The 53,497-nt window shown below is 62.8% G+C and carries 60 protein-coding genes, 2 tRNA genes and 4 pseudogenes (2 of these 66 running past the window's edge); 36 read left to right on the top strand and 30 right to left on the bottom strand.

Annotation, left to right across the window (positions count from 1 at the left end; genetic code table 11):
- The 6 genes in view from H9L14_RS08760 to H9L14_RS08740 are tightly spaced (at most 18 nt apart) and all read left to right on the top strand, a layout consistent with a single transcriptional unit that may run on beyond the window.
- Positions 1-908, top strand: the 3' portion of a protein-coding gene (locus H9L14_RS08760; protein WP_187707805.1) for a 2Fe-2S iron-sulfur cluster-binding protein. Its footprint begins 166 nt before the window's first position; only the last 908 of its 1,074 coding nucleotides appear in the window; its start codon lies beyond the left edge, outside the window; the stop codon is at positions 906-908.
- Between the two features lie 18 nt (positions 909-926).
- Positions 927-2,126, top strand: coding sequence for an amino acid aminotransferase (locus tag H9L14_RS08755; protein WP_187707804.1), 1,200 nt, complete (start codon positions 927-929; stop codon positions 2,124-2,126).
- 6 nt (positions 2,127-2,132) lie between these two features.
- A complete protein-coding gene (locus H9L14_RS15825) occupies positions 2,133-3,341 on the top strand; it encodes a thiamine pyrophosphate-dependent enzyme (protein ID WP_246444023.1) in 1,209 nt (402 codons plus the stop codon).
- Positions 3,236-4,189 carry an alpha-ketoacid dehydrogenase subunit beta gene (locus H9L14_RS15820; RefSeq protein ID WP_246444022.1) on the top strand — a complete coding sequence of 318 codons (954 nt, stop codon included), beginning with the start codon at positions 3,236-3,238 and terminating at the stop codon, positions 4,187-4,189. The genes H9L14_RS15825 and H9L14_RS15820 overlap by 106 nt, the downstream gene beginning before the upstream one ends.
- A gap of 1 nt (position 4,190) precedes the next feature.
- Positions 4,191-5,378: a dihydrolipoamide acetyltransferase family protein gene (locus H9L14_RS08745; RefSeq protein WP_187707803.1), complete on the top strand. Its 1,188-nt coding sequence runs from the start codon at positions 4,191-4,193 to the stop codon at positions 5,376-5,378.
- The gene (locus H9L14_RS08740; RefSeq protein WP_187707802.1) at positions 5,378-6,430 is read left to right on the top strand and encodes an AI-2E family transporter; all 1,053 of its coding nucleotides are present in this window, start codon (positions 5,378-5,380) and stop codon (positions 6,428-6,430) included. Before H9L14_RS08745 ends, H9L14_RS08740 begins: the two co-directional genes overlap by 1 nt.
- Here H9L14_RS08740 and H9L14_RS08735 read toward each other — a convergent pair.
- The 5 genes from H9L14_RS08735 to H9L14_RS08715 form a co-directional block, all read right to left on the bottom strand.
- Entirely contained in the window at positions 6,427-7,152 is a 726-nt protein-coding gene (locus H9L14_RS08735; RefSeq protein ID WP_187707801.1) for a metallophosphoesterase family protein, read from the bottom strand. The genes H9L14_RS08740 and H9L14_RS08735 overlap by 4 nt on opposite strands.
- On the bottom strand, positions 7,139-7,918 hold the full coding sequence (locus H9L14_RS08730) for a hypothetical protein (protein ID WP_187707800.1): 780 nt from the start codon (positions 7,916-7,918) through the stop codon (positions 7,139-7,141). Before H9L14_RS08730 ends, H9L14_RS08735 begins: the two co-directional genes overlap by 14 nt.
- 72 nt (positions 7,919-7,990) lie before the next feature.
- Complete coding sequence (locus tag H9L14_RS08725; protein ID WP_187707799.1) at positions 7,991-8,824, bottom strand: hypothetical protein; 834 nt, start codon at positions 8,822-8,824, stop codon at positions 7,991-7,993.
- A 19-nt stretch (positions 8,825-8,843) separates the two neighbouring features.
- Entirely contained in the window at positions 8,844-9,065 is a 222-nt protein-coding gene (locus tag H9L14_RS08720; RefSeq protein ID WP_187707798.1) for a hypothetical protein, read from the bottom strand.
- A gap of 35 nt (positions 9,066-9,100) precedes the next feature.
- Entirely contained in the window at positions 9,101-9,811 is a 711-nt protein-coding gene (locus H9L14_RS08715; RefSeq protein ID WP_187707797.1) for a hypothetical protein, read from the bottom strand.
- A gap of 203 nt (positions 9,812-10,014) precedes the next feature.
- On the opposite strand from H9L14_RS08715, the gene H9L14_RS08710 reads away from it, so the two are divergent.
- From H9L14_RS08710 to H9L14_RS08700, 3 genes are all read left to right on the top strand, one after another.
- Positions 10,015-10,527 (top strand): toll/interleukin-1 receptor domain-containing protein, encoded by a 513-nt coding sequence (locus H9L14_RS08710; protein WP_187707796.1) that lies wholly within the window; start codon positions 10,015-10,017, stop codon positions 10,525-10,527.
- Between the two features lie 106 nt (positions 10,528-10,633).
- The gene (locus tag H9L14_RS08705; RefSeq protein ID WP_187707795.1) at positions 10,634-12,127 is read left to right on the top strand and encodes a hypothetical protein; all 1,494 of its coding nucleotides are present in this window, start codon (positions 10,634-10,636) and stop codon (positions 12,125-12,127) included.
- 12 nt (positions 12,128-12,139) lie between these two features.
- Positions 12,140-12,622 (top strand): hypothetical protein, encoded by a 483-nt coding sequence (locus H9L14_RS08700; protein ID WP_187707794.1) that lies wholly within the window; start codon positions 12,140-12,142, stop codon positions 12,620-12,622.
- 70 nt (positions 12,623-12,692) lie between these two features.
- Here the strand turns inward: H9L14_RS08700 and H9L14_RS08695 are convergent.
- Positions 12,693-12,769, bottom strand: a tRNA-Arg gene (locus H9L14_RS08695).
- A gap of 20 nt (positions 12,770-12,789) precedes the next feature.
- Positions 12,790-13,776: an alpha/beta hydrolase gene (locus tag H9L14_RS08690; protein ID WP_187707793.1), complete on the bottom strand. Its 987-nt coding sequence runs from the start codon at positions 13,774-13,776 to the stop codon at positions 12,790-12,792.
- A 94-nt stretch (positions 13,777-13,870) separates the two neighbouring features.
- Here H9L14_RS08690 and phaR point away from each other — a divergent pair, with 94 nt between their 5' ends.
- Positions 13,871-14,410, top strand: coding sequence for a polyhydroxyalkanoate synthesis repressor PhaR (gene phaR / locus H9L14_RS08685; RefSeq protein WP_187707792.1), 540 nt, complete (start codon positions 13,871-13,873; stop codon positions 14,408-14,410).
- 151 nt (positions 14,411-14,561) lie between these two features.
- On the opposite strand, the gene H9L14_RS08680 is transcribed toward phaR, so the two are convergent.
- The gene (locus H9L14_RS08680) at positions 14,562-14,765 is read right to left on the bottom strand and encodes a hypothetical protein (RefSeq protein WP_187707791.1); all 204 of its coding nucleotides are present in this window, start codon (positions 14,763-14,765) and stop codon (positions 14,562-14,564) included.
- Between the two features lie 499 nt (positions 14,766-15,264).
- Here H9L14_RS08680 and H9L14_RS08675 point away from each other — a divergent pair, with 499 nt between their 5' ends.
- Positions 15,265-15,837, top strand: a complete 573-nt coding sequence (locus H9L14_RS08675) for a hypothetical protein (RefSeq protein ID WP_187707790.1) — start codon at positions 15,265-15,267, stop codon at positions 15,835-15,837.
- Here the strand turns inward: H9L14_RS08675 and H9L14_RS08670 are convergent.
- A pseudogene (locus tag H9L14_RS08670) lies at positions 15,813-17,590 on the bottom strand (ABC transporter transmembrane domain-containing protein). The gene H9L14_RS08675 and the pseudogene H9L14_RS08670 overlap by 25 nt on opposite strands.
- 131 nt (positions 17,591-17,721) lie before the next feature.
- On the opposite strand from H9L14_RS08670, the gene H9L14_RS08665 reads away from it, so the two are divergent.
- Complete coding sequence (locus tag H9L14_RS08665; RefSeq protein WP_187707789.1) at positions 17,722-18,954, top strand: polyhydroxyalkanoate depolymerase; 1,233 nt, start codon at positions 17,722-17,724, stop codon at positions 18,952-18,954.
- A gap of 7 nt (positions 18,955-18,961) precedes the next feature.
- Here the strand turns inward: H9L14_RS08665 and H9L14_RS08660 are convergent, their stop codons facing one another.
- From H9L14_RS08660 to H9L14_RS08645, 4 genes are read right to left on the bottom strand one after another with little or no spacing between them, the layout of a single operon-like run.
- A complete protein-coding gene (locus H9L14_RS08660) occupies positions 18,962-19,576 on the bottom strand; it encodes an MFS transporter (RefSeq protein WP_187707788.1) in 615 nt (204 codons plus the stop codon).
- Positions 19,573-20,349 carry an MFS transporter gene (locus tag H9L14_RS08655; protein WP_187707787.1) on the bottom strand — a complete coding sequence of 259 codons (777 nt, stop codon included), beginning with the start codon at positions 20,347-20,349 and terminating at the stop codon, positions 19,573-19,575. The genes H9L14_RS08660 and H9L14_RS08655 overlap by 4 nt, the downstream gene beginning before the upstream one ends.
- Positions 20,346-20,606: a hypothetical protein gene (locus H9L14_RS08650; RefSeq protein ID WP_187707786.1), complete on the bottom strand. Its 261-nt coding sequence runs from the start codon at positions 20,604-20,606 to the stop codon at positions 20,346-20,348. Before H9L14_RS08650 ends, H9L14_RS08655 begins: the two co-directional genes overlap by 4 nt.
- 22 nt (positions 20,607-20,628) lie before the next feature.
- Positions 20,629-21,243: a DUF4126 domain-containing protein gene (locus tag H9L14_RS08645; protein WP_187707785.1), complete on the bottom strand. Its 615-nt coding sequence runs from the start codon at positions 21,241-21,243 to the stop codon at positions 20,629-20,631.
- A gap of 103 nt (positions 21,244-21,346) precedes the next feature.
- Here H9L14_RS08645 and H9L14_RS08640 point away from each other — a divergent pair, with 103 nt between their 5' ends.
- Positions 21,347-21,826: a hypothetical protein gene (locus H9L14_RS08640; RefSeq protein ID WP_187707784.1), complete on the top strand. Its 480-nt coding sequence runs from the start codon at positions 21,347-21,349 to the stop codon at positions 21,824-21,826.
- Here H9L14_RS08640 and H9L14_RS08635 read toward each other — a convergent pair.
- Both H9L14_RS08635 and H9L14_RS08630 read right to left on the bottom strand, forming a co-directional pair.
- Positions 21,823-23,006 (bottom strand): annotated as a pseudogene (locus H9L14_RS08635) (acetyl-CoA C-acyltransferase). The gene H9L14_RS08640 and the pseudogene H9L14_RS08635 sit on opposite strands and share 4 nt — an antisense overlap.
- A gap of 10 nt (positions 23,007-23,016) precedes the next feature.
- Positions 23,017-23,472, bottom strand: coding sequence for a MaoC family dehydratase (locus tag H9L14_RS08630; RefSeq protein ID WP_187707783.1), 456 nt, complete (start codon positions 23,470-23,472; stop codon positions 23,017-23,019).
- 58 nt (positions 23,473-23,530) lie between these two features.
- On the opposite strand from H9L14_RS08630, the gene H9L14_RS08625 reads away from it, so the two are divergent.
- Together H9L14_RS08625 and H9L14_RS08620 are read left to right on the top strand one after the other, a co-directional pair.
- Complete coding sequence (locus tag H9L14_RS08625; RefSeq protein WP_187707782.1) at positions 23,531-23,872, top strand: hypothetical protein; 342 nt, start codon at positions 23,531-23,533, stop codon at positions 23,870-23,872.
- The gene (locus H9L14_RS08620) at positions 23,869-24,036 is read left to right on the top strand and encodes a hypothetical protein (protein ID WP_187707781.1); all 168 of its coding nucleotides are present in this window, start codon (positions 23,869-23,871) and stop codon (positions 24,034-24,036) included. Before H9L14_RS08625 ends, H9L14_RS08620 begins: the two co-directional genes overlap by 4 nt.
- Before the next feature lie 3 nt (positions 24,037-24,039).
- Here the strand turns inward: H9L14_RS08620 and H9L14_RS08615 are convergent, their stop codons facing one another.
- Positions 24,040-25,254 carry a mechanosensitive ion channel family protein gene (locus H9L14_RS08615; RefSeq protein WP_187707780.1) on the bottom strand — a complete coding sequence of 405 codons (1,215 nt, stop codon included), beginning with the start codon at positions 25,252-25,254 and terminating at the stop codon, positions 24,040-24,042.
- Complete coding sequence (locus H9L14_RS08610; RefSeq protein ID WP_246444021.1) at positions 25,251-26,291, bottom strand: DNA topoisomerase IB; 1,041 nt, start codon at positions 26,289-26,291, stop codon at positions 25,251-25,253. Before H9L14_RS08610 ends, H9L14_RS08615 begins: the two co-directional genes overlap by 4 nt.
- A 60-nt stretch (positions 26,292-26,351) precedes the next feature.
- Between H9L14_RS08610 and H9L14_RS08605 the strand changes: the two genes are divergently transcribed.
- Both H9L14_RS08605 and H9L14_RS08600 read left to right on the top strand, forming a co-directional pair.
- Positions 26,352-26,915: a DJ-1/PfpI/YhbO family deglycase/protease gene (locus H9L14_RS08605; protein ID WP_187707779.1), complete on the top strand. Its 564-nt coding sequence runs from the start codon at positions 26,352-26,354 to the stop codon at positions 26,913-26,915.
- A 36-nt stretch (positions 26,916-26,951) separates the two neighbouring features.
- Positions 26,952-27,482 (top strand): hypothetical protein, encoded by a 531-nt coding sequence (locus H9L14_RS08600; RefSeq protein WP_187707778.1) that lies wholly within the window; start codon positions 26,952-26,954, stop codon positions 27,480-27,482.
- A 1-nt stretch (position 27,483) separates the two neighbouring features.
- Here the strand turns inward: H9L14_RS08600 and H9L14_RS08595 are convergent, their stop codons facing one another.
- Positions 27,484-27,669, bottom strand: a complete 186-nt coding sequence (locus H9L14_RS08595; protein ID WP_187707777.1) for a hypothetical protein — start codon at positions 27,667-27,669, stop codon at positions 27,484-27,486.
- A gap of 414 nt (positions 27,670-28,083) precedes the next feature.
- Between H9L14_RS08595 and H9L14_RS08590 the strand changes: the two genes are divergently transcribed.
- Both H9L14_RS08590 and H9L14_RS08585 read left to right on the top strand, forming a co-directional pair.
- A complete protein-coding gene (locus H9L14_RS08590) occupies positions 28,084-28,728 on the top strand; it encodes a S24 family peptidase (RefSeq protein ID WP_187707776.1) in 645 nt (214 codons plus the stop codon).
- A 58-nt stretch (positions 28,729-28,786) separates the two neighbouring features.
- Positions 28,787-29,194, top strand: a complete 408-nt coding sequence (locus H9L14_RS08585) for a GNAT family N-acetyltransferase (protein WP_187707775.1) — start codon at positions 28,787-28,789, stop codon at positions 29,192-29,194.
- Here H9L14_RS08585 and H9L14_RS08580 read toward each other — a convergent pair.
- Positions 29,191-29,346 (bottom strand): hypothetical protein, encoded by a 156-nt coding sequence (locus H9L14_RS08580; RefSeq protein WP_187710009.1) that lies wholly within the window; start codon positions 29,344-29,346, stop codon positions 29,191-29,193. The two genes, H9L14_RS08585 and H9L14_RS08580, sit on opposite strands and share 4 nt — an antisense overlap.
- Before the next feature lie 133 nt (positions 29,347-29,479).
- On the opposite strand from H9L14_RS08580, the gene H9L14_RS08575 reads away from it, so the two are divergent.
- The 4 genes from H9L14_RS08575 to H9L14_RS15810 all read left to right on the top strand — a co-directional run bounded on the left by H9L14_RS08575 (position 29,480) and on the right by H9L14_RS15810 (position 35,883).
- Entirely contained in the window at positions 29,480-29,689 is a 210-nt protein-coding gene (locus tag H9L14_RS08575) for a hypothetical protein (RefSeq protein WP_187707774.1), read from the top strand.
- Between the two features lie 78 nt (positions 29,690-29,767).
- Positions 29,768-31,717, top strand: a complete 1,950-nt coding sequence (locus H9L14_RS08570; protein ID WP_246444020.1) for an autotransporter assembly complex protein TamA — start codon at positions 29,768-29,770, stop codon at positions 31,715-31,717.
- Positions 31,718-33,781, top strand: a complete 2,064-nt coding sequence (locus H9L14_RS15815; RefSeq protein WP_246444019.1) for a translocation/assembly module TamB domain-containing protein — start codon at positions 31,718-31,720, stop codon at positions 33,779-33,781.
- A complete protein-coding gene (locus tag H9L14_RS15810) occupies positions 33,697-35,883 on the top strand; it encodes a translocation/assembly module TamB domain-containing protein (protein ID WP_246444018.1) in 2,187 nt (728 codons plus the stop codon). The genes H9L14_RS15815 and H9L14_RS15810 overlap by 85 nt, the downstream gene beginning before the upstream one ends.
- 461 nt (positions 35,884-36,344) lie before the next feature.
- Here the strand turns inward: H9L14_RS15810 and H9L14_RS08560 are convergent, their stop codons facing one another.
- Both H9L14_RS08560 and H9L14_RS08555 read right to left on the bottom strand, forming a co-directional pair.
- Positions 36,345-36,518, bottom strand: a complete 174-nt coding sequence (locus tag H9L14_RS08560; RefSeq protein ID WP_187707772.1) for a hypothetical protein — start codon at positions 36,516-36,518, stop codon at positions 36,345-36,347.
- Between the two features lie 29 nt (positions 36,519-36,547).
- A complete protein-coding gene (locus H9L14_RS08555; protein ID WP_281389453.1) occupies positions 36,548-37,483 on the bottom strand; it encodes a fatty acid desaturase in 936 nt (311 codons plus the stop codon).
- A gap of 675 nt (positions 37,484-38,158) precedes the next feature.
- On the opposite strand from H9L14_RS08555, the gene H9L14_RS08550 reads away from it, so the two are divergent.
- From H9L14_RS08550 to H9L14_RS08540, 3 genes and pseudogenes are all read left to right on the top strand, one after another.
- Positions 38,159-39,577: an amino acid permease gene (locus tag H9L14_RS08550; RefSeq protein WP_187707771.1), complete on the top strand. Its 1,419-nt coding sequence runs from the start codon at positions 38,159-38,161 to the stop codon at positions 39,575-39,577.
- Between the two features lie 3 nt (positions 39,578-39,580).
- Positions 39,581-40,878: pseudogene (locus H9L14_RS08545) on the top strand (MFS transporter).
- On the top strand, positions 40,878-42,260 hold the full coding sequence (locus H9L14_RS08540) for a hypothetical protein (RefSeq protein WP_187707770.1): 1,383 nt from the start codon (positions 40,878-40,880) through the stop codon (positions 42,258-42,260). Before H9L14_RS08545 ends, H9L14_RS08540 begins: the two are co-directional and overlap by 1 nt.
- A gap of 13 nt (positions 42,261-42,273) precedes the next feature.
- Here H9L14_RS08540 and H9L14_RS08535 read toward each other — a convergent pair whose 3' ends face one another.
- The 4 genes from H9L14_RS08535 to H9L14_RS08520 form a co-directional block, all read right to left on the bottom strand.
- Positions 42,274-43,203: a PilZ domain-containing protein gene (locus H9L14_RS08535; protein ID WP_187707769.1), complete on the bottom strand. Its 930-nt coding sequence runs from the start codon at positions 43,201-43,203 to the stop codon at positions 42,274-42,276.
- A gap of 41 nt (positions 43,204-43,244) precedes the next feature.
- Complete coding sequence (gene glnA / locus H9L14_RS08530) at positions 43,245-44,657, bottom strand: type I glutamate--ammonia ligase (protein ID WP_187709926.1); 1,413 nt, start codon at positions 44,655-44,657, stop codon at positions 43,245-43,247.
- A gap of 580 nt (positions 44,658-45,237) precedes the next feature.
- The gene (locus H9L14_RS08525; protein WP_187707768.1) at positions 45,238-45,567 is read right to left on the bottom strand and encodes a PilZ domain-containing protein; all 330 of its coding nucleotides are present in this window, start codon (positions 45,565-45,567) and stop codon (positions 45,238-45,240) included.
- 57 nt (positions 45,568-45,624) lie between these two features.
- Positions 45,625-46,362, bottom strand: coding sequence for a queuosine precursor transporter (locus H9L14_RS08520; RefSeq protein WP_187707767.1), 738 nt, complete (start codon positions 46,360-46,362; stop codon positions 45,625-45,627).
- Between the two features lie 72 nt (positions 46,363-46,434).
- On the opposite strand from H9L14_RS08520, the gene H9L14_RS08515 reads away from it, so the two are divergent.
- Positions 46,435-46,508, top strand: a tRNA-Gly gene (locus tag H9L14_RS08515).
- A 139-nt stretch (positions 46,509-46,647) separates the two neighbouring features.
- On the opposite strand, the gene H9L14_RS08510 is transcribed toward H9L14_RS08515, so the two are convergent.
- Entirely contained in the window at positions 46,648-47,406 is a 759-nt protein-coding gene (locus H9L14_RS08510) for a competence/damage-inducible protein A (protein WP_187707766.1), read from the bottom strand.
- 63 nt (positions 47,407-47,469) lie between these two features.
- On the opposite strand from H9L14_RS08510, the pseudogene map reads away from it, so the two are divergent.
- Together map and H9L14_RS08500 are read left to right on the top strand one after the other, a co-directional pair.
- Positions 47,470-48,299, top strand: a pseudogene (map, locus tag H9L14_RS08505) (type I methionyl aminopeptidase).
- 58 nt (positions 48,300-48,357) lie between these two features.
- Positions 48,358-48,768 carry an acyl-CoA thioesterase gene (locus tag H9L14_RS08500; RefSeq protein WP_187707765.1) on the top strand — a complete coding sequence of 137 codons (411 nt, stop codon included), beginning with the start codon at positions 48,358-48,360 and terminating at the stop codon, positions 48,766-48,768.
- 77 nt (positions 48,769-48,845) lie between these two features.
- Here H9L14_RS08500 and H9L14_RS08495 read toward each other — a convergent pair whose 3' ends face one another.
- Entirely contained in the window at positions 48,846-49,283 is a 438-nt protein-coding gene (locus tag H9L14_RS08495; RefSeq protein WP_187707764.1) for a hypothetical protein, read from the bottom strand.
- 135 nt (positions 49,284-49,418) lie between these two features.
- On the opposite strand from H9L14_RS08495, the gene H9L14_RS15805 reads away from it, so the two are divergent.
- Entirely contained in the window at positions 49,419-49,634 is a 216-nt protein-coding gene (locus H9L14_RS15805) for a hypothetical protein (protein WP_246444014.1), read from the top strand.
- Between the two features lie 20 nt (positions 49,635-49,654).
- Positions 49,655-50,155 carry a LytTR family DNA-binding domain-containing protein gene (locus H9L14_RS08490; RefSeq protein ID WP_246444011.1) on the top strand — a complete coding sequence of 167 codons (501 nt, stop codon included), beginning with the start codon at positions 49,655-49,657 and terminating at the stop codon, positions 50,153-50,155.
- A gap of 290 nt (positions 50,156-50,445) precedes the next feature.
- Here the strand turns inward: H9L14_RS08490 and H9L14_RS08485 are convergent, their stop codons facing one another.
- The gene (locus H9L14_RS08485; protein WP_187707762.1) at positions 50,446-51,195 is read right to left on the bottom strand and encodes a phosphocholine cytidylyltransferase family protein; all 750 of its coding nucleotides are present in this window, start codon (positions 51,193-51,195) and stop codon (positions 50,446-50,448) included.
- 92 nt (positions 51,196-51,287) lie between these two features.
- On the opposite strand from H9L14_RS08485, the gene H9L14_RS08480 reads away from it, so the two are divergent.
- Positions 51,288-51,626, top strand: coding sequence for a P-II family nitrogen regulator (locus tag H9L14_RS08480; RefSeq protein ID WP_187707761.1), 339 nt, complete (start codon positions 51,288-51,290; stop codon positions 51,624-51,626).
- A gap of 43 nt (positions 51,627-51,669) precedes the next feature.
- Positions 51,670-51,894, top strand: a complete 225-nt coding sequence (locus H9L14_RS08475; protein ID WP_246444008.1) for a helix-turn-helix domain-containing protein — start codon at positions 51,670-51,672, stop codon at positions 51,892-51,894.
- Here the strand turns inward: H9L14_RS08475 and H9L14_RS15075 are convergent.
- Positions 51,891-52,064 (bottom strand): hypothetical protein, encoded by a 174-nt coding sequence (locus H9L14_RS15075; RefSeq protein ID WP_222949793.1) that lies wholly within the window; start codon positions 52,062-52,064, stop codon positions 51,891-51,893. The genes H9L14_RS08475 and H9L14_RS15075 overlap by 4 nt on opposite strands.
- 126 nt (positions 52,065-52,190) lie before the next feature.
- Entirely contained in the window at positions 52,191-52,367 is a 177-nt protein-coding gene (locus H9L14_RS08465; protein ID WP_187707759.1) for a hypothetical protein, read from the bottom strand.
- A 178-nt stretch (positions 52,368-52,545) separates the two neighbouring features.
- Here H9L14_RS08465 and H9L14_RS08460 point away from each other — a divergent pair, with 178 nt between their 5' ends.
- The 3 genes in view from H9L14_RS08460 to H9L14_RS08455 are tightly spaced (each overlapping or abutting the next) and all read left to right on the top strand, a layout consistent with a single transcriptional unit that may run on beyond the window.
- A complete protein-coding gene (locus H9L14_RS08460; protein ID WP_187707758.1) occupies positions 52,546-52,989 on the top strand; it encodes a MarR family winged helix-turn-helix transcriptional regulator in 444 nt (147 codons plus the stop codon).
- On the top strand, positions 52,986-53,114 hold the full coding sequence (locus H9L14_RS16645) for a hypothetical protein (RefSeq protein WP_281389366.1): 129 nt from the start codon (positions 52,986-52,988) through the stop codon (positions 53,112-53,114). The genes H9L14_RS08460 and H9L14_RS16645 overlap by 4 nt, the downstream gene beginning before the upstream one ends.
- Positions 53,114-53,497: the start of an HlyD family secretion protein gene (locus tag H9L14_RS08455; protein ID WP_187709924.1), read on the top strand. Its footprint extends 570 nt past the window's final position; only the first 384 of its 954 coding nucleotides appear in the window; its start codon is at positions 53,114-53,116; its stop codon lies beyond the right edge, outside the window. The genes H9L14_RS16645 and H9L14_RS08455 overlap by 1 nt, the downstream gene beginning before the upstream one ends.

Below are 53,497 nucleotides of genomic sequence, written 5' to 3'. Positions count from 1 at the left end.
GGAACTACTCACTGTGCACTGCGCCGGCAGAGCAGGACTGGATGGTCACGGTTAAGCGCATCGCCGGCGGCGTTTTTTCGAACTGGGTCGGCGATAGCCTTAAGGCCGGCGACACGGTCGAAGTCATGCCTCCGCATGGCAGCTTCACGACCGAATTCGCGCCTGCCGCCAAACGCCACATTGTTGGGATTGCTGGCGGCTCGGGCATCACGCCGGTCCTGTCGCTTTTGCGAACCACGCTGAAGGAAGAACCGGACAGCCAGTTCACCTTGCTCTACGGCAATCGCGACAGCAGCTCGATCATCTTCCTCGAAAAGCTGGCCGATCTGAAGGATCGCTACCTGGGTCGGTTGTCGCTCCACCATTTCCTCGCAGAGGAAGAGGGTGACATCGACCTTTTCAACGGAATGCTTGACCGGACGCGCTGCGACGAAGCGATCACTGCTCTGATCGGCGATCCGGCAAGCGTCGATGCCTGGTTCATCTGCGGTCCTGGTCCGATGATGGATGCGGCGGAAGGCACTTTGCTCGAGCGCAACGTCGACAACGAGCGCATCCACATTGAACGCTTCACCGCCGACCGGCCTTCGGCTGCGCTCGCGGCGGAGATGGCGCAGCTGCAGACCAAGGCTGCCGGCGCGACCATGTCTGTGACGCTCGACGGACGCACCCGCCGCGTCGCCTTCACCGAAGCGAACATCCTCGACAGCGCGCGCGCTTCCGGTCTGCCTGCGCCCTTCGCTTGCAAGGCGGGCGTCTGCGCGACCTGCCGGGCGAAAGTCACCAGCGGCAAGGTCGAGATGGCGGCCCGCTATGGCCTTACCGACGAGGAAGTCGCGGCCGGTTACGTGCTGACCTGCCAGTCGGTTCCGGTCGGCGATGGGGTCGCAGTGGATTACGACGCTTAGGCGCGCTAGACGCGCTTCATGCTGAGCGAAACCGACGCGCGCGCCAGGGGACTGGCTGATCTTCCACCGGTCGAGAGCGATTCGCTTCTCCAACTGATTGCGCTCTGCAATGCCGATCCCCGGCAGGAGAAGATCGACGTCGGCGTCGGCGTCTTTCGCGACGGTGTCGGTCGCACACCCATCCTCCCGGTGATCAAGGATGCCGAGCGCATCCTGCTCGAGACCCAGGAGACCAAGTCCTATCTCGGGAGCGCAGGCGACAAGCGTTTTGCCGAGCTGATCCGTCCGATTCTCCTCGGCGACCATGCCGACGATAACAAGATTGCAGGCGTGCAGACCCCGGGCGGCTGCGGCGCGCTCCGGCTCGGCTTCGAGCTGATCGCGACGGTCAATCCGCAGGCGCGCGTTCACGTCGGCACTCCGACCTGGCCGAACCATCCACCGATCATTCGCGCCGTCGGTCTCCAGATCGTCGAATATCCCTATTACGACCGCGAGAATTCCGCCGTTCTGTTCGACAGCATGATGGGGGCGCTCGAGAACGCCCGGGCCGGGGACGTCGTCCTGCTCCACGGCTGCTGCCACAATCCGACTGGAGCGGACTTGAGCCCGGACGAGTGGGCCGCAGTCGCGAGCGTCTGCGCCGAGCGGAAGCTGCTTCCGTTGGTGGACATCGCCTACCAGGGCTTCGGGCGCGGGCTCGAAGAGGATGCCGCAGGCGTCCGGCTGATGCTTCGCTCGTGCAGCGAGGTGATCGTCGCGCAGAGCTGCGACAAGAATTTTAGCGTCTATCGCGACCGCGTCGGTTCCCTGTTCCTGAAAACGGGCTCGGAAGAAACGACTGCGCGGGCGATGGGACACGTCTTCCAGCGGGCTCGCGAGATGTGGTCGATGCCGCCCGACCACGGCGCGGCCGCTGTCCGGCTAGTGCTCGACACGCCGGAGCTCCGCGACCGTTGGCCGGGCGAGCTCGCCGCGATGCGCGACCGGATCAATGCGGTCCGGAAGCGCATTGCGTCCGTCGATCCGCGTCTCGCGTACATCGGCAATCAGTTCGGAATGTTCTCCATGCTCCCACTAAGCAGGGAGAAGGTGCTCGCGCTGAGGGAGAAGCATGCGATCTACATGGCCGATAGCGGCCGCTTCAACGTCGTCGGCCTCGGTGACGATCAGATCGATCGATTTACCGCCGCCGTGGTCGAGGCGCTGGACGCGTAACTCGCCATGGCTGACCGCGACCCGGGCAAGGTTTCCGCTGACGTGAATTGGCGCGAGGTCGCGAGGCTGGTTTTGACCAGCCGGGAAATGGACCGTCTGGAAGAGCAGGAGCTCGTCCCCGCCAAGAAGGTCCTCTACCAGTTTTCGGCACGCGGCCACGACATGGCGCAGGTGCTGCTCGGTCTCCAGCTTAAGGATGGCGATGCGGCGTGCGGTTACTACCGCTCGCGGCCTTTGCTGTTGGCGCTGGGAGTTCCGCTTGCCGATGCGCTCGGCTCCGGGATGGGCCTGGCCGGCGGTTATTCCGATGGCCGCGATATCGGCGTGGTCTTCAATTACCCGAACCTCGGTGGCGCTCATGCCCTGCCGATGAGCGGCGGGGTAGGGGCCCAGTACACGCCCGCGACCGGTTGGGCGCAGGCCATCGACTACAAGACCAAGGTCCTGAACGAAGGGCCCGACGATGCCATTGCTTTGGTGCTCGGCGGAGACGCGAGCTGCGCTACCGGTGGATTTTGGTCTGCGTTAACCATTGCGACGACGCAACAATTGCCGCTGCTAATTTACGTCGAGGACAACGGCTATGGAATCTCCGTTCCGTCGGAATATCAAACACCTGGCAAGGATATTGCGGCGAACCTCGCGAGCTTCTCGGGTCTGACAATTTTCAACGGCGACGGCACCGACCCGATCGAGGCGGAGCGGCTGGTGAGGGAAGCGGTCAGGCACGTTCGGACCAAGCGGGCACCGGTAATGTTACGGCTGACGGTACCGCGTCTCGAGGGCACAGCTTCCAGGACACACAAAGCTACAAGTCCGAAGCGGAAATCGAGGCCGAGTGGGCACGCGATCCGCTGCCCAGGCTCAAGGCGCATTGTTCTTCATTCCAGATCGGCGACGACGACTGGGAGCGGATCGAAAGCGAGGTCGCCTGGGAAGTCGGCGCTGCTCGTGCAGATGCGGAGAGCCGCGGGATCTCCAAGCCGGAAGTCGTCACCGACCATGTCTTTTTCGATGGCGAGATGCAGCAGGTCGGCGGGCTTTGGAACGCCGGCTACAAGGCCCCGCCGTCGACGGACGAGCCGAAGCCTGAAGGTCAGCGCATCAACATGGTCACGGCGATCCGCCGGGTGCTGGACCAGGAGCTCAGCACCAATCCGCGCGTTTGCGTGTTTGGCGAAGACGTTGGACCGAAGGGCGGCGTCCACGCCGTGACACTTGGACTTCAGGAGAAGTTCGGCCGCGATCGGGTCTTCGACACGTCGCTTAACGAGGAAGGCATCGTTGGCCGGGCCGTCGGAATGGCGCTGGCCGGCCTGATGCCCGTGCCAGAAATCCAGTTTCGAAAATATGCCGAGCCCGCGACTGAGCAGATCAACGACTGCGGGACGATGCGCTGGCGGACCCACAACCGTTACGCGGCGCCGATGGTGCTTCGAGTGCCGGGTGGCTTCTTCAAGTGCGGCGACCCGTGGCACAGCCAGACGAACGAAGTTCAGTTCGTCCACAATCCGGGCTGGAAGGTCGCTGTTCCTTCGAATGCCGAGGACGCGGTCGGACTGTTGCGCGGCTCGCTTCGCGGCAATGATCCGGTGCTCTTCTTCGAACATCGCGCGATGCTCGACGACAGCTGGGCGCGGCGGCCGTGGCCGGGCGACGATTACGTCCTGCCGTTCGGGCGGGCGAAGAAGACCCGCGAGGGAGATCGGATTACGATCGTCACCTGGGGTGCGATGGTACCGCGCTGCGAAGCTGCCGCTGATGGCAACTCCGCCGACGTCATCGATTTGCGCACGCTCATGCCTTGGGACCGCGAGATGGTGCTTGAGAGCATTCGCCGCACGAGGCGCTGCCTGATCGTGCATGAGGATCTTCGGACCGGCGGCTTCGGCGCGGAGATTGCCGCGGTCGTCGCCGACGAAGCCTTCCTCGACCTCGACGCGCCGGTTGCTCGGGTAACCATGCCGGACATCCCGAGCCCCCACCATCCCAAGCTGATGGAATGGGCGCTTCCGACGGTCGAGCGCATTCGTTCCGAGATTGACCGGCTGGTAGGGTTCTGAATTGATCGAGATCCGCGTTCCCGACGAGCAGGAAGGCACAAAGGCGGTCGTCCGCGCCTGGCTCAAGCAGATTGGCGATGCGGTCGCCGAGAACGATCCTTTGGTCGAGCTAGAGACCGACAAGGTCACTCAGGAAGTGCCGTCGCCGGCAGCCGGGGTCCTGACTGAGATCGTCCTGAACACGGATGCCGAAGCGGTTCCGGGAGCGCTGCTTGGTCGAATCAGCACGAAGGATGCTCCTTCCGAACAGGCCACCCCGGCGAAGGCGGATCAACCTTCGGTCCGTTCGCAAGCAGCTCCGCTGCAACAGCCCGTCAGCGAGATCGAGACGAGGCTATCGCCGTCGGTCCGGCGCGCTTGCCTGCAGCACGGGATCGACCCGTCGCGGGTCAGCGGTACGGGACGCAACGGACGCATCACCCGCGAGGACGTCGATCGCCTCGTTGCGTCGGCAACCGTCGTTAGTGTCGGCGAGCGGGCCACCGCCCAGCCGCGCAATTTCTTGGCCCAGGACATTCCGCACGATCGCATGCGGATGACGATCGCGGAGAACATGGTCCGCGCGGTCAGCGAAGCGCCGCATGTCACTGCGGTCTTCGAAGCGGACTTCTCGGCGATCGCCGCGCACAAGACCGCGATGGCCGCGAGAGGCACGAAGCTCAGTTACACCGCCTACATCGTGAGGGCGGCGGCCGAGGCCATGGCGGTCGCGCCTGCGATCAACGGGCGCTGGGAAAAGGACCGCATCGCCATCTCGCCAACGATCGACATCGGCGTCGGCACTGCGCTCGGCGAGAAGGGGCTCGTCGTCCCCGTCGTGAAAGACGCGGGTTCACTTTCGCTGGAGCAGGTAGGCGCAGAGCTCGAAGACCTCACCCGACGAGCCCGGGAAGGGAAGCTCGACCGCTCGGACGTGTCCGGCGGCAGCTTCACCATCTCCAACCACGGCGTGTCCGGCTCGCTACTCGCGGCGCCGATCATCCTGCATCAGGGGCAGGCAGCAATCCTCGGCGTCGGCAAGCTCGAGAAACGCGTGATCGTTCGGGAAGTGGGCGGGCAGGACGCCATCCTCGTTCGTCCGATGGCTTACGTCACGCTGACCATCGACCATCGCGTAGTCGACGGTCACCAGACGAACGCCTGGCTCAGCCGCTTCGTGCAGATCCTCGAAAGCTGGCCGGCAGCCTGATGGCGCGCAAGGTGGACGAAAAGAGCGACCGCCAGTTCGTCCATCGGGTCTTGATCGTCCTCGGTCTGACCGCGCTCTTCCTGATTGCGTGGCAACTCAGGACGCTCCTCCTCATGTTCTTCGGCGCGGTCGTCGTGGCGACGGTGTTTCGTGCCCTCGGCGACCGGCTGGAAAAGCTGATCGGCTGCAAGCCCGGCATAGCCGTCGCACTGTCGATCACGATCATTCTCGGGGTCGCGATCGGGCTGGTCGCGCTCTTCGGTTCGCACGTGGCGGCGCAGGTTCAGACTCTGCGCGAGGCGATCCCCGCGGCGTGGCGGGCATTCGAAGCGCGAATGGGCGACCTTGGCTTGGGCGAGCAGATCAAGACCCTCGCGCAGAGCATCCGTGCTCCAGGAGGAAGCAGCTTCTCCGCTTTCGGCAAGACCATCCTGTCGATCGGCAGCGGCATCGCCGACGTCCTCGTGGTCATCGTGGCGGGCATCTTCCTGGCTACCCAGCCGCGTTTCTATCTCACGGGCGCCGTCAAGCTTATCCCGCCGACGAAGCGCGCGCTCGCGCTGGAATCGATCATGGAATCCGAGCAGGCCATGCGCCTTTGGCTTCGCGGCCAGCTCATTGCGATGATCGTCGTCGGATTGCTCACGGGCCTTGGGCTTTGGGCACTTGCTATGCCGTCGGCGCTGACGCTTGGCCTGCTGGCGGGGATTCTGGAGTTCATTCCGTTCGCTGGGCCGATCCTTTCGGCCGTGCCGGCAATCCTGCTCGCGCTTGCGGTGAGCCCTGAGATCGCGCTCTGGGTGCTACTCCTCTATTTCGCGGTTCAGCAGTTCGAGGGCTACGTGCTGACCCCACTGGTCCAGCAATATGCGGTCGACCTTCCCGGTGTCGTTCTACTCTTCTCGCTCATCGCTTTCGGCGCTCTGTTCGGGACGTTGGGAGTAATCCTTGCGGCCCCTCTCACCGTCGTTTGCTACGTCCTCGTGAAGCGGCTCTACGTCATCGAAACGCTGCACACGCCCACCAGCATCCCGGGCAAGGGCAAGGACTAGATTTCGAGCAGCGCGTAGGGGCGCTTGAATTGCTCGCGGACCACGAATTGCGCGACGTTGTAGACGGGAACCCCGCGCACCGTCTGGCCTTCATATTTTCCGTGATGTGCATGGCCGTGAACGACAGCCTTCACATGGTCGAAGCGGTCGATCGCATCCGCCAGACGCGCCGACCCCAGGTACTGAAAAATCTCGATCGGTTCGCCTTCGAGCGTGTCGATGATCGGGGAGTAATGAAGCACCGCAACGCTGCGTTCGGTGCGCAATGAGCGCAACCCATTCTCGAGCTTGCGAGCCTCGTTCATCGCCTCGTCGACGAACGCTTTAGCGATGGGCTCACCGAACGGGGCGAGCTCGCCGCGCCCGTATCCGCCCATGAAGCCTTTGACGCCGGCAAAACCGACGCCCTTGATCTCGATTGCCTGCTCGTCGAGCACGGTCATTCCCGCCTCATGAAGAATCTCGGCGACGACTTCGGGCTGCCCGCATTCGTAATCGTGGTTGCCGAGCACGCCAATGACTGGGATCGCCGAGGTTTGGATATCCTCCGCCAGGATTTCGGCCTCGCTCGTCTTCCCGAAATTTGTGAGGTCGCCGCAGAGAACGAGCACATCCGCGACGCGAGAGATCTCCGCGAACATCTCGCGATACGGGGCGGTGCTGTTCTCGGCGACGTGGAGGTCGCCGATGGCGGCAATCGTAATGGTTTCAGTGCTTGGCATAATCTTCTTCGAGGTTGCCAACCGCTTCGGAGAAGCCCCATTCACCGATGTCGATCTGGTAGTCGCGCGGGCTGAAGATCCGGCCGCGGCAGACCTTCTTTCCCGCCGAAGGCATCGCCAGCTGGGCGTGCAGCCGTTCAAGGAGCTCGTCCATCACCCAGCGCGGGATCAGATGACGCTCGCTGGGATAGATGAAGCGGAAATTGAGGACAGCGACGAGCAGCACCTCCCAGTGCAACTCCATGCTTGAAATGAGCTGCGTCCAGTCGATGTCCTCTGAGCGCTTGAGAATCATGTGCGCGACGTCTGCGCCGTCGTAGCGGTAGCGGTCCTGCACATAAATCTTCGACCAGACGAATTGGGTTGGCGGAACTAGGTGCACCTTTGTATCGAACAGGCGCGCTTCCGGAGCGTCCTGGAACCACTCGTCCGTCACATGCGTGGCCGAGGTTGGCATGTTGGTGATGATGTCGACGAACTGTTCGCCCCGGGTCACTCGGGCGAGCCAGCGGTCGTCGACGATTTCCACGTCGAAGCCCTTGTCTTTGAAGAACGAGAGCATCCGTAGTGCGTCACCGGCCTTGGCGAAAACGTCGACATCCTTCGTCGGGCGCTTGATGCCGGTGTAGCAGGCCAAGGCGTAAGTGCCGGACAGGAGGAACGGGATTTCCGATTCCGCCATCAGCCTGATGACTTCGGCATAGAAATCCTCGGATGAGTTCGGGGGCTCGAAGTCCTCGGGCGGGGTAAGTGGCAGATGGATCATTGCCCGCCCAACGGGAGCGCTGCGGGCGGGGTTCCAATTTAGCTTATGATCAAGAGTTCAGCCGGTGCTCGATCACGTTCCGCTGGGAAACCGGGTCCTTGTCTCGATCGTCGTTTGGATTTCTTCGAATTCATGGGCCCGGCGCTTGATCTCTTCCGCACTATATTCCTTGGCCCGGTCCTGATCCTTCCACTGTGCTTCAGTACGGCAGATGTTCCTGCGGATGCGTGTTCCCGCGACATCCTGAAGCTTGCACTGGACGGTTTTCGACGGATCACGAGTGCCGGTGACGACGACTTCCTGGGAAAGGGTTTGGGCAAGTGCGAGCCGATAGGCACCTTCCGCGAGTGCGCTCCTGAGGTCGGCGCGGGAGAAGGTGAAGCGCTCTCCTTCGTTCAGGCATGAAGCGAATTGCGGGACAAGCGCCGTCAGCCTGGCGCGTTCTTCTGCGCTTTCTACTGCCGTGCTCAGCACACTGGACGAAGCCTGCGGGTCGGACGCCGCAACACAGGTTCCGAATGCAACATAGTCGATGCGCTTCTTGGCCTCGTCGCTCAATGCTTCGAGTTCGCTCATGTCGACGGTGAAAACCTCGATGTTGTCACGCCGCGCCCGGGCGCCGATGCTCCCGAAGTCCGACCTGAACAGTTGCTCCGCGACTGCGCCTCGCAGAATGCCGGCGCCGATCGCAGGCGCGTGACAGCCGAGCCGGTTGTACTCCGACAGCACCTCCTGCTCTTCGGCAGAGCCGGGCTGGGTCGCAAGCAGCTCTGCGCCTTCGTAATTGGCGGTGGCGCACTTTGCGAACTGCTCGACCGAAGCGACAGTGGGCTGAGGGGCGCTCGCGTTGACGGGAAACGCAAAGACCGCCGTAGCCGCGGCGGCAAGCATGATGGTACTCTTCATATGCGTCCCTTTCTTCGAACTATGAGGTCGTGATGGAGCAGCTCATGACCATGCGCTTGGAACGCCTGTCGTAGCTGATGGTGCTGCAACGGGAGAGGTCCTTGCCGCCGATCATCAGCCAGAAGTGCGCCGCGCCGTAACTGCGCCGATTCTTGCCGGTGACGACAACGCCTTCCTCGTCTTCTGCTGCCGCCGTCGGGACTTCCTTTTCGGGAAGCAGATAGCTCCCGCGGTCGTCCATGATGCGCACGGCGAATTCGTTGAGCGGAAAGCCCTTTATCGACAATGTCTGACCGAGGACCATCCGGCGGACGGGCCGCGAGACCCGAAGCGCACCTGGTGCACGAATGGGCCGCCCTCCCAAAGGCCGGTACGCCTTTTTGCAATCACCGAGGCGGCCGCGCCGGTCGCCGTCGTCAGCCTATCCTCGAGGGTGAAGCGGGTAAGGATCAACTGCCCGCCATAATCGAACTCGTGATAGAGGCCGCGCTGTCGGTCGAAGCGCATCGGTAGTTCGATGATCTGCTCGCCCGGCTGAGGTGCCTGCAGGCGCAGGGTTACGCGATCGCCCGGAAGGTTGGCGGGATTGATGACCCCGTCCGCGTCCCCGATTGCCTGCCCCTTCACCCACATGACTGGCTTCGACGCTGTAACGCCGCCGATGGTGAGCTTTTCTGACCGGGTGCTACCTTTGAGGCGCATAGGTCCAACGGCGAGCGTCGCAGCCTTGGTGCCGACCAGCCGCAGCTCCTTCGCGACCTTGTCGTTGAGAAGGACGAAGTATGGCGCTCCTGGATCGACCTTCAGCTTGAGCGACCGGCCGCGGGCCTCGGCCTGGACTAGATATTGTGAATTTGCGTCCAGTACCGTCTCGTTGACCGGCGCGGACGGGTTCGTCGTCGTGGCGCAACCGGATGCGAGCAACGCTAGGGTCATCGCGACGACTTGGACGCGAAAGCCCTGCTGCATGGTCGAGCCCCGTTTCACCGAATTCCCCTATTTCCGGAATGTTGTCATGGGGACCGGATTAATCCTTCGAGTCAAGGGCCTAGCAGCTGTTCCTCGACCAACGACGGAAGGGTTTTGTGCCGCGCAGGCGGGCAATCCCAGAGGCGCAGGTTGGTCCGCCTTCCTTCTGTATGTTATTAATTTTGCGTTTACGCGCTTGTACGACCCGGGGGCGATTCGCGATGGCGGAGTTCCGGTACATTGCGTTCCTGAGCTACAGCCATCGGGATCGACAGATCGCCGAATGGCTGCACCGTGAGCTGGAGACCTATCGCGTCCCCAAACGCATGATCGGTACGGCCACGCCACTCGGTCCCGTGCCCGCCCGTCTGCATCCCATCTTCAAGGATCGCGAGGAGCTTTCGGCCGCCGGAAGCCTCAACGCAGCCATAAAGAACGCGCTCGGCAGCGCTTCGGCCCTGATCGTCGTCTGCTCGCCCGCGTCGGCGGCGTCGCCCTGGGTCAATGAAGAGATCAGGAATTTCAAGCAGCTCAACGGCGACGCGCGTGTCTTCGCGGTCATTGCGGGAGGCGAGCCCTGGGCCAGCCGCATCCCCGGCCAGGAGGAGCAGGAATGCTTCCCCCGGCGATGCGCTTTGTGGTCGCTCCCGACGGTACGATCACTGATGTCCCTGCCGAGCCCATCGCTGCCGACCTGCGGCCGGAAGGAGACGGCAAGAGGGTCGGCAAGCTGAAGGTCGTTGCCGGACTGATCGGTGTCGGCCTTGACGAACTAGTCCGCCGTGAGGCGCAGCGGCGGCAGAGGCGGCTTCGCTACGCCGTCGCGGCGTCGCTCGGGGAATGACCGTGACCAGCGGTCTTGCGATTACGGCGGTCGTGGCCCGCGACGAAGCACGACAGCAGCGCAACGAGGCGCAACTGCAGCGAACGCAGGCGGACGGTCTCGTCGAGTTCATGCTCACGGACCTGCGGAAGAAGCTGGAGCCAGTCGGTCGCCTGGACGTGATGGACACCGTCGGCCGTCGCGCGCTCGCCTATTATTCGCGACAGGATCCGACGAAGCTCGATCCCGACGCGTTGGGAAGGCGAGCCAGGGCGCTTCAGCTCGTGGCCGAGATTCGCAATCTGCGTGGCGACAGCGAAGGTGCGCTGGCGGCTTTCCGGCAGGCGGCTGGAACAACCCGGGAATTGCTAGCACGCGACCCGAACAACGGGCAGCGCATCTTCGACCACGCGCAAAGCGTCTTCTGGGTCGGCTACATCGCTTGGCAGCGGGGTGACCTGAAGACGGGACGCCAAGCATTCACGGAATATCTAACGCAGGCCCAGAAGCTGGTTAAGCTTGACCCTGGCAACGACTCCTGGGCAGCGGAGATCGGTTACGCGAGCCAGAATCTGGGCATTGTCGAGCTCGATGACGATCGCGCATCGCAGGCGCTGCGCGAGTTTGACCTGACAGAACGGGTCTGGGCCAAGATTGCAGAGCGATCGGCCGACAAGCGCGAACCGACTTATTTTCGTGCGCAGGCCATCGCCTGGAAAGCCGATGCACGGCGCGAGCTGCTGGACCTCTCGGGAGCACTCGAAGAACGGCGCCGGGAGATTCAGGTTTACCGCGAGATGCTCATCGCCGACGGGAATGACAGCAAGGCGAAAGAGGGGCTCGCTGTCGCTCAATATCGGCTGGCTCAGTTGCAGCTCGAGACAGGGTCTTCACGGCAAGCGGCGGCAACTGCAGGGCAAAGCTTCGAGACAATCCGCAAGCTTCAGACGCAGGACGCATCAAATCGCCTGTGGCAAGAGATTGCGATCAAGGCCGCGAACATTCGAACTGAGGCGCTCATTATTGCCCGCGAATGGGCGGAAGCGCGGCAAGCGAACCGCTGGGCACTCGACAATGCCACCAAGCTCGTCCGACTGGACAGCACCGTCACCAATTGGCGGACCGATTGTCTCCTCCCCGCCCGGTGGATGCAGATCGCAATAAGTAGCGGTGCGAAGGACCAGCCTGCGGTCCGCCAGCAGATTGCGCAATTCGATCGGAATTTTTCCTGGGACCCAGCCGGGAAGGCGAGCGAGGAAGAGCGCTTCGCCTGGGTAATGGTTGACGTGCTCGAGGGCGTCCACTGGCGCTCAGCCGGGGAAAATTCAAAAGCACGGGAAAGCTTCGCTCGGGCCGCCAGTCGGCTGCCCACCGATCACCTCAATGATCCTCGGCTGCTCGCCGTCGCTTCTTATCTCAATCGCAACCAGGGAATTGCTGGCCTGCCTCAAGTCGCGCCCGCGACGGCAAGCCGTGTTCGGTACGACGTGGGGGCGCTACTCAACAGCTAGAGGGGATGACCTATGCCCAAGCCAGATATGTCGCTTACAGTGAATGTAGACATCACCGGCCAGTTGAACGGCAATGTCTTGACGGTGAGCCAGAAGAGTTACTCGCAAGGTGCGAGCATTCCGGCCAGCACCAATGTCGTCAGTTCCGATGGCAATATCGACCTGACCCAGATGAGCGACCCTGGAAATCAGTACAGCAACCAGACGGACATCACGTTCATGTTGTCCGGGACCATTACCGACAATTCGGGCAACAGTTACACCGCTCAGTTCCCGAACGACGTTAGCCAGGCGATCAGCCTGCAGAAGCAGAATGGCGGCGCTCCGACCGCCGGGGAGTTCGTTCCATCTCTCCAGTCGAGCACAGCCCTTTTTCTCGATGATGCCAATTCGGACGGCCAGGACTACACCTATTGCCTGACTGTCGAGCCGAACATGATCTCTGCCGATGGCATTCCAACCTGCCCGCTCGATCCCACGATCGTGAACAGATAGGTCGATGCCGATGGCAAGCCCGCCGGGCTCGGCGGCGGGCTTCGCCTGCAAGTACGAAAATTTCGAAGAATGGCGCACCCGACAGGATTCGAACCTGTGGCCTCTGCCTTCGGAGGGCAGCGCTCTATCCAGCTGAGCTACGGGTGCGTTCCGGCGGTCGTTAGCGTTTAGGGTTGGGAGCGGCAAGCCGGGTCCAGGAAACGCGACAACGCATCGTGAAGCTTCCCGCGCGCCGAGCCGACCACCATTCCGACGTGACCGGAGGCGATTTCGCGCACCGCACCATGAGGTGCGCTCCGGGCCGGAGTAATCCGGTCGTGCGCGGCGGTGCAGTGGAGCATCGGAACAGGGACGGCGTCGGTCATGGTCTTGCCGCCAATTTTCCATCCTCCGGTCCCGGGCAGGTCCGCGCCGAAGAAATCCTCGATCAACTCGCGCGCGGCGGGGAGGGGCAGGGGCTCGCCCTCGTTCGCCCAGTCCTCGAGCACGATGAAGCGTAGCGCCTGCGGGCCTGTCGGATCGAGCGATGAAAGATGCGCGAACTTGGAGACGGTCCGCGACGGATCGAGCGACCAGAACGCCGCCTGCAGCACTTCCATCGGAAGAACCTTGAGAGCCGCAGCCGCCCGCCGCGCGTGCATCCACAAGTCCAGCAGCGACTTGCGTGAGTCTTCGGGATAGTCCGAAAAACGCCACGGCGCGGCGATCGTTGCAACCCGCTCGACCGGAGCGAGATTGGCTGCCGCAATCGTCATCGTCCCGCCGAGGCAGTAGCCGATCAGTGCCGGCGGTTCGTTCAGCTCCGACATCAATGGCACCAGCAGCTCTTCGACATGCCCCGCAACGTCGAGATCCGCGCGATCCCGGGCAGCACCCCAATCGAGAAGAAGACCTCGGCGGCCCATGTTCGAGACCGCAGCGGCAAGCGAAACCTCTTTATCGAGATCGAGCACGTCCGGCGGATTGATCAGCGACGGGACAAGGATTGCGCACGGACCTTCGCCGCCATGATCGCGGAGCACCGCGGGACCGACCTTCGCTACAACCGGAAGCGGGACACGCGTTCGTGGCCTCGGCGCATTCTCGTATTTCGCCAGCCCGTCGAGCGCTGCGCGCGCGGTCTCGGGATCGCGCTCGCCGACCATCCGTACCATTTCGAGAAATAGCGGAAGCGGACGCGGAGCGTGTTCATGTTGCGGTGCACACTGGTCCGGTAGTAGGTGGTCCATCGGTTCTCGGGAGCGGTTCATGGCCAAGTCTTCGGACAAGGTGACTATCAAGAAATATGCTAACCGTCGTCTCTACGACACGGAAAGCTCGTCCTACATCACATTGGACCGTCTCGCCGAAATGGTGCGCGAAGGCCGCGAGTTCGAAGTTGTCGATGCAAAGACAGGCGAGGACATCACTCGTCAGGTGTTGACGCAAATCATCGTCGACGAGGAAGCGCGCGGGTCGACCATGCTTCCGGTGAATTTCCTGAAGCAGCTCATCGGGCTCTACGGGAATTCGATGCAGGGCATGGTTCCGCAATATCTCGAAGCGGCGATGGACGCCTTCCAGCGCAACCAAAGCGCGATGCGCGATGCGTTCGGCGGCAAGGTCTTCGCTGATCTCGCCAAGCGCAACATGGAAATGTTCGAAAGCACCAGCCGCGCGTTCACCGCCTCGGCAGCGTCCAAGACGAAGCCGACAGAAGACAAGAAGCCGTCGGGCGAGTCCGAGCTCGAGCAGCTGCGCGCGGAGCTTTCCGCGCTCCGAGACAAGATCGACCGCCTCGGCAAGTGACAGGAGTGAAAGTGAGGAGGATCGCGTTCGTCGCGATGGCCGGCGCGCTGGCGTTTGGCCCCCAATTGAATCAGCTAGCCGAGGCTCAGGTTACGACGCAGCCCGCGCAAATGGATTTCAGCTACTGGCCGGTCAGTCCCGGCGCCTGGACCTATCGTGCCGTCACTGGCGGGAGCGAAGCCGCGTTCGTCGACGGCGCGGGCGCGACGCGCATGGTCATCGCCTGCGGAAAGCTCACTCGGCTAGTGACATTGTCGCGAATCAGCGCGGCGCCTGCATCCAGTCTGTCGTTCTGGACCAGCTCGGATTCTCGCAATCTTGCATCGCGGTTCGACCAGCCTTCTGGACGAATCATCGCGCAGGTCGGGGGATGGATCCGCTGCTCGACGCAATCGCATTCAGCCGCGGCCGGTTCGCGGTCTCGATGCCCGGATCACCAGCGCTGGTCATGCCGGCGGGAACCGAAATCGCTCATGTTGTCGAGGATTGCCGCGCGTAGGATTTCGACACGCGAATTCCCAAAGATTGCAGATTTGTAGCGCATTACAAGTCTTGTGATTTGCGCCCGGACGAATCATTCTCACCTCAGCTTCAACGCAGCGAAAGGAGGTGATCCGATGTCTCATGGTTCAGCACAGAGGTCGGAAAGGGGTGTTCGTCGGCCGTAAAGCTGGACGGACGGCCAATCACTTCCGGCCGCTGACCATGTTCGAGGGATCGTTGCTTGAGCAGCGGTCCCCTTTAACGTTTTTGGACAATCGAAATCTTCGGAATTACAGGCACGGTTCGTTACCGAAACGGAACCGTTCAGCAGTTGAAGTGTCTTTGGGGCAAGACCGAAAGAGAGGTTTACGATGGCCAAATCCACAACGCGGAAGAAATCGTCTTCGGGCGGTGAAAGCACTGTCGACAAGCTCGCCAAGGCGGCGATGAGCCGTGAAATGTTGGCAGCAGGCCTGGCCGCTGCTGCAGCCGCAATCAGCGCAAGTCCTGCCGCGCGGCGCAAGATCCGCGATGCGGGACTCGACGCGGCTGACACTGCCCAGGCCGCGGCAAGCACGATGGTCTCGAGCGCATCCAAATTGGGCTCGCTGATTGCAGAGGCGGTCGCCGATGCGGCGCAGCGTGTCCTGTCCGGCAAATGGACGGATGAGGGCACTCCGCAGGCCGCTGCGACGAAGCGCTCGAGCGCAAAGAAGCCCGCTGCCAAGCGCTCGACTGCAAAGAAGACGACCACTCGCGCAAAGGCTTCCAAGCCGGCAGCGACGCGCAAGGCTTCGACTGGGACTGCAGCTCGCAAGCCCGCGACCCGCAAGCGGTCGACGACTGCGCGCAAGGGTGCGTCCCGCCGTGGGAAGGGACCTCCGGAACAACGACGCCAAGCGGCGCCGGTGCCTAAGGTTCAGGCGGCGCGGTCTTCGAACTGAAGCCGCGCCAACCGCGCGTAAAGGCCGCCGTGGCGTGTCAGCGTCGCGTGCGTGCCTTCTTCGACGATCGTTCCGTGATCCATGACGACAATGCGGTCGGCCGCGCGAACCGTCGCGAGGCGGTGAGCGATGACGATCGTCGTGCGGTCGGCCATCAGCCGGTCGAGCGCATCCTGCACCAGCCGCTCGCTTTCAGCGTCCAGGGCCGACGTCGCTTCGTCGAGCAGCAGTAAGGGAGCGTTGCGCAGTAACGCACGCGCGATTGCAATGCGCTGACGCTGTCCGCCGGAAAGGCGAGCGCCGCCTTCTCCCATGTAAGTGTCGAGGCCTTCCGGAAGCTTGCGCAGGAATTCCTCCGCATGCGCATCGCTTGCGGCCTGCCAGATCTCGTCTTCGGTCGCGTTCCAGTTGCCATACCGCAGGTTGTCGCGCGCGGTCGCTGCGAACATGACTGTTTCCTGCGGAACGAGCGCGATCCGCTGGCGGACGTCGGCGGGATCGGCATCGCGAAGGTCGACGCCGTCCAGTAGAACTCTCCCCGACTGCGGATCGTAAAAGCGCTCCGCGAGCTGGAAGATGGTCGTCTTGCCCGCCCCGGACGGACCCACCAGAGCAAGCCGTTCGCGCGGTTTCACGGTGAGGCTGAAGCCTTCGAGCGCGGAGACGTCGCGGCGCGTCGGGTAGTGGAAGGTGACGTTGTCGAACTCGAGCTCGCCGCGCGCGGGATCGGGCAGCTCCTTCGGATTGGCCGGTGCGCGGATGTCGGGCTCGGCCTCGAGGAGCTCGGTCAGGCGTTCCGATGCCCCGGCCGCGCGCAGGAAGTCGCCATAAACTTCGGACAAGGCGCCGAATGCTCCGGCGAGCAATCCGCCATAAAGAACGAAGGCCGCGATTGTGCCGCCCGTCATCCGGCCGGCCGCGACGTCCACGGCGCCCTGCCAGATGATCAAGATGATCGCTCCGAACATCAGGAAGATCGCGATGGCGGTCATGAACGCGCGCAGGAGGATGCGCGTCCGTGCGGTTGCAAACACCTTGGCGACGGCGTCGGAAAAGCGGCCGGTCTCGCGATCCTGCTGTCCGAATGCCTGCACGATCTTCATCGCGCCGAGCACTTCGCTGGTCACCGCGCCGACGTCGGCGATGCGGTCCTGGCTGCGCGTGGAAATCGCTCGCACCTTGCGGCCGAGGATGATGATCGGCCCGAGTGCGACCGGGAGGCCGAGCAGCATCATTCCTGCGAGCTTGGGCGACAGGACGAAGAGAATGACGATGCAAGCGACCGCAAGGACGACGTTGCGCAGGGCAACCGAGACCGTCGTGCCGACGACCTGCTCGATGATCGTCGTGTCGACGGTGATGCGCGACGTAATCTCCGCCGGCCGATTCTCTTCGAAGAAACCGGGCGATAAGCGAAGCAGGTTCCGATGCACCGCAAGACGGATGTCCGCCACGGTCCGTTCGCCCAACCACGATACGAAGAAGAAGCGGAACGCCGTCGCAAGCGCCATCACGCCGACCAGCATCAGCAGATATTCGAACCAGCGGGCGATATCCTGCGTGGAACTGCCGGCGGCGAAGCCTTTGTCAATTATCAGCTTGAACGCATAGGGCACGCCGGACGTCGCGCCAGCCGCAACGAGCAGCGCCGCGGCCGCGCCCAGGATGTGCCCCGGTAATGCGAGGCGAAGCTCCAGATCATCCGCAGGTTCTTGAGGGAGCGGCCCGGCGGGCGGTTCGGGGCATTAGCCATGCCCGTCGACTAGCAGCCGTAGGCCTGTCCCTCAATTGCGCACCGCAATGAGTGCGGTGCAACAACGGCCCTTGCCGTTGGACCAAATGGGGTCCACATCAGTTGGTACGTGGTGATGAGGGTGCCCCTAAATGCTGTATGACGCCTATGAAGTTCAGCGCTCGTTTCTCGCGGGCGCGAGCAAATTGGCGGGCATGAGTGCAGGATGGCTGAATAATCCAGCAAACCCAGTTGCTTACGCGTCTGGTAGCCCTCTGATTGCCGCCGCGCTCGACGTCTTCGCTCATGCTGCAGCGCCGCGAGGAAAGCCGGAGTTCGGCCTTCACCAGACGGTTGTGAAGGGCCGCAAGGTCAAGGTTCACGAGGAAATCCTTGTTCGCGAGCCATTCGGCCAGCTGAAGCGATTCGTCCGCGCCGGAATGGCCGACAAGGATCCGCCGCTTCTGATCGTCGCTCCGATGTCGGGTCACTACGCCACGCTTCTTCGCGGCACCGTCGAGCGGATGCTTCCGAAGCACGACGTCTACATCACCGACTGGCGAGACGCGAAGTCGGTGCCGCTCACCGAGGGCACGTTCGATCTCGACGATTACATCGACTATTTGATTGAATTCATGGAGGCGATCGGCGAGCTAAGGGGCGAACGCCCGCACGTCCTCGCCGTCTGTCAGCCGTCGGTTCCAGCCTACGCTGCAACCGCGCTGATGAACTCCACGCGCAACCGGTGGCGACCCAAGACGCTCACGATGATGGGCGGACCGGTCGACAGCCGCGAAGCGCCTACGGCGGTGAACACGCTGGCGACGGAGCGGCCGCTTGGCTGGTTCCAGAAGAACGCAGTCGCCACCGTTCCGCTCTACTATCCCGGTGCCGGCCGGAAGGTTTATCCCGGTTTCCTGCAGCTCGCCGGCTTCATGACCATGAACCTCGGCAGCCACCTCGTCAGCCATTGGGAGATGTTCAAGCACCTCGTCGAGGGCGACGAGGAGAGCGCGACGTCAACCCAGAAGTTCTACGACGAATATCGGTCGGTCGCGGACATGACCTCCGAATTCTACCTTCAGACCGTCGACGTGGTTTTCCAGCGCCACCTTCTGCCCAAGGGTCAGCTGATGCATCGCGGAAGCAAGGTCGATCCGAAGGCCATCAAGGACACCGCACTGCTTGCGATCGAGGGTGAGCGCGACGACATCTCCGGTATTGGCCAGACCAAGGCGGCGCTCGATATCTCAAGCGGCGTTCCGCACGCGAAGAAGAAGTATTTCATGGCCAAGGGCGTCGGCCATTACGGCATCTTCAACGGCCGCAAGTGGCGCGATAAGATCGCTCCGGTCGTTGAGGATTGGATCGCGAAGAACGCCTAAACGGCACTCAGCTTTCGCGCATCTTCACACTGCCCAGCAGAGTGATCGCGGTGAGACTCGCCGCGCCGCCGACGATTGCCGATGCGACCAGCGCGGAATGAAATCCGTCGATCAATTGATCGCCCTGGCGTGACAGCACCACGCCGAGCAGCGCCGTTGCGATGAGCCCGCCGATCCGGGCGACGGCGCTGTTGAAGCCTGATGCCATCCCTGTGTGTTTCGGGTCGACCGAGCCAAGGACGGAAGCGGTGAGCGGGGCAACCGCGATTGCCATTCCAAGCGCCATGACGGCGATCGCGGGCATGACGACGGTCCAATAGGGGCTGTCATCCACAATCCGCAGGCCGAGCAGCATGCCCGCGCCTACGACGAGCGGGCCGATCGCCAGCGGCGTCCGCGGCCCGATGCGCATCGCTAGCTGACCCATGATCGGCGAGCCGATCGAAATCAGGATCGGGAGCGGAAGGAGCGCCAATCCCGCCTGCACGGGCGAGTAACCGCCCGCTTCGATCAGAACATAAGGTACGAGCAGCATGGCCGCGCCGAACGCCCCGTAGAGGAGAAATGTGAGCAGGTTGAGGCCGATGAAACACCGATCACCGAACATGCCGAGCGGCATCATCGCGCGGTCCCTGCGTGCTCTTTCGACCCACAGGAACAGCGCGAGCATCGCAAACCCGCGATGACGGTCGCGCCGACCACCAGGTCTACTTCGCCGGAGGACGACCATCGGGTCAGTCCATAGGTGGTTCCGCCGAGGCCGGCGGTTGCGAGGAACGCTCCTTTATAATCGGTCCTGCCTGCGCTCGCGTCGCTACTCTCACTTACGAATATGAACGCAAGCAGGATTGCGCCAAGCCCGAGCGGGATGTTGATGTAGAAGATTGCGGGCCAGCCGACATTGTCGACCAGCCATCCGCCGATCAGGGGCGCGACCGCAGCGGCTGCGGCACCCGCTGCCGCCCAGATCCCGACGGCCTGGCCACGCTTCTCACCCTCGTAAGCGGCATTCAAAAGCGCGAGGCTGTTGGGAAGCAGCAGCGCCGCGCCGATCCCTTGAGCTGCGCGGGCCGCGAACAGCAGGCCGAGGCTGGGTGCGAGCGCGCAAAGGACCGAAGCGACCGTGAACAGGCTGGTACCGAAGAGCAGCAGGCGGCGTCGTCCGAAGTGATCGCCTAGCGCGCCTCCAAGAAGGAGCAGCGCAGATAGCGGGAGAAGGTAAGCGTTGACGACCCACTGCACTTCCGCAGCACCGGCTCCGTAGCTCGCGCGAAGAGCGGGAAGCGCGACGTTTAGGACGGAGCCTTCGACGAACGACAGGCTCGAAGCGAGGACGCAGGCGGCGAGCGTCCATCGCGGATCGGCGCGCGGTTTTTCGCGCGCTCGAGCGTTCATGCGGCGGTTGCTTCCGCCTCCTCGATGGCGATTTCCACCATCCGCTTCCAGATTTCTGCATCGCCGGCCGTCGCCATCTGCGTGTCGGGCTCGCGCGCCGTGTGGAGCACGGCGAGCGCCTGGTTCAGATGCTCAGGCCAGGTGCGATCAACCTTTTCGGAAGCCGAGGGATCGCTGCCCTCCGCGTTCGAGCTGAACGACGCCGCTGCAAGCACGCGCGCAATGCGTTCGACGAGAGGTTGATCGGAAACGGGCATCGGCTTTCTCCTGTTCGCGAATTCAACCCGTTCCGCCGGACTTCGGTTGCATTCCGACACGGTTGAATAGCCGCTTCAAGGCCCGCCGCGCCGCAATCACGAGCCAGAGCGACAGGATCACAAGGATCAGCGCGATCAGGGCGGCGGCAATCGGGTTCGCGATGGCAAGCGCCAGTAGCCCGGCTGTCGCGACATCTTCTCCGGCGGACACGACGACGTTGGAAAACGGCTCCGGACTGGCGTTGACGAGCGTGCGTGCTCCGGCCTTGCCCGCATGAGCGAAGAAGGCTGCGCCTCCGCCAAGAAGGAAGCTCGCAACCTGCCAGGTGGGGTCTGCGGAATCGACGATAGCCAGGCTGAGCATCGCCCCGCCCAGCGGCCGGATGACCGAGTGGATCGCGTCCCAGGCGCTATCGACCCACGCAATCTTGTCCGCGAAGAATTCGGCGATGGCGCCAACGCCTGCGATGCCGACGATCCAGTTGTTCGCCAGAACGTCGAGCGCCCGGAGCTGGTCGGGGAGTGCGACCCAGCCGTACTTCATCCCGAGCCCGGTCGCGAAGACGACGAGATAAAGCCGCCACCCGGCGAGCAGGCTGACCGATGCAGCCAGCGCGACAATTTCTGCGGCGCTCATGGGCGGCAGACTAGGCAGAACGCAGCCCTTCGCAACATCAGTTTCGTTTGACGTGCATGTGATAATATTACACGTCTTGATTGAAAAGGATCGGAGGCGTCTTATGAAGTACTTGGTGTTGCTTGGGCTGATGGCATCGTTTGCTCCGGGCGCGCCGGCATTCGCCGCTGAGCCGGCGGCTCCCTTGCTTGGCACCTGGACACTCGATCTGGAGCATTCGCAGATCCCGCCTGACCAGCGGCCGAAGAGCGTCAACATCACCTACAGCGACGTGGGCGGCGGAAAGTGGAACTCGAAGGTCGACGTCATCGGCAGCGGCAGCGGCGAAATCCACGCGACCGGCACCTATCCGCTCGACGGCTCACCCGCGCCCAGCACCGGCTACAACAACGTAGACACTGTCGCTGCGAAGGTGCCCGCGCCGAACGTGCTGGTTATGGCATTCTACAAGGAAGGCATGCCGCGCACTACGCGAATCTACACCGTCTCCGGCGACGGCAAGACGATGAGCGAGACGATTGTCTGGTTGAACATCAACGGCAAGCCGGAGATCACAACCAACCAGTTCAATCGCGTTCCCTAGAACACCTCGAACAGGCCGGCGGCGCCCATGCCGCCGCCGATGCACATGGTAGTGACGATATATCTTGCACCACGGCGCTTGCCTTCGATCAGCGCATGCCCGGTCAGGCGCGCGCCCGACATGCCGTAGGGGTGGCCGATCGATATCGCGCCGCCGTCGACGTTGAGAAGGTCGTTGGGAATGCCGAGCTTGTCGCGGCAGTAGAGCACCTGCACTGCAAACGCCTCGTTAAGCTCCCACAGCCCGATGTCTTGCATCTTGAGGCCGAACTTCTCGAGCAGCTTCGGCACGGCGAACACAGGGCCGATTCCCATTTCGTCCGGCTCCGTTCCAGCAACCGCCATGCCGATGTAGCGGCCGAGCGGCTCGATGCCGCGCTTTTCGGCGACGGAAGAATCCATGATGACGCAGGCGGACGAGCCGTCGCTGAGCTGGCTGGCATTGCCCGCGGTGATGTGGGTGCCGGGACCAAGGACGGGCTGAAGGGAAGCCAGGCCCTCGATCGTCGTATCCGCGCGGTTGCCCTCGTCCTTGGCAAGCGTGATCTCCTTCTTCGAGACCTCGCCGGTTTCCTTGTCCTTGATGGTCATCGTTACGGTCGCCGGGACGATCTCTGCATCGAACCGCCCTTCGGCCTGAGCGGCGGCGGTGCGCTGCTGCGACTGCAGCGCATATTCGTCCTGCGCCTCGCGGCTGATCTTGTAGCGCTGGGCAACCGTCTCCGCTGTGCCGAGCATGGGCATGTACACGTCCTTGTGCATGGCGATGAGCGAAGTGTCACCACCGATACGCATTTCCGGGGTCTGCACGAGGCTGATCGAATCCTGGCCCCTGCGGCGACGATATCCATCCGGTCGATGATCACCTGCTTCGCCGCCGTGGCGATGGCCATAAGCCCAGAGGCGCACTGGCGATCGATCGTCTGGGCGCTGACGGTAACCGGACAGCCCGCGCGCAGTGCGACCTGCCTGCCGATATTGCCCGCCTGAACGCCTTGGGTGAGGACGCAGCCCCAGACTACGTCGTCGATCTCGCCCGCATCGATCCCCGCGCGTTCGATTGCCGGAGCAAGCGACAGCGCGCCCAGCGTCGCGCCAGGAGTCGCATTGAAGGCGCCCTTGTAGGCTCTTCCGATCGGGGTTCGCGCGGTCGAAACGATCACGGCGTCGCGGACGGACATTCTTCTCTCCTCAAACGAACAGAAGGCCGAGCCATTCGGCCGTCAGTGCGGGCTTTTCCTCGCCTTCGATTTCAACGGTCACGGTGTGCCGCAATAACAATTGTCCCGGCGCTTTCTCGTCGACCGAGTCAAGGCGGAAGCGGCCGCGGATTCGCTTGCCGCTTCGCACCGGCGCAATGAAGCGCACCCGGTCGAGCCCGTAGTTCACGGCCATCTTGATGCTGCCGGGAACGAGCATGGCTTCCGCCGCCATCCGCGATAGCATCGACAGGGTCAGGAAGCCGTGGCCGATAGTTCCGCCGAACGGAGTGCGCGCGGCAGCCTCTGGATCGATGTGGATGAACTGCCGGTCCTCGGTTGCGTCAGCGAACTCGTTGATCCGCTCCTGGTCCATCGTCAGCCAGCTCGAAACGCCCACTTCGGAGCCTATTCGAGAGCGGATTGCGTCGAGACTGGCGACCGGCATGCAACTGCTGTAGCGGGCGCGGCACGCGCGGCAAGAGTCGCGTAGCTGAGGACTCCAAATGATCTTTCATTTCTCGATCAGCGCTGACGATCCCAAGCGGACCGCAACCATGTTCGCCGAGCTTTGGCGCGGCCAGGTCTTCTACTTTCCAATGGTCGGAAAGGGCAGCTGGATCGCCCATGCAGGCGACGACCGGCGGACGACAATCGAGGTCTATCCCCGCGATCTCGCCTTCTATCCCAATGAGTCGGGAGAAGGGCATCAACGTAATGAGCCCGTGTCGCGCCATGGTCCGTTCCATGCCGCCGTGGGAACGCCCCTATCGATCGAGGAAGTCGAAGAAATTGGCCGCCGCTATGGCTGTCACACCATCCTGTGCAATCGTGGCCCTTCCGCGTGATCGAATTCTGGGTCGACAATGCTCAGATGGTCGAAATGCTAACGCCTGAAATGCAGGCGCAATACCAGCGGTCGGTGACGCCGGACGGATTCCGGGCAATGCTGGCCAATGTCTGGAAGCTTACTCCGGAGGGAGAGTCCCTCGACGGCGCGGTAGCCGCCTAAGATTCAGCGATCCTTACGCGACTCCTTCGCCTTTTTGTCTAATGCGACGACAGGTTTGTCTAATGCGACGACAGGCTGGATCTGCGGATAGGGCATCACCATCGTGCCGTCGGGCGCCGCGGTGAAGGTCGTCTGGGTCGGATAGGCGAAGTCGATGCCTTCGCGTTCGAAAGCTCGCTTCACAGCGAGGATGACCGCCGACTTGTGCCGCGCCAGCGTGTCGGGGTCTCGGCTGCGATCGTCATAGACGAGTTCACATTCGATTGAGCTCGATCCGAATGCGGTCGCGGAGCAGCGGACCAGCTTGCAGTTCTTGATCGCCTCAATCGGCTCCGTGATCACGTCCGGCAGCCGCTCGATCGTTTCCGATGGAGTTTGGTAGGTCAGGCCGAACGTTAGCCACGTGCGCCGCACGCGTGCGTCGGTGACGTTATGCACTTCCTGCTCGAGCAGCTTGGTGTTGGCCATGATGACCTGCTCGCCGCCAACGCCGCGCAGGCGGGTGGTCTTGAGGCCGATCTTCTCGACGGTTCCAGTGGTCGTCCCGTAGCGGACGATGTCGCCCCGCCGGAATGGCTTGTCGAACAGGATGGCGAGCGCCGCGAACAGGTCGGAGAAGATGCCCTGGGCGGCGAGGCCGATCGCGATGCCGCCGATGCCGAGGCCGGCGACAAGCGCTGTGACGTTGACGCCGAGGTTGTCGAGGATGACGACGATCGCGAGGGCGAAGAGCGCGACGCTGACCAGCACGCGAATGATTGCGTTGGCATTGCCGAGCGCGGACTCTGTCGTGCCGTCGCCGACGCGCCGGGCGATCAGTGCAAGGATCAGTTCTCGCGCCCATATCGCGCCCTGAAGGGCGAAGGCGATCGTGAAACCTACATCGACCAGGTGCTGGGCCCGCGCCGGCGGCTGCGCATAGGTCGCGACGATGTCGATCGCGGCCATGACCATGAAGAAGATGCTCGTCTTTGCGAGCACGCGCCCAACGACGCTTCGCCAGCCCAGATGCTGCTCATCTGTCTCGCGGGCGATTATGCGCTGACCGATCAATTTGGCGACTAGCATGACCGCGACAATCGCTCCCGCGACGGCCGCGCCGAGGACCACGCCGTCACGATTGTCGATTAGCCAAGCCACAACGCTCTGCGTTGGCCGGATTGGGTCGATGTTCGGCTTCATCGCTCCGCTTGTGGCGACGCCGGTACGGCTGATCAAGCCGTGGCGTCAGGCGAAGAGCTTCGTTTGCGGCCTGCGAGGAATTTGAGAAGCCCAACTTCCCCAGACGAGAGCCACTTGCGTTCGCGAGGACGCTCAAGGCCGTTCAACGGGTTGCGCGGCCTGTCACGGGCCGCCTCGATCAGCTTGGGGTGTACGTAGGACTTGCGGCTGATCGCGGGAGTGTTGCCGAGCGCTTCGGCAACCGGCTCGAGCACCGTTTTCAAACTGATGCGCGCCTTCTCGTGCTCGGATGCCGTCAGCATCTGCTCGAAGGCGATGACGCTCGCGCCCCAGGTGCGGAAGTTCTTGGCAGTGAAATCACCGCCCGAAGCTTCCCGGATATAGTCGTTCACATCGGCGGAGGTGATCGGACAAGGTTCGCCATCATCAGAGATATACTGGAACAGATGTTGACCCGGCAGGTCGTCGCACTTGGACACGATCCGCTTGAGGTTTGAATCCGTGATCGGCACCTCGTGAACGATTCCGTGCTTGCCGGTGAAGCGCATCAGGAGCTTACTGCCGTTCCGCTTCACGTGCCTGGAACGAAGGGTGGTCGCGCCGAAGCTCTTGTTGTCCCGCGCATATTGCTCATTGCCGACGCGCATATGCCCTCTGTCGAGCAGGCGAACGACCGCCGCGATTACTGCATCACGGCTCAAGGCGCGTGTCTTGAGATCGGCCGCGACCTTTCGTCTGATCTTGGGAAGAGCAGCTCCAAACTCCTGCGTCCCGCTATACTTCTTCTTGTCGCGCCGGGCCCGAAACGCCCGGTGGTAGCGATATTGCTTGCGGCCGCGCGCGTCGGTCCCGGTCGCCTGCAGGTGACCGTTCTCGTCCTTGCAGAACCAGGCGTCGACATAGGCTGGAGGCAAGGCGATCGAGTTCAACCGGTCGATCGTGTCGCGGTCGGTGACGCGTTTCCCTTTCTCGTCGAAATAGGCCCAGTAGCGGCCCTGCTTCTTTCGCGTGTAGCCGGGCTCGCTGTCGCTGCTGTGCCTCAGCCTGCCGCCGTTCATCTTTGCTTCGCTCATTGGCACGACTAAGCGAGCGGAAAGCGGGCGGGTTCCTGATTAGGCCCAAAGGAGGTGCCTGTGTCTGAAATTTCAAACTCCAGCGTCCTGATCGTCGCGACTGATGGCTTCGAGGAGTCGGAGCTTTTCGGCCCCCGCGAAATCCTTCTGGAACGCGGCGCGGACGTAAAGCTTGCATCGCCGGACCTGAAGCCGATCCAGGCGACGGTCCACGACGATCCGGGCAAGACGATCCGGCCCGACATGACGATCGAGCAGGCGCATGCGGACGACTTCGACGCGCTGATCCTCCCTGGCGGGGTCCGCAATCCCGACCAGCTTCGCACGAACAAGGCCGCCATCGACCTGATCCGCGCCTTCGCGGATTCAGGAAAGCCGGTCGCGGCGATTTGCCATGGCCCGTGGCTGCTCGTGGAAGCGGATCTGCTGCGCGGAAAGTCTGCGACGAGCTGGCCGTCGATTCGCACCGACCTCAAGAATGCCGGCGCGAATGTGGTCGAACAGGCGGCGGTGACCGACGGGAACATCGTCACAAGTCGCAATCCGGGCGACGTGGCTGCCTTTACCGAGGCGGTAATCGCGCTGGTCGAAAAGGCGAAGGCAACCAGCGAGGCAACTGCCTAACCGGCTGGAAAGGATTTTCGCTTACATCTCTTCCTCATGCAGCGAGAGAACGAAAGCATCGGCTGGGCACTGGCATTCGAGTTTGTGCCGGCGGCGATCTTCGGAAGCGCGGTAGCCTTTGCTTCCGCGACCTATCTCGCCCAGCCGCCTGTAAGCGTCGCCCCAATTGCGGCAGGCGCTGCCGCACTCGGCGGGATCTGGCTTGCACTTGGCAAGTTCGGATCGCCCAGGCGCCAATTCGCTCTCACGGACTTCGAGCAAACTCCGGTCGAGTACGAACTCTCCTCTCTGGGTGAGCTTCTCGAGCAAGCCGATGTCGCCGGAATCGTCGAGCAACTCGGTGCTTCTGGAGACAAAACGTCCACCGAAGAACTCGTCCTGGACGATGTGCTTGCCGCCGTAGAGGAGGACTCCCGGGTCGTCAGGCTCTTCGAGCCGAGCGACACGGCCGGAGAGATGCACGCACGCATTGAAGACCACCTGCGCTCGACACCGCGGCAGACTCCGCCCGATGCCACGCAGGAGCTGCACGACGCGCTTGCAGCTCTCCGCCGTTCGCTCCGCTAGATCACTCCTCGATCGTCAGAGCCTCGATGCTGAAGCTGATGGAGCCGTCGCGCTCGCGCGCCGGTGCTCCGTACACCACGACATCCGCCACAATCTGCTTCGGGATCGCAAACTCGGCGTCGGTAAGGTCTCCGGTCATTCGGGCGAAAATGCCTTCCGCTCCAAGGCCCGGAATCCTGAAGCGCATTTCATGGCGCTCACCGAGGAAGGTCAGCTACTGCCAGTCGGTTGAGCGATACTCGGTAAGCAAAATCCTATCATGATCGACGAGTGCACGGGCGAGGAGGGCGCGTAGCAAGGAAGCGCCGGCTTTGGGCATGGGAAGGCGGGTCATCGGACGGTCTCCAGGAATGCGCGAACACGCTCGACCGTCGTCTGGCGGGGCTCTCTTCCCTCACGCAGATCGAACACGAAACGCGGATCTCCAACTACATCGCGCCCGAAACCGGTTGGCGCAGTTTGGCTCCGATTCAGGAACTTCTCGACTTCCCGAAGTAAATGCACTTGCTATCCTTCAACTTCGCCCAGGCGACGCGGGCCCTATCAACTCCCAGTGCAATTCCTACTTGTCTAGGGATTCTCCTATAACTATGACGAAACCATGTTGAACGACCCGCGTGTGGTGCTCGAACGGCTCTGTGCCGAGCGCGGGGAGGACTTTGCCGGCCTTTCGCGGATGCTCGGTCGCAATCCGGCCTACATTCAGCAATTTGTGAGGCGCGGAGTGCCAAAGCGGCTAGGCGAGGCAGAGCGACGAAAGCTCGCTCGCTATTTTTCGATTTCCGAGACCCTCCTTGGCGGGCCAGCGGACGACGAACCCGTCGGTGGCCTGGTTCCCGTGAAACGGAGCCCCGTGAGGGCTTCGGCAGGTCCCGGTGCAATCCCCTACGATCAGGCGGGTAAGGCCTATTTCGCTTTCGACGAGAATTGGTTGAAGGGCCTGACCGCCTCGCCGTCAGGCAGGCTGTCGATCATTCGGGTTGAGGGTGATTCAATGGCGCCCACTTTGAACGCGGGCGATGACATACTCGTCGACCTGGGCGACTGCGACGAGCGTCTACGCGACGGGATCTACGTGCTGCGCGCCGACGAGGCACTGGTCGTGAAGCGGCTGGCGCTTCACCCAGCCGGACGACGGGTTACCGTTCAGTCCGACAATCCCGCTTATCCCGACTGGCCCGACTGCGGAATCGACGAGCTCAACTGCATTGGCCGGGTGGTCTGGGCGGGCCGGAAGATCGGTTAAGCCCGTGAAGTCATTCCCGTTTGAAATCGAGCGCCTGTCCTCGCGCCAGATTGCGGAAATGCGTGAGGCCCTGCGAGTCTTCGCCGACTCGTTCGAAGAGGAGGAGAATTTCTTCTCGGCGCCGCCTGGAGACGCCTATCTCCGGCGACTCCTTTCCGACGGTCACTTTGTCCTTCTTGCTGCCAAGTCTGACGGCAAAGTGGTCGGCGCGCTGTCGGCGTACGAGCTCATGAAATACGAACAGGAGCGGAGCGAGTTCTATATCTACGACCTTGCGGTCGCAAAGCCGTTCCGGCGCCGCGGCATCGCTCGCTCGCTGATCGAGGCCCTGAAGCCGATTGCTCGAGATGCGGGCGCGTGGGTCGTTTTCGTGCAGGCCGATCGCGAGGACGAGCCGGCGGTAGCGCTCTACCGGAGCATGGGTGTGGAAGAGCAGCCGTTACATTTCGACTTGGCGCTCGATTAACTCCGGCTTCGGCTGTCGAGCAGCCAGATCAGCGCTGCCACGCCGATTCCGATGCCGGTTCCGATCAATATGCCCTTCATCGGATTGCCCGTCGCAACGCCCCAGACCGCGCCGATCAGGATCGCCGCCATCAAGAGGAAGCCGCCTGCCATTGGTGTTCGTTTTGCCATGCCTCGCCCATGACAGAGGCGGACGCGCCGCTCCAGCCCCAGCCGAACATGGTGAACGGTCGGTTGACCAGCTTCGTCGGCTTTCGGGAAAGAGGTTCCGGGTTAATGACCGTCTATGGACTCGCCCTTCATCTCCGGTCGCATTGCCCTTGAAGAGGCATCGGACCTGCTCGATCGGTTCGGCGACGACGCCGGGCTGGAGGCCGCCGCGCGCGCGGAAAGCAGCCGCGACGCCGGCAATGTCCTGAGATTCTGCCATTGGCGGCAGATCGAACGTGTCATCGCAACACTTTCCGACGAAGAAGTGCGGGGAACGGTTCACTAAGACCCTCCTTGGACTGGCGCCGTTCAGGAGCGCCGGTTAGGCTCGAAATCGATGAGATCGAGGGCAAGAGTGGGGGTCGTGCTGCGCCTGTCATGCGCGACCGCGATGCTCGCATCCCCGCTTGCCGTCTGGGCCCAGACACCTGGCTCCGCAGAACTCGACCCCACCGCGCCGCTCGACCCTATGCCGGACATTGGCGTCGAATGGCCGAACATGAATGCGCCGGATGCGACTGTTCCCGCTGCAGATGGTGCGGAAACTCCGGCGCCCGCCGTCACGATCGATGCAGCTGAGGAGCGGCGCTACTCGGTAATCATCGAAGGTCTTCAGGGGATCGAGGATGAGCCCGTGCTCGCCAAGTCGTTCGACGAGCAGTCGGCATTGCGAGAGGGGCGGGGCGAGGCAGCCAATGCGGCGCAGATCGACCGGCGTTCTCGCGCCGACGGCGAGTTGCTGGAAGAGCTGCTGCGTTCGCGGGGTTATTACGATGCGGTCGTCGAGCCTCGCATCGAGCCTATGCAGCAAACGCTGCAGGTCGTGCTCGCAGCCGAACCGGGCCGCCAGTACCGTTTCCAGTCCGTCGAACTTCCGGGGCTCGAAGCGGCGGGGTCCGAAGCCGCGGCATTGCGCAAGGCATTTGCAGTACAAACCGGCGACCCGGTCATTGCACAGAACGTCATCGACGCTGGCACGGCGTTGCAGGTCGCGCTCGGCGAGGAGGGCTTCGCGCTGGCCGAAGTCGGCGAGCAGCAGGTCGAGGTCGACCACCAGACTCACACCGCATCGCTGATCCTTCCGGTGCAGCCAGGGCCGGTGGCGCACTTCGGGCAGATCAGCGTCAGCGGCAATCCGCCATTCTCGCCGAAGCATATCCAAATCATCGCGCGCTTCGATCCGGGCGATCCGTTCAAGCGGTCGAAGGTCAACGATCTGCGCCGGGCCCTTATTGCGACAGGCCTCGTCGCATCTGCGGAGGTCCGCGTCGTTCCTTCGCCGGACCGGCAGACCGTGAACGTCGACGTGCACCTCGAGCCCGCGCCGACGCGGACCGTGGCCGGCGAGCTCGGTTACGGAACGGGCGAGGGCGTCCGCGCGGAGGCAAGCTGGCAGCATCGCAACTTCGTCAATCCGGAAGGTGCGTTGACCCTTCGCGGGGTCGCCGGGACCAACGAGCAACTCGTCTCCGCCGAGTTCCGGCGAAGCAATTTCATGCGCCGGGACCAAGTGCTCGACCTGCTGGCCGTTGCGAGCAACGTCGATCGCGACGCTTATCGCGCGAAGACGCTTCAGCTCAGCGCCCTGATCGAGCGCCAGAGCAACATCATCTGGCGCAAGAAATGGACCTGGAGCTACGGCGCGGATCTCATCGCCACCGATGAGCGCGGCATCTTCGAGGATCTTGGCAACAAGGAAACGCGCACCTTCCTGATCGCGGCAGCGCCGGTTAGCTTGCGCTATGACGGGAGCAACGATCTCCTCGACCCGACGACCGGCTTCCGGCTCGGCGGACGAATTAGCCCGGAGATCTCCGCGCGCGGAGGCAAGTTCACTTACGGCCGCATCCAGATCGACGCGAGCGCCTATCACCCGGTGTCCGACAGCGTCGTCGTCGCCGGCCGCGTGCGGCTGGGAACGATCGTCGGAGCCAAGTCGTCCGACATTGCGCCGTCGCGCCGATTCTATTCGGGCGGCGGTGGGTCGGTCCGTGGATATGGCTATCAGCAGCTTGGGCCGAGGGATGATTTCGGTGACCCGATCGGCGGTCGCGGACTTGCCGAGTTCGCGCTCGAAGCCCGCGTTCGACTGAAGGCCTTCGGCGGCAATTTCGGGATCGTGCCCTTCCTCGATGGAGGAACGCTGACCTCCGACGTCACTCCGGACTTCCGCAAGTGGCAACTGGGGGCCGGTATTGGTGTCCGCTACTATTCGAGCTTTGGGCCGATCCGCGTAGATGTCGGAACGCCGCTCAACCCGCGCTCAGGCGACGCGCCGGTCGCAGTTGTCGTCTCGCTCGGGCAGGCGTTTTAGGTGGCTGAAACCGTCACCCGCGAAGCCGGTCAGCGGCGGCGCCTTCGCCTTAGGCACGACTGGGCGCGCCGTCTCGCAATCGAGCTCGGGACGTTGTTCGTCGTTCTGCTGGCGCTCGCGGTCATCGGCTTGCTCGTGCTCGACACTGCACCCGGACACCGCTTCATCGTCGACCGGCTGGCGCAGATCGAGACCGCGTCGGGACTACGCTTTCGGATCGGGCGGATTGAAGGCTCCATCTTCGGTGAGACGCGTCTGAAGAACGTCGCCGTGCTCGACCAGCGCGGCGTCTTTCTGACTTCCCCCGAGATCGACGTCGATTGGACGCCGGGCGCGTGGCTCCGCAACAAGCTCGATATCGAGCGCGTGGAGGCGGATCGCCTCATTTTGCTTCGCCTGCCGAAGCTTAGGAAAACCGGACGGAAGGGACCGATCCTTCCCAAGTTCGACATTCACATCCGCGACTTGAAGATAAACCGTCTCGAACTGGCTCCAGCGGTGACGGGTGTCGCACGTACCGGAGCGCTTCAGGGCACGGCCGATGTGCGGGCAGGACGGGCCGTCGTCGGCCTCCGCCTCTCAATGGACCAAGGTGGGGATCGCCTTGCCCTTGCGCTCGATGCCGAGCCGGATGGCGACAAATTCGATCTCGAAGTGCGGTCGCACTCGCCGGCCAATGGCGTAGTGCCGGCCTTGCTAGGCTGGAACCGATCCGTCGATTTTGTCGTCACTGGAGACGGCACCTGGAGTGCCTGGCGCGGCGTTGCGGCGCTGAATATTTCCGAACGACCGACGGCACGGCTCCAGCTCACCGCTCGCAAAGGCCGATACGGCCTCCACGGTGCACTTGCACCCGCGCCGTTCCTCAAGGGCAGGCTTCAGCGGCTGACCTCGCCGACCGTTAAAGTCCTCGGCAACGCCACCCTGAAGGAACGAAATCTGAACGGCCGACTGACGATCGGTTCGGCCTCGCTTCGCGCAGTCGCGACCGGCACGATCGACATGGCCGAGGGCCAATACCGGAACGTCCGGCTCGGCCTCGACCTGCTGCGTCCGCCCGCGCTGTTCACCAACATGACCGGCCGGAACGTTCGCATGCTGTGGACGCTCGACGGCCCGTACGCGACTGCTCGCTACTCCTATCGGCTGACGTCGCCGGCGGTGAAATTCGACGACACCGGCTTCGTCGACGTTCGAGCGGAAGGCAGTGGGAAGCTTTCGCCGTGGCCGATGCGCGTGCCTCTCCGCTTGACCGCTCGCGCGATCACCGGCGTTGGCGACGTTGCTGGCGCAATCCTTGCCAACGCACACCTCGACGGAATCCTGACGATCACTCCGAAGCTCGTTCGGGGCGAAGGCCTGCAACTGCGCAGCGCGAAGCTGAACGCGAAAATGGGACTGCTGATCGACCTCGTCACCGGGCGGTTCGAGGTCGTTCTTTCGGGCGGCCTGACCCGTTATTTCATCGAAGGTCTCGGCATCGTCGATGTTCAGTCGGAGCTGACGGTCGTGCCCGGCCCGAACGGCAAGGGCTCGCGAGTCATCGGGACTGGCAAAGCCTGGGTCCGGCGCTGGGACAACAGTTTCTTTGCCAGCCTCACCGGCGGGCTTCCGCGGATCGAGACGCAGCTCGAACGAGGGACTGACGGCATCGTCCGCTTCAGCGGGATGCAATTCTACTCGCCCAAGCTGCGTTTGGCCGGTGAGGGCTACCGTAACCGCGACGGCACGTTCCACATCGTCGCGAGAGGCAGGCAGGCAACCTACGGCCCGCTTCGCATGATCCTGGACGGCCACATCGAGCGGCCAAAGGTCCAGCTTTTCCTCGAAAGCCCCAATGAGACCTTGGGCGTTCGCGGCATGGAGCTACTGCTGACGCCGACGGCGGCCGGCTTCGACTATCGCGCAAATGGCCAGTCGCGTCTTGGACCGTTCACCAGCAACGGCCGGATACTCCTTCCGAAAGGGGCAGGGCTGTCGTGTCCATCGCCGCGCTCGACGTCAGCGGGACACGCGCAAGCGGCGATCTTCGCTCCGACCCGGGCGGCTTTACGGGAACGCTGAATGTCGCGGGCGGCGGCCTGGACGGAACGCTCGGCTTCGTTCCCGCCGGCGATGCGCAGAAGATCGAGGCCCATCTGCAGGCCAGCAATGCCCGCTTACCGTCGCTTGCGGTCCGGTCAGGGCGACTCGATGGAAACGTCATTCTTGCGGACGGCCGGACGACGCTCGACGGGTCCGTCGATGCTCGCGGACTTCAGATGACGGGCATTTCGCTCGCCAGGCTGACGGCGAACGCGAAGCTGGTGAACGGCGAGGGCCAAGTCCGAGCCCTGCTTGCAGGCCGCCGTGGCGCTGCTTTCGAGTTCAGCACTTTGGCCAACGTCGCGGCCGATCGGATCGAGCTCACCGGCCGAGGCTCGGTCGAACGGCGGCCTCTCATTCTCAATCAGGCCGCGGTCCTCATCCGTTCCGGCGATGGCTGGGCGTTGTCGCCCACCAGCGTATCGTTCGCGGGCGGTCGCGCCGTGGTCTCTGGCCGAAGCGGATCGCGACCGGAGGTCCACGCCCAGCTCCAGTCGATGCCGCTCGAGGTGTTGGACCTTGGGTGGTCTGACCTAGACATGAGCGGCGTCGCCACCGGACGTCTGGACTATGCCTGGAAAGGCAACCGCAGCGGCCGTGCGGATCTCAAGATTCGTGGCCTCAGCCGAGCCGGCTTGGTGCTCGCCTCGAAGCCCATCGATGTCGGGCTCGCCGCGATCGTCTCCGGCAATCAGGCGGCGGTCCGGGCCGTCGCAGTAAGTGGCGGACAGACGATCGGTCGCGCCCAGGCCCGTTTTGCACCGATCGGCGGCGGCGACCTGATGGCCGAGCTGATGAACGCGCCGCTTTTCGCCCAACTCCGCTACGCCGGACCGGCCGATACGCTCTGGCGGCTATCCGGCACCGAGATCTTCGATTTGACCGGGCAAGTCGCGATTGGCGCGGATATTGGCGGCCGCCTCGTCGATCCGACAATCCGCGGCTCGGTGCGCAGCGCCAGTGCGAGGCTTGAAAGCCCGGTTACCGGGACGCTGATCGAGCAACTCCAGGCGGACGGGCGCTTCAACGGATCGCGCCTGATCTTCAGCCGGCTGGCCGGAACGACGAGCGGCGGCGGAACTATCGAGGGTAGCGGAACGGTTGATTTCTCGGGAGGTGCAGCCGCGCTCGATCTGAGCTTCAACGCCAGCCAGGCTTTGTTGCTGAATCGGGACGACATCACTGCCCGGGTGACCGGACCACTGAAGGTGCGTTCGGATGGGCGAAACGGCACGATTTCCGGCGACCTTCGCCTCGACAAGGGCAGTTTCACGCTCGGCCGGGCCAGTGCGGCGGCGGCAGTCCCGCAGCTCCAGGTCCGGCATGTCGGCCTGGACGAGGAAGATGTCATCGAGACTGCCGACCTCCACCCGTGGAAGCTCGATCTGGAGGTTGCCGGGAACGACCTTCGCGCGCGTGGCCTCGGCATCGACAGTATCTGGCGCACCAACCTCCACGTAGGCGGGACCGCGGATGCACCGCGCTTCACCGGCCGGGCGGATCTCGTGCGCGGCGACTATGACTTCGCCGGACGCAATTTCCGCCTCGATCGCGGCGTGATCCGCTTCCGCGGCGAAAGCCCGCCCGATCCGCTCCTCGACATTCGAGCCGAGGCCAACGTCCAGGGCCTGAACGCCAACGTCGTCGTCGGCGGCACGGGACTTCATCCTGAGATCACGTTCGCGAGCGTCCCTCAGCTGCCGCAGGACGAGCTGCTGTCGCGCATCCTGTTCGGCACGTCGATCACCAACTTGTCCGCGCCCGAGGCTCTTCAACTCGCCAGTGCGGTTGCGGCGCTCCAGTCGGGATCGGGCAATCTCGACCCGATCAACAGCGTTCGCCGCGCCGTCGGCCTCGACCGGCTTCGAATCCTTCCGGCCGATATCGCCACGGGCCAGAAGACGGCCGTTGCAGCGGGCAAGTACGTCACCCGCAAATTGTTTGTGGAGGTGATCACCGACGGCCAGGGCTATTCCGCCACGCGCGCCGAGTATCAGGTGACCCGCTGGCTCTCGCTGCTTTCGTCAATCTCGACGATCGGCAGGACGAGCGCGAACGTTCGCGTTAGCAAGGATTACTAGCGCGGAAGTCGCTTATGTCCGGAACTGATGGAAAGCGGACATTCGGCCAAGCGGCGGAACCGAGAGGTTCGTCAAGGCGCTATGCTGGTATCGTCGAGCTTAATTCATGGCCACTCGGCGACTGAGAGAGATTGTGCTCCCGCCGTTGAGGGCGATCAAACATGGCAGAAGAGCACAGCATACTGGACGCTTTCCGAACCAATCCGCGAACTCGGCACCCGGCCTTGCTCGTGCGGGATGATGGGTCGGAAGACGACGTCACGATCACGGAATTTACGACGACAGGGTTCCGGCTGGCCGTCTCGCTGAGGCCAAAGCTAGGCGAGTTAGTCTTGCTTCGTGTCGTGGGTCTTCGTGACGTTCCAGGGAAGATTCGCTGGGCTTACGGAGCGGAGGCGGGTGGCTCGTTTTAGCTTACAGTTCCGCACCGGCTCGAAGTCCGGCCCAAGCGGCCAGAGGCCTCAGGCATGATATTGGTCTTCGGTTGGAAGCGTTTCGAAAGGTGGCCGGAACTGCCTTGAGCGGTAGACCTCCTCGGTTACGAAATAGGCCTTTGCTCCGTCGATCACATAAGCACGAGCCGGGCGGTGCTCCGATGCTTCGGTGCGGTATCGACCCTCAGTGAACCGGGGCATAAATTCCTCCTGTCAGCGTCGCGTATACACTAAGCGACGCGAGACTTCAGATCGCGGAACCCCACTAGCAAGCGGCGACGCTCGTCCCACAGCGCCAGGCGCCAGCATCCCAAGCTCTCACGCAAGGTTATCACCTTGGCGACGCGATTCAGTTCTGGCGCGGAGTCGAGACAGGCCTGAAGATGATAGTTTGGAATCCGGCTGCACAAGTGGTGCACGTGGTGCAGCCCGATGTTCCCGGAAAACCATTGGAGAACCGCCGGAAGCTTGAAATATGAGCTGCCGCTCAAGGCAGCTTCGTGAAAACTCCAATCGGCGTCGCGCTCCCAACCAGTGCTCTCGAACTGGTGCTGCACGTAAAACAGCCAGTTTCCGATCCAGGATGCGATGACCATCACGGGGAGATAGGTCACCACTACCGGACGAACGCCGATCAAGCTGAAGGAAAGACTGAACGCCACGAGCAACGCGAAATTCAGGGCTAGGATGCTGCGGCGAGATTTACGGTCGCGAAGCCCATGACCCAGCGGCAACCTTTGAAGCACGATGAAATTGATCGGCGCACCGAGAATGACCATCACCAAGGGGTTGCGATAAAGACGATAGAAGAGCTTCTTGAGCGACCCCGAGGCTTGGTATTCCTCAACGGTCCAGGTTTCCACATCTCCACGCCCACGGCGGTCGAGATTGCCGGTGGAGGCATGATGCGCGGCATGGCCCTGGCTCCAGCTGCCGTAAGGAGTGAGCGTCAGCACGGAAAGGGCGCGCCCGAGGTAGTCGTTGGCGCCTCGTGATTTGAAGAAAGAGCCGTGACCACAGTCATGTTGGATGATGAACAGGCGGACGAGCAGCCCGGCCGCCGGAATCGCCAAGAACAAAGTCAGCCAGTAGTGGTCATGCGACGCGGAGCCCATAACCACGAGCAGCGTGATGAACGCCGCTGCGGTCGTGACTAATTGAAAGATGCTCCGCTTGGCGTCAGGGCCATAGGCTTTGAACCGCCGGGATAGGACTGGTCCGAGAGCTTCTGCCCCCGGAAGCGCGTGGCCGATAGCTTGCCCCTGCGGAATTTCGTTCGGAAGCACACTCAATGCGGGGGACTTTCAGGCAGAAACTTGCGCGATTTTGCTGCGTAGGACGGCGACATGCCGCCGGACAGCAATCGCGAATTCGGTTGGACGGAACTGCAAGGCACCGGGCCACTCTCGCGGCGCCCGCAGCATTTCGAGGCTTTGGCCTCAATTCCAGCCAAAGTGGCCGCGCGCGTCGCTAATTGCAAGTGCGCCAATAAGACGCGAGATTTGAATTGCACTGCCAGTGTCCGCAATGGGCCGAAAGCAGAAATCAGGACGAAATAGCTGTCTTACAGGCTTGCTGCCGTACTTTCGTGCAGAATGCCTGCTTGCCCTAGGACCGGCTCCGGTGGCGTCATGTGACGGCGTGAAGGTGACGAAGTGGAGGACGTGGAAGACCCCCGAATTCACTCGTTCAGGGTGACAGGGGGCCGCCCTGTCCGGCAGAGTCGATTTGGTCAACTTCCGCGGACTCACCATGCCGGGCTTGACCCGGCAACCGCCTTCTCTTCTACCATCGAAGCACAGGCGGATTCCGGCTGAATGCCGGGACGGCGGGGGAGGCTTATGAAGAATTGGAAAGTGCGCAAGGCGGTCGTCGCTCGTGAGGACCTCCCGGAAGAGCATCGACTGGCGCAGACCCTGTCGTGGCCGCACCTCGTCGCGCTCGGCGTCGGAGCGATCGTCGGCACCGGTATTCTTACGCTGATTGGCGTGGGCGCCGGCAAGGCGGGCCCCGCCGTCATTCTCTCCTTCGCGATCGCCGGAGGCATCTGTGCCTGCGCTGCGCTGGCTTATGCGGAAGTGGCGACGATGATCCCAGCTTCGGGCAGCGCCTATACCTATTCCTACGTGGTGTTCGGCGAGCTCATCGCCTGGATGATCGGGGTCGCTTTGATCCTCGAATATACGCTTGTGGTCAGCGCGGTCGCGGTCGGCTGGTCGGGCTATGCGGCCGGGTTTCTCAGCTCGATCGGGATGGGATTGCCAGACGCTTTAATACAGGGACCCGAACTGGGCGGGGTGATCAACCTTCCGGCCATCTTCATCATATTCGTCGTTGGCGGGCTGCTGATTGCGGGCACGCGCGAGAGCGCGACCCTCAACGCCATCCTGGTGGTCATCAAGCTGGCTGCCCTGGCGTTGTTCATTGCGGTCGCGCTTCCGGTCTTCGATGCATCCCACTTCGAGCCCTTCATGCCCTACGGTTTCCCGAGGAGCGGGCCTTCGGGCAGCGAGGTTGGAGTGATGGCTGCGGCGGCGATCATCTTCTTCGCTTTCTACGGCTTCGACGCGATCGCTACCGCGGCGGAGGAAGCCAAGAACCCGAGCCGCGACCTTGCCATCGGCATCGTCGGATCGATGGTCGTCTGCGTAATCATCTACATGCTGGTGGCCGCAGCGGCGATCGGCGCGGTCGCCTACACCGACTTTGCCGACAGTGCGGAGCCTCTGGCGCTGATCCTTCGCGACATTGGCCAGCCGTGGGCCGCACGTGTTCTCGGCGCATCCGCCGTGATCGCTCTGCCCACCGTCATCTTGGCCTTCTTCTATGGCCAGAGCCGGATCTTCTTCACGGTCGCTCGCGATGGATTGCTGCCTGCGTCGCTGGCGCGCGTTTCAAGCCGAGGCACGCCGGTGCGCATCACCATCTTCACCGCCATCGTAACGTCGATCTTCGCCGGCCTGATCCCGCTGGCTTCTATCGCGGCGCTTGCGAACGCGGGAACGCTTGCCGCTTTCGTCGCGGTCTGCGCGGCAATGCTGGTGCTCCGTCGCAGGGAGCCCGACCGGGAGAGGAAGTTCCGTGCACCCGCCGCGACCCTCGTCGCGACGGTCGGCATCCTCGGCTGCATCTACTTGTTCATCAGCCTGCCGAACCGCACCCAGCTTTTCTTCTTCGCGGCGCAGGCGATCGGGATCGTGCTCTATTTCATCTACGGTCATGGCGCCGCCGCCCGCGCCCGGGCTGCGCAGACCGCCTAGACCGTGGCGACCGCGGTGGCGTCTAGTGATTCGAGCAATGCGAAGCGCATCCGGGACATCCTCGGCGGCTCGGCGGGTAACCTGGTCGAGTGGTATGACTGGTACGCTTATTCGGTCCTGACGATCTATTTCGCGCCTGTCTTCTTCCCCAAGGAGGACGCCACAGCGCAACTCCTCAGTGCCGCCGCCATCTTCGCTGTCGGCTTCCTGATGCGCCCGATCGGCGCATGGTTGATGGGCATCTATTCCGATCGCCACGGCCGCAAGTCGGGCCTGACCTTGTCGGTGGCCTTGATGGCCGGTGGATCGCTGATGATCGCTGCAGCGCCGACCTATGCAGCTGCCGGATGGGTCGCGCCGACAGTCCTGGTGCTCGCGCGTATGCTGCAGGGGCTATCGGTCGGCGGCGAATATGGGGCCAGTGCGACCTATTTGTCCGAGAAGGCGATGCGCAATCGCCGCGCGTTTTGGGCGAGCTTTCAATATATCACGCTGATCGGAGGACAACTCCTCGCTCTGGCTGTCGTAGTCTTGCTGCAAAGCGTGATGCCGGACTCCGAATTGCAGGAATGGGGCTGGCGCATCGCGTTCGGAGTCGGGGCGTTATTGGCGTTCGGCGTCTATTTCCTGCGCGCGCGACTGACGGAAACGGAATCCTTCGTCAGGCAGGGCGCGGATCGCGCGCGGTCATCAATGATCAACCTGTGGCGCAATCATCCCCGCGAGTTCCTGATCGTCGCGGCGATCAGCGGGGCGGGTCGGCGGCCTTTTACGCCTACACGACCTACATGCAGAAATTCCTCGTCAACACGAGCGGGTTCTCGAGGCCGACAGCGACGATGATCATGACCATCGCGCTCGTGATATTCATGCTGATCCAGCCGTGGTGGGGCATGGCCGCGGACCGCTGGGGCCGGAAGCCGATGCTCTATGTCTTCGGCTTCGGCGGAATGTTGGTTTCCGTGCCGATCTACAGCGCAATCAGCGTCGTCACTGCACCGCTGACGGCGCTCGCGCTCGTCCTCGTCCCACTCGTCATTCTGGGGTCGTACACGTCCATCAGCGGCCTGATCAAAGCCGAGCTCTTCCCGGCGCACATCCGGACCCTCGGAGTGGCCTTGCCCTACGCGGTCGGCAACACGTTGTTCGGCGGCACGGCGGAATATGTTGCGCTTTGGTTCAAGCAGGCCGGGATGGAGAGCGGCTTTTACTGGTATCTGTCCGCAGTCATCGGGATGGCCGCGATCGGCTTCTTGATGTTGCCGGAAACGAAGACGAAGAGCCTGATTCTGGAGGACTGATGACGCAAGCCGGCCGGGTCGACGAGCGCGCCAAATACTATCTGATCGTTCTCACTGCAGCACTTCTCATTCCGGCCACGCTGGGTAGCTCGAAGTCGATCTTCAATGACGGCGACGTTAGCTGGCACATTGCCACCGGACAGTGGATCCTGGCTCACGGCCAGATCCCGCGGACGGACCCATTCTCCTTCACCTGGGCCGGGAAGCCATGGGTCCCGATCGAGTGGTTTGCCGAGACGATCATGGCATCTGCGTACAGGTTTGCGGGCTACAGCGGCATCAGCGCACTGGCCACGGCCGCCCTGATCGCGCTGCACGCGGTCATTGTCTCCAACGCCACGCGCTTCGTTCGTCCGCTTTCCGCACTCGGCGCGATCGTTGCGATGGACGTCGTGCTGATCCCCATGATGCTCGCACGGCCGCATCTCCTTGCCTGGGCGCTACTGGCATTCTGGACGGTGTTGATGGTCCACGCCCGGAAGAAGGACGGCGTGCCACCGCTCGCAGCCGCCTTGCTGATGGTGGTGTGGACCAACCTCCACGGAAGCTTCGTGATCGGTCTGGTCGTTGCTGCCGCTTTGGGGTTGGAAGCCTTGCTTGCCTCTAGCGACCGGTCGCGAGCTCTGCGCCAGTGGGGACTGTTCGGCGTAGCGTGCCTGATCGCCGTCTTCGTCAACGCGAACGGTTTGGAGGGAGTCCTCCACCCGCTGAAGATCGCGAATCTGTCGATGCTTCCTCTCGTCGACGAGTGGAAGCCGTCCAATCCTGCAGTAACGCCGTTCTTCTTCGTGGTTCTTGCCGGCGTGCTGGCGCTGATCTGGGTGAAGCGGCCGGCAATGCACCCGGTGCGATGGGTGTTGTTATGCGCGCTCCTTGGGTTGGCGCTTCTCCAGGTGAGGCACCAAGCGGTTTTGGCAATCGTCGCGGCCGTGATCCTGCCCGAGGCTTTCGCTAAAGGCTCCGCGCGCGGGGAGGCTGAAGGAAGGATTTGGTGGCTCGTTGGCGCAGCTGCCGCGACGTTGATTGTCGTTCGGCTGTTCATGCCGATGACGCCTCCCGAAAATGAAGCGAACCCGTGGAATCTGATCGCGGCTGTTCCGCCTGATTTGCGGTCGCAGCCGGTGCTGAACGGCTATGTGATGGGCGGGCCGCTGATCCTGTCCGGCATCCGGACCTACGTCGACGGGCGGGGGACATGTACGGCGACGAGCTCGTCATCGGATACAAGAGCATCACGGATGGCGACGCCGCGAAGTTCGAAGAGGCGGTTCAGCGATGGGGCATCCGGTGGGCGATCCTGCCTCACCGCTACAGGAAGCTCGTTGCTCTTATTGATCGCTCACCGGGCTGGAAGCGGATTCACCAGGATGAGGTCGGCGTAGTCTACGTTCGCGACTAGCGCTTGAGGTAGCCCTCGAGGTCGCTGCGGATTTCCTCAATCGAGCTTCGGCTCCAATGCGAGCTCCACGGAGAATCGTCTTCATCGTCGTCCGGATTGAGGAAGGTTGGGACGTTCCAGCTGTGCGGCATCACATCCGGCCGCGCATTCGCAAGGCAGCCGATATCGAACGGGCAGACGAAACGAAGTCCCGCCTGGTCGCCACAGACCCATTGGACGGTCGTGAAATGCTGACCGGCATTGCCAAGATCGAGCATGACCTCGGCACCCAGTGGATAGTCGACGGCGACGTCTACGAGCGCGCCGCCAGCGGAGATATTGCGAAGGCGCACCGGGTTGCTGTCGTGCGCGTAGTGGATCTCGCCTTTCCAGATCAGCGGATGGCGCTTTTCATCGCGATTGCCGAGATCCTCCTCGACTTCCTCGCGCCCTTCCTCGGGTTGCAGTTCTTCGAGACGCACTTCGTCCGGAAAGCTGCGCTGGATGACCGCGAGAAGAAGTTCGGCGCGTTGCTCCCGGTCGCACTCGATCCTCGTCTCATGAGCGAACTCGAGGCCGATGGAGTCGCCCTTGATCCAGCGGACGGCACCATGGAGGCCGGAGCCTTCGCCCAGCTGCAGCTCGACGATGTCCCACAGCCGTGGAGCGAAACCACAACGGATCATTGCGCCGCCGCGCGACAGATTCACGACCTCAACGTCGTGGGATTGGTCCTCGTAGACGATAGTAGCTGTTTCGCCGCTGAGGCGATGGCGATCGCCGCCGCGATGATCGCCCCGCCGCGTTTCCGAGCGCGGAACCTTCACGCCGTCGAGCGCATCGCCGTCGCCTTCGCGAAGCGGATTCTTGTCGGTCACGACCAGTGCGGTTTTGACCCCGTGAAGGACCGCCGCCCTGAAGCTGTTACGCGTAGCCTCGACACCCATGAGGCCACGAATAGCTAATCTCGGTTAATAAGAGGTGAGCCTTACGACGAATAATACATGTCGAATTCGACCGGGCTCGGCGTGGTCTCCCAGCGCATGACCTCTTCCCATTTGAGCTCGATGTAGGCGTCGATCTGATCGTCGCTGAAAACGTCACCGCGGGTAAGGAAAGCGCGGTCGTTCTGAAGGTTGACCAGGGCTTCGCGGAGGGAGCCGCAGACGGTCGGAACGTTCACCAGCTCCTGCGGCGGCAGGTCGTAGAGGTTCTTGTCCATCGGATCGCCCGGATGGATGCGATTCTGGATGCCGTCGAGGCCGGCCATCAGGAGCGCCGCATAGGCAAGGTACGGGTTCGCCAGGGCATCCGGGAAGCGGAACTCGACGCGCTTCGCCTTCTCGCCCGCTCCGTACGGGATGCGGCAGGAAGCTGATCGGTTGCGGCTCGAATAAGCGAGCAGCACCGGTGCCTCGAAGCCGGGAACTAGACGCTTGTAGCTGTTGGTCGTCGGGTTGGTGAACGCGTTCAGTGCGCGGGCGTGCTTGATGACGCCGCCGATGAAGTAGAGCGCCGTCTCGCTGAGGCCCGCGTAACCATTGCCGGCGAACAGCGGCTTGCCGCCCTTCCACAGCGACATGTGGGTGTGCATGCCGGAGCCGTTATCCTGCGCGATCGGCTTGGGCATGAAAGTCGCCGTCTTGCCGTAGGCATGAGCGACCATGTGCACGACATACTTGTAGATCTGCATGCGGTCGGCGGTAGTGACCAGTTCGCCATAGGTCAGACCAAGCTCGTGCTGAGCGGCGGCGACTTCGTGGTGATGCTTGTCGCAGGGCAGGCCCATCTCGATCATCGTCGAGAGCATCTCGGCGCGAATGTCCTGGGCGCTGTCGACCGGAGCGACCGGGAAATAGCCGCCCTTGGCGCGCGGTCGGTGCGCGAGGTTGCCGCCCTCATATTCGCGTCCAGTGTTTGTCGGAAGCTCGATGTCGTCGATGCGGTAGGACGAGGCGCTGTAGCCGTCTTCGAACCGCACGTCGTCGAACATGAAGAACTCGGCTTCCGGACCGACGTAGACGGTGTCGGCGATGCCCGTCTGCTTCAGATAGGCTTCGGCCCGCGTCGCGGTCGACCGAGGGTCGCGTCCGTAAAGCTCGCCGGTCGAGGGTTCGACGACGTTGCAAAAGAGGACGAGCATCGGCGTCGCGCTGAACGGATCGACATACGCAGCGTCGAGGTCGGGCTTCAGGATCATGTCGGACTCGTTGATGGCCTTCCAGCCGGCAATCGAGCTTCCGTCGAACATGAAGCCATCGGTCAGCTGGTCCTCGTCGATCAGGCCCGATGCCATGGTCAAATGCTGCCATTTTCCCTTGGGATCGGTGAAGCGGAGGTCGACCCAATCGATCTCCTCGTCCTTGATGCGCGAAAGGATGCTGCCCGCTTCGGTTGCCATCATGACCTCGTCTGAATTGTGATTCGCCGCGAAAAGCGGCCTGTCCACAGCGATTCCCCAAGCTGGGCGAAGAGTCAGGAGGCCGGTGAACTTTTCACGAGCGGGCAGGGGCGCCCCGTAAGAAAGAAGCGGTCTGGATCGAGCTGATCGATCCAGACCGCTTCGGTCCTTGTGACAAGCAAGGGTGAGAGCGACAGGCAGTCTTGCCGAGCCGCGCCGCCGACTCTCTTCACGAGTAAATGACAATTTAACGGGGCTGTCCAGCAGGCAAATGTGAGATCCGCCAGCAACGCGTCGCTTAGCACGCTGGCGGATCTCGATCCGCGGCCAGTTACGCAACAAGGTCACGAACCGGAAACAGCCGTAGCGCGTCATCGCTCGGGATGAGACTAACCTATGTGAGCGTGCTCGCTCGGCCCATAGAATGAGCGAAAGATTGGCGGTTCTGGAGTGGCCGGTGCGCATCCCGAACCGCCGACGTGCCCCCACGCTCACGAGGACTTATGAACGCGGGCATCCTATCGAGCCGCCAGAGCTCGATGCCGTTCCGTAACGCCTAAGTCTGTCCAAAAAGGGGAGTTCAGCGACCTGCGAGGCGACGCACGAGACCCTCGAACACGGCTGGGTAGATCGGGTGCGCGAACGAAATTCCGACGTCCGATCCCTTCACCCAGCACACGTTGGATTCGATTGCGTCGAGCCCGTCAAACTTCACCCACACGGTCTCCTCGAGGCGCGGGCGCTCGACGAACTCCAGCTTGCAGCCTTCGGGCGAAATGTCGTGAACGTTTACGAGGAAATGGTGGTGTCCGCTGCGGCGAAGCTTCACTTCGGCCTGCAAGCTGACTCGGGTGCTTCGCCTTTCCCGCGGACCCTCAGGTCCGGGCCCGCTCTCGATATCCTTTTCCACGCATCGACCCCTCAAGAGGTACGCGTCAAATACAGTCTACTTACCCGTAAACAAATGTTAAATCTTGGCATGAAATGGACTGAAATCGGTCCGCTCGTCGTACACATCGACGCCCTCGCGGCCCTTCAGGAAGCCGACGACCGCGTAGGTCGCGGGCGTCAGGATCGCTTCCCAACTTACCTTCAGCACCCATTGTGTAATCAGCACTTTGATCACGAGGTCGTTGGTCCAGCCCACCGCGCCCCAGAATGCCAGCGGGTAGAAAATAAGGCTGTCGACGCCCTGGCCGACGACCGTGCTTCCGATCGTCCGGGTCCACAAATGCCTGCCTTCGGTCCAGATCTTCATCTTGGCTAGAACCAGGCTGTTCGCAAACTCGCCGGCCCAGAATGCGAGGATCGACGCGAAGACGATGCGCGGCACCTGGCCGAACACCTGCTCGTAGGCCGCCTGTCCGGTCCAGTCGGGGGCTGGCGGAAGCGCAACCACGACCATCGCCATGATCGCCATGAAGAGAAGCGCTGCCGTTCCCGCCCAGATGCAGCGCCGTGCGCGAGCGTAGCCGTAAACCTCGGTGAGCACGTCGCCGATCACATAGGACAAGGGGAAGAAGAGGATGCCTGCTCCGAACGGCCAGTCGCCGATCACGGGCAAATGAATGATGGCGACCTTGCCCGCGCCGAGTACGTTCGAAAGCAGCAGGATGGTGACGAACGCCACCATGACGAAGTCGAAGTAACGCAGGCGCCGCCCGCCCAGCGCCTCGGCTTCGATCCTTACCGGATGATGTTCCATTTCCCCCGTCACCACGGCTGTAGAGCGCGTTGACGGTGGGGGAGGCAAGACCTAATTCGGAGCCGCTACGACGCGGGTATGATGTAATGGTAGCCTGTCAGCTTCCCAAGCTGAACGCACGGGTTCGATTCCCGTTACCCGCTCCACCGCAGACCGTTCGGCGGATGGTCGAGCAGCAGCATACGGAACGCGTGAACGCAGTGAAGCGGCGACAGCCAATCAAGTGACATGCCGGGGCATGTCGCAGGCTGGAGCGCCCGGAGCGAAGCGCAGGGGCGACCGCGCCTAAATGCCACCTGAAAAGGGCTCGATCCCTGCTTCGGAAAGGCGCCGCTCAAGGTCCTTGGCGGTGCGCTCGACCAGATTCCCGTCGTCGGAGCGCACGACGAAATTCGCGCCGTACCGGCCGTCCTTAAAGAAGGGATAGCTGCCGATCGCGACGCCGTCGTTCGCGGCCTCCGCTTCCCGCAACAGGTCGGCGACTTCGCTTTCCGCCGCATAGGCTCCGACGGTGGCGGACACCATCGGCCGCCCGCCTTCGAGCTTTCCGTCGAGCGCCTCCATCATGGCGGCGGCGATGCCCGGCACGCCGGCGAGGATGAAGACGTTGTCCATCCTCACGCCCGGCGCCCCCGACGTAGGGTTTGGAAGAAGTTCCGCGCCCTCGGGCACCCTAGCCATGCGGAGCCTGGCGGCGGTCACGCCTCCGCGGGTCGCATAATAATCCTCCAGGATGCGGCGCGCTTCCGGATGGACGATGACCGGGACTTCGAAGGCTGCCGCAATCGAGTCCACGGTAATGTCGTCGTGGGTCGGCCCAATACCGCCAGTCGTCATCACATAGTCATAGGTCCGCCGAAGCTCGTTCACTGCGCTCGCGATGCGCGCGCCGACGTCCGGAACGACGCGGACCTCTTCCAGGCGAATGCCCTGGCGATTCAACCAGGTCGCGACCTGGGCGATATTCTTGTCCTGCGTCCTGCCGGACAGGATCTCGTCGCCAATGACCAAAAGCGCAGCGGTCCAGATCCTGTTGTTTCCCATTTCTGACCCATACGCGTTCTCATGTGGGTGCAAAATCCGGCCGGCGCGCCTATGTTGCAGGCGATGACCGAATATATCACCGTAGGAGCCGAGGATCGGGTCGAAGCCCGCAACGGCGTGATCAAGCTGCACGGACCGGAAGGGTTCGAAGGCATGCGCAAGGCCGGGCGCCTTGCCGCCGAGATTCTCGATGCGCTCGTCCCCACGTCGTTCCCGGCGTGACGACCGGCGAGCTCGACGACATCGCGCGCGAGCACATGCTTCGCGAGGGAGGTATTCCGGCGACGCTCGGCTATCGCGGGTATACGAAGAGCTGTTGCACCTCGATCAACCACGTTGTGTGCCACGGCATCCCGGGCGACCGGGCGCTCAAGGACGGCGACATCATCAACATCGACGTGACGCCGATCGTCGATGGTTGGCACGGCGACACCAGCCGCATGTTCCTGGTCGGCGACGTGCCCTTGAAGGCGCGCAAGCTGGTCGACGTGACCTACGAATGCCTGATGGTCGGTCTGGAGCAGGCGAAGCCGGGCAATCGCCTCGGCGACATTGCCGCCGCGATCCAGCGCCATGCAGAGGCGCGTCGCTACACCGTCGTCCGCGACTTTTGCGGCCATGGAGTAGGGCGCCTGTTCCACGACAGCCCGGAAGTCGTCCACGCTGGCCGTCCCGGCACCGGACCCGAGCTTCGCCCAGGCATGTTCTTCACGGTCGAGCCGATGATCAACATCGGCCGTCCGGACGTGAAGCTTCTCGACGATGGCTGGACGGCCGTCACGCGCGACCGCTCGCTGTCGGCGCAGTTCGAGCATTCGATTGGAATCACCGAGACGGGCCACGAGATTTTCACGAAGAGCCCGGCCGGACTCCACAATCCGCCTTACAGCTAAGGCAGACGCCGCCATCACTTATTGACACTGATGTCAGTTGATGAGAGCTTGCGTCCGGATGGATTCCACCCTGCCCAAAATGTTCAGCCACGCCGTGGCGATCGACCCGTCGGACATTGACCACATGGGTCATGTCAACAACAGCGTATACCTGAAGTGGGTGCAGGATGCGGTGATCGACTATTGGCAAAGCGTCGCTCCGCCGGACGCGGTGGCGCGGCACCTCTGGGTCGCGCTCAAGCACGAGATTTCGTACCGCAAGCCGACCTTCCTCCAGGACAATGTCGTCGCCGAGGTGATCGCTGAAAAGATGGAAGGCGCGCGCGCCTATTTCACCACAATCGTTCGCCGCGGCCAGGACGTGCTCAGCGAAGTGAAAAGCTGCTGGTGCTGCCTCGACGCGGTCACGCAGCGGCCGGCGCGACTGGCGCGGGACGTAGCGAGCAGGTTCCTTCCGCCTACTCCTTAGGAAGCGTCCTTTGGCCTGCTTTCAACCCAAATCGGACATAAGCGAACCTGTTAGCAACGGATACTTACCCCGTTCGGCTACTCGCTGCGCCGACTCCCTCTGTCCGATCTTTTTTGCGCGATCATCCCGAGCTTTTGACCGCCATGGTAGCTCACGATGCCGCACATCCGCCTTCCATCGGATGCAAGAGAGCCGTCGAAGCGAACGTCTCCCTCGCCCGTCGACACGATCATTGCCACGGTCCTGCCATCGGACGTCAGGCTGCGAACTACCGCCACGCCGGCGTTGAGCGCGATCGATCCCGCCAGCCGTTTATCGGACACCCCGAGAGAGAGGAGACCGAAGCTGGGAATGCCTCCCACATCCATGACCATGTCCCACTGACCCGAGAGCTCAGGCGGCTGACTTGGCTTTGTGGTCGACGCGGGGCAGTCAAAACGCATGCTTACGGCCTCGCTTGCTGCGGCCGGAACAGACGCAGATGCCAATGCTATGCCGGCGATAATCCGATTCATTGCTTTCTCCATTTGACGTTGTGCCGGCGGGTTGGCTGGTCGCGATGCCGGTCGACAACGGGGAAAGTCGTGAATAGCCTTCGCTAATTCGTGAGCGGTGGGCGGATGCAGTTGGCGAAGCGTGAATGGCGGCAAATGGCGAAGTGGCGGGGACTGATAAGCGCCGTCGCGATCGGCGCGCTGCTTGGTGTGATGGGTCCGTTCGGATCGCAAACCGCTTACGCGCCGGCGGTGAAATATGCGTTCTGGATGGTCGTTTCGCTCGCCGGTTACGCAGCCGCTGCTGCAGCCGATCGACTGCTCCCTCCACCTCGCCGGGCAGAAGAACGGCAACACGGATCGCCGCGGTAGCAGCCGCATCCGCGGTGCCCATGACGTTCTTTGTGGCGTGGGCCATGGGGGTGGTCCGGCCAGGTAGAACGTTCAGTCTCGTACAACTGCTGGGGTTGTTCCCGTACGTGGCCCTCGTCCAGCTGCTGATTGCCCGCATCATATCTCCGGACGACCAGATGACTGTGGCCGCATCCGTGGAACAGCCAGCCGCCGCTCCCGAATACCCGCCCGAGTTCATTTCGAAGCTGCCGGCTGCCTTGCGCCGGGACATACTCGCACTTGAAGCTGAGGATCATTACGTTCGCGTGCACACTGTCCACGGCTCGGCACTGATCTTGATGCGGCTGGCGGACGCGGCGGCGCTCATCGATCCCCGGCTGGGCCTTCGCGTGCACCGTAGCTGGTGGGTGGCCAAAGGCGGTGTTCGCACGCTGGAAAGAACGCCCGGACGAGCAATTGCTCGGCTGGTTGATGACACAGCAGTTCCAATCAGCAGGACACATTTGTCGGCAGCGCGGACAATGTTGCCAGAAGATTAGCTCTATCTAACCGATTTGGGATTCCACCTATGGTTCACGAGCCGGAGAGGCCGTTTCTCGTCTGCTCTGATTACGGCACCGGAGGCGTCTGGTGGTGGATTACGGCGTCATCGCCCGACGCAATCGTCGCCAAATACCGCGACGTAATTGTGTTCGATCAGCCTCCGGGTTGGTGGGATGCTGACAGGGATAGTCTTACGCCTCGTCGAGAATTATCCGACCCACCGGATGCTGCCTTGGCTCTCCTCAGTCGAAGCTGATGTCCGCTTTCCACCCATTCTGGACATTAGTTAAGCAGCGACTGCCTCGGCTGCTGCATCCCACCGCGCTGTAAGCTCTTGCGCCGCCTCGACGTCGGGCGGGAAGTCGACTTCGCCCCATTCGGCGCCGTTGATGTCGAGCGTCCACACGTCGCCGTTCTGAGCGAGGTGGTGAATCACTCGAAGGTACCAGATCGTGGTACCCTCGCTGGTGCGCATTGCGCGCTCGATGGCTTCGCGGAATTGCTCGGCTCCGCCTGAGCGGAAGGCCAGCAGGCCGATGGACTCGGCGTTCACACCCTCGCTGATCCTCTTGCCGATCGCGCGCAGCCGGCCGTCGTCGGCGGCCACGACCTTCATGTCGTCCTCGTCGTACCCTTCCTTGCGGTCGATGGTGACGCAGATGCCCGGCCGGTCATTGCTGACGACCTTCGCCATCAAGGCCTTCGAGACCAAAGTGTCGCCGTTCCATACCAGGCAATCTCCGCTCAGCTCCTCGCGCGCCATGTAGAGCGAGCCGGTATTGTCGGCGACCTTGTAAAAGGGGTTGAAGATAGTCCGCACCTTTGGCCCGCCGGTCCGCCGCGCAATCGCCTGATTGACCAATTCGTCGTGGAAGCCGGTGACGACCACGACTTCGTGCACGCCATTCGCTTCGAGCGTGTCGAGCTGGCGGTCGAGCAGGGTACGGCCGCTGAACTCGATCAGGCACTTGGGGCGGTCGTCGACCATGTGGCCGAGGCGCGAACCCTGGCCGGCGGAAAGAATGATGGCTTTCATTTCAGGCTTTCAATCGATTTGTGCGGCCCACTGCCTTTCAAATGCGGCCCTGATTGGGCATGGATGTTTCAACACGCTGCTGCGGAGGCTCGGTGAAAAAAGTCGAGGCCATAATCAAGCCGTTCAAACTGGACGACGTGAAGGACGCCCTTCACGACGCCGGCGTCTCCGGCATCACCGTCACCGAGGTGAAGGGCTTCGGCAGACAGAAGGGGCATACGGAGCTCTACCGCGGCGCCGAATATGTTATCGACTTCCTTCCAAAGGTGAAGATCGAGGTCGTGGTTGAGGACGGCTTGGTCGACAATGTGGTCGAGGCGATTGCCGAGTCCGCCCGGACCGGCCGGATTGGGGACGGCAAGATCTTCGTCATGAATATCGAGCAGGCAGTGCGCATCCGGACCGGTGATCGTGGCGCCGACGCCATCTGAGGCCCTTTTCGCACGTGCTCCTGTGCCGCTACAGGGCCGGTCGATGACCGGCGACACGCCCAACAGGGAAATGCTTGCGTCCATGTCGCCCGATGAGCTTCGGAGTGCGATGCGGACCCTCGGCTACCGGACGCAGAACGACCTCGCCAATGCGATCGGGGTGTCACGTTCGGCAGTCAGCTTGTGGCTTGAGGGGAAGGTCGGGGTGCCTCGGCCGGTGGCGATGCTGCTCCGGATGCTGATCGCGGCGCAGCGGCGCGCTTATTAGAGGCAGTCGCCGCCTGTAACAGGCGGCTCCATCTTCTGGCTATGTTCCTGATGCAGCTGCTCGTCGGCGTCATCGATGGCCTTGATGAGCTCGGTGAAGCAAGGCGTTTCGTCTACCGGCCAGAGGCGCGAGAAACCCTGACCCAGCAGCTCGACTTCGCGCTGTGTCAACAAACCTACGGCTACGATTCGTTCCTGGGCCAGATCGGTGCTCCGCAACTAACCTCAATTAGTAACGAAGCATTCCGGCCGTAGTGCCGACTGTTTCGGATGTGGATTGATTGTCGGCTAGCCGACTTAAGCCGAGGATGTTCCAAGCAAAGTCGCTACGCGGCGGCCGCGGCACCAAAGCTCGGCGGGCAAGGCTTCCTTGCGCTGCTCGGCCTGCAACATTGCCGATTCATCGTCGGCGGCATGGATTTCAATTGCGTCGCGGAAGCGATCTCCGCGCATCAGATACAGTCGATAATACACCTTGGACCCCCGGCCCGTGACTGCTTCACCAGAACACGGAGCCGCAGCGGATTCCAGCGATCAACGGCCCGGGTGTGACGAGCGGTGCTTCCAACGCGGCAGGATTCACGCCTGGACATTTGGAACAGGCTCCGCCCAAATGCGTTGAATTAGTAAGCACACTCATTATATGGGGGCTATGGAAGACTTGCCCTTCGAGATTGCGGAGACGGCGCATGCTCTGCGCAAGGCATTCGATCGCCGTGCGTCTGCCCTCGGCGTCACTCGCGCGCAATGGAAAGTCCTGTTCCGCCTCACCCGGTATCCGGGGCTGAGGCAGGTCGAGCTTGCGGACATGCTCGACGTAGAGCCGATCACGCTTTGCCGGATCGTCGACCGTCTCGAGGAAGCGGAGCTCGTGGAGCGCCAGCGCGATCCGGAGGACCGTCGCGCGTGGCGGCTTCAGGTCACCGACAAGGCGAAGCCGCTCGTCGAGCGGCTGAAGTCTTTGGGCAGCGAGCTTGTCGGGGAGGCGTTTGCAGACATCGACCGGTCAGAACTCGACCAGGTGCGCGGCGTCCTCGCGCGAGTGCGTGAAAATGTCGCCGCGGTGCAACGCGGCAGAAAAGCAGCCGAGGCATGAACGAGATGAAGCAGGAAAAGATCAGCGGCGAGCCGACTGCTGTGGATGAGCGGACCGCCGAAGTCGCGGCCGATGCGGTCGGGGAGCCCGGAAAGAAAAGAAGCGCTGGGTTCGTCCGGTGCTGATGCTGCTCGTGCCGGCGCTGCTGCTGCTCGGCGGCATCTATTATTGGGTTTCCAGCGGCGGCACTGTGTCTACCGACAATGCTTCCGTGAAGCAGGACATCGTCTCGGTTAGCGCCCAGGTGAACGGCCCGGTCATCGCCGTCAACGTGAAGAACGGCGATAAGGTGAAGCGCGGTGATATCCTGTTCCGCATCGATCCGGCGCCGTTCCGCGTCGCGCTGGAACAGGCGGAGGCACAGCTTGCTGCGGCGCACCTGCAAACCTCCCAGCTTCGCACACAGGCTGCGGGCACCGGCGCCGACATCACGGGCGCGGGGGCAAATCTTCAGATCAAGCGTAACGCGCTCGCCCGTCAGGCAGCGCTTCTGAAGCGCGGGTTCACG

This window comes from Sphingomonas sediminicola, from assembly GCF_014489515.1.
GTDB lineage: Bacteria > Pseudomonadota > Alphaproteobacteria > Sphingomonadales > Sphingomonadaceae > Sphingomicrobium > Sphingomicrobium sediminicola.
The sequence above is the reverse complement of the archived record's forward strand: the minus strand, read 5'-3'. Positions and strand labels throughout refer to the sequence as shown.

Excerpts from the sequence above, each read along its gene's own strand:
- H9L14_RS08755 (WP_187707804.1), top strand. The coding sequence starts at position 927 with ATGCTGAGCGAAACCGACGCGCGCGCCAGGGGACTGGCTGATCTTCCA.
- H9L14_RS15825 (WP_246444023.1), top strand. The coding sequence starts at position 2,133 with ATGGCTGACCGCGACCCGGGCAAGGTTTCCGCTGACGTGAATTGGCGC.
- H9L14_RS15820 (WP_246444022.1), top strand. The coding sequence starts at position 3,236 with ATGGTCACGGCGATCCGCCGGGTGCTGGACCAGGAGCTCAGCACCAAT.
- H9L14_RS08740 (WP_187707802.1), top strand. The coding sequence starts at position 5,378 with ATGGCGCGCAAGGTGGACGAAAAGAGCGACCGCCAGTTCGTCCATCGG.
- H9L14_RS08735 (WP_187707801.1), bottom strand. The coding sequence starts at position 7,152 with ATGCCAAGCACTGAAACCATTACGATTGCCGCCATCGGCGACCTCCAC.
- H9L14_RS08730 (WP_187707800.1), bottom strand. The coding sequence starts at position 7,918 with ATGATCCATCTGCCACTTACCCCGCCCGAGGACTTCGAGCCCCCGAAC.
- H9L14_RS08725 (WP_187707799.1), bottom strand. The coding sequence starts at position 8,824 with ATGAAGAGTACCATCATGCTTGCCGCCGCGGCTACGGCGGTCTTTGCG.
- H9L14_RS08720 (WP_187707798.1), bottom strand. The coding sequence starts at position 9,065 with ATGGACGACCGCGGGAGCTATCTGCTTCCCGAAAAGGAAGTCCCGACG.
- H9L14_RS08710 (WP_187707796.1), top strand. The coding sequence starts at position 10,015 with ATGGCGGAGTTCCGGTACATTGCGTTCCTGAGCTACAGCCATCGGGAT.
- H9L14_RS08705 (WP_187707795.1), top strand. The coding sequence starts at position 10,634 with ATGACCGTGACCAGCGGTCTTGCGATTACGGCGGTCGTGGCCCGCGAC.
- H9L14_RS08700 (WP_187707794.1), top strand. The coding sequence starts at position 12,140 with ATGCCCAAGCCAGATATGTCGCTTACAGTGAATGTAGACATCACCGGC.
- H9L14_RS08690 (WP_187707793.1), bottom strand. The coding sequence starts at position 13,776 with ATGGTACGGATGGTCGGCGAGCGCGATCCCGAGACCGCGCGCGCAGCG.
- phaR (WP_187707792.1), top strand. The coding sequence starts at position 13,871 with ATGGCCAAGTCTTCGGACAAGGTGACTATCAAGAAATATGCTAACCGT.
- H9L14_RS08680 (WP_187707791.1), bottom strand. The coding sequence starts at position 14,765 with ATGATTCGTCCAGAAGGCTGGTCGAACCGCGATGCAAGATTGCGAGAA.
- H9L14_RS08675 (WP_187707790.1), top strand. The coding sequence starts at position 15,265 with ATGGCCAAATCCACAACGCGGAAGAAATCGTCTTCGGGCGGTGAAAGC.
- H9L14_RS08665 (WP_187707789.1), top strand. The coding sequence starts at position 17,722 with ATGCTGTATGACGCCTATGAAGTTCAGCGCTCGTTTCTCGCGGGCGCG.
- H9L14_RS08660 (WP_187707788.1), bottom strand. The coding sequence starts at position 19,576 with ATGATGCCGCTCGGCATGTTCGGTGATCGGTGTTTCATCGGCCTCAAC.
- H9L14_RS08655 (WP_187707787.1), bottom strand. The coding sequence starts at position 20,349 with ATGAACGCTCGAGCGCGCGAAAAACCGCGCGCCGATCCGCGATGGACG.
- H9L14_RS08650 (WP_187707786.1), bottom strand. The coding sequence starts at position 20,606 with ATGCCCGTTTCCGATCAACCTCTCGTCGAACGCATTGCGCGCGTGCTT.
- H9L14_RS08645 (WP_187707785.1), bottom strand. The coding sequence starts at position 21,243 with ATGAGCGCCGCAGAAATTGTCGCGCTGGCTGCATCGGTCAGCCTGCTC.
- H9L14_RS08640 (WP_187707784.1), top strand. The coding sequence starts at position 21,347 with ATGAAGTACTTGGTGTTGCTTGGGCTGATGGCATCGTTTGCTCCGGGC.
- H9L14_RS08630 (WP_187707783.1), bottom strand. The coding sequence starts at position 23,472 with ATGCCGGTCGCCAGTCTCGACGCAATCCGCTCTCGAATAGGCTCCGAA.
- H9L14_RS08625 (WP_187707782.1), top strand. The coding sequence starts at position 23,531 with ATGATCTTTCATTTCTCGATCAGCGCTGACGATCCCAAGCGGACCGCA.
- H9L14_RS08610 (WP_246444021.1), bottom strand. The coding sequence starts at position 26,291 with ATGAGCGAAGCAAAGATGAACGGCGGCAGGCTGAGGCACAGCAGCGAC.
- H9L14_RS08600 (WP_187707778.1), top strand. The coding sequence starts at position 26,952 with ATGCAGCGAGAGAACGAAAGCATCGGCTGGGCACTGGCATTCGAGTTT.
- H9L14_RS08595 (WP_187707777.1), bottom strand. The coding sequence starts at position 27,669 with ATGCGCTTCAGGATTCCGGGCCTTGGAGCGGAAGGCATTTTCGCCCGA.
- H9L14_RS08590 (WP_187707776.1), top strand. The coding sequence starts at position 28,084 with ATGTTGAACGACCCGCGTGTGGTGCTCGAACGGCTCTGTGCCGAGCGC.
- H9L14_RS08585 (WP_187707775.1), top strand. The coding sequence starts at position 28,787 with ATGCGTGAGGCCCTGCGAGTCTTCGCCGACTCGTTCGAAGAGGAGGAG.
- H9L14_RS08580 (WP_187710009.1), bottom strand. The coding sequence starts at position 29,346 with ATGGCAGGCGGCTTCCTCTTGATGGCGGCGATCCTGATCGGCGCGGTC.
- H9L14_RS08575 (WP_187707774.1), top strand. The coding sequence starts at position 29,480 with ATGGACTCGCCCTTCATCTCCGGTCGCATTGCCCTTGAAGAGGCATCG.
- H9L14_RS08560 (WP_187707772.1), bottom strand. The coding sequence starts at position 36,518 with ATGCCCCGGTTCACTGAGGGTCGATACCGCACCGAAGCATCGGAGCAC.
- H9L14_RS08550 (WP_187707771.1), top strand. The coding sequence starts at position 38,159 with ATGAAGAATTGGAAAGTGCGCAAGGCGGTCGTCGCTCGTGAGGACCTC.
- H9L14_RS08540 (WP_187707770.1), top strand. The coding sequence starts at position 40,878 with ATGACGCAAGCCGGCCGGGTCGACGAGCGCGCCAAATACTATCTGATC.
- H9L14_RS08535 (WP_187707769.1), bottom strand. The coding sequence starts at position 43,203 with ATGGGTGTCGAGGCTACGCGTAACAGCTTCAGGGCGGCGGTCCTTCAC.
- glnA (WP_187709926.1), bottom strand. The coding sequence starts at position 44,657 with ATGGCAACCGAAGCGGGCAGCATCCTTTCGCGCATCAAGGACGAGGAG.
- H9L14_RS08520 (WP_187707767.1), bottom strand. The coding sequence starts at position 46,362 with ATGGAACATCATCCGGTAAGGATCGAAGCCGAGGCGCTGGGCGGGCGG.
- H9L14_RS08510 (WP_187707766.1), bottom strand. The coding sequence starts at position 47,406 with ATGGGAAACAACAGGATCTGGACCGCTGCGCTTTTGGTCATTGGCGAC.
- H9L14_RS08500 (WP_187707765.1), top strand. The coding sequence starts at position 48,358 with ATGGATTCCACCCTGCCCAAAATGTTCAGCCACGCCGTGGCGATCGAC.
- H9L14_RS08495 (WP_187707764.1), bottom strand. The coding sequence starts at position 49,283 with ATGAATCGGATTATCGCCGGCATAGCATTGGCATCTGCGTCTGTTCCG.
- H9L14_RS15805 (WP_246444014.1), top strand. The coding sequence starts at position 49,419 with ATGGCGAAGTGGCGGGGACTGATAAGCGCCGTCGCGATCGGCGCGCTG.
- H9L14_RS08490 (WP_246444011.1), top strand. The coding sequence starts at position 49,655 with ATGACGTTCTTTGTGGCGTGGGCCATGGGGGTGGTCCGGCCAGGTAGA.
- H9L14_RS08485 (WP_187707762.1), bottom strand. The coding sequence starts at position 51,195 with ATGAAAGCCATCATTCTTTCCGCCGGCCAGGGTTCGCGCCTCGGCCAC.
- H9L14_RS08475 (WP_246444008.1), top strand. The coding sequence starts at position 51,670 with ATGACCGGCGACACGCCCAACAGGGAAATGCTTGCGTCCATGTCGCCC.
- H9L14_RS08460 (WP_187707758.1), top strand. The coding sequence starts at position 52,546 with ATGGAAGACTTGCCCTTCGAGATTGCGGAGACGGCGCATGCTCTGCGC.
- H9L14_RS16645 (WP_281389366.1), top strand. The coding sequence starts at position 52,986 with ATGAACGAGATGAAGCAGGAAAAGATCAGCGGCGAGCCGACTGCTGTG.